Source organism: Brevibacterium sp. FME17 (assembly GCF_014897515.1).
Classification (GTDB): Bacteria; Actinomycetota; Actinomycetes; order Actinomycetales; family Brevibacteriaceae; genus Brevibacterium.
Window position 1 is genome coordinate 1 of record NZ_JABUYD010000025.1, and the last position, 52,992, is coordinate 52,992.

A 52,992-nucleotide genomic window follows, 5' to 3' on the forward strand; every position below is an offset into this window, starting at 1 on the left:
CAGTGGGCAGCCTCGGCGAGGCCGCCTCGGACGTCGCCGGTGGTGAGCACCTCTCCGTCGTGAGTGACGGCGGTGGTGTGCAGGTAGCCCGCGGCGATGCCTCGAACGTGTCGCCAGTGCGCGACGTCGCATTGACCACGATGGTTGTTCCCCGTCGCCACCACGGTTCCGTCGCCATGAAGACCGACGGAGTGCCAGTCCCCGGTAGCCACGGCGGTGATGTCGCGCCACTGGCCGACCTCGCATGCTCCTTCGCTGCGCCGCCCGACGGCGTTCACGGTCCCGTCCGCCAGCACCCCGAGGGTGCGACGCCACCCGGCAGCGATGTTCACCACCGTGTTCCAACTGGCTACGTCGCACTGCCCGTCGCCGTTCCATCCGGTCGCCACCGCCGTCCCGTCGGCGCGCAGGCCGACAGTGTGTGAGCGCCCAGTGTTTCTTGCGACGTGAACGTTACCGGCCGCCACGGCGACTAGGTTGCGCCAATCGCTCACAGCGCACTCCGGTGCGTCAAGCCTCCCGGCGGCGAGCACTCTGCCGTCGTGGCGAACCCCGACGGAGTGCCGCCGCCCAGCTGCGATCACAGGGATGTCGGGCTGGCACGTGCGCTGTTCGTCAGGCGTCCTCATCGGCTCACCGACTTCCGAAGCTGGACATCCAGAAACGACATCACGTCAGCGGTCGCTCGATCTCTCGTCGCCGCACGCGGGTAGCGGCACAGCACCTCGACTACGGCAGGCGTGGACTGTTCCAGAACTGCGGCAACGGCGGCCGCACGCGTGAACGGTTCGACAGCTCGCGCCTCCAGCGCCAGCACGCAATGTGATGGACCGCGGAGGATGTGGCCGACTTGGGAGGCGTCGGCGAGCGGGTGAAGATAGGCCGACGCCGCCGCGTCGCCGGCTGCCATCGCTGCATGCGAGGCAGCACCGCTGACCTCCTTGGAGGCTCGATGGGCAGCAGGAGCACCGATGCGCTGTGCACGAGACCGCGGCCCACCGCGCACGAAGCCCTCCGCCGCGGCCAACGCATCACGTGGGCGCGGGTCATGCGGCTGCACCGCTTCGAAGAGATCGATGACCTGCAGCGCACATGCCAGGTTGAACGCCGCCACCGCGCGCAGGTCCTCCATGGACAGGCCAAAGTCTGGGGTGCGCTGAACGCGGCCGACAGGTTTTGGGTTGGTAGTCATACTCATTCATCGTAACTTTGAAGGACCGATGAAAGGTTGTGGTCCAGTTGCCCACTGAGTCAGTCGCAAAACCCTCAAACGCTGGTCGCGGCTTCAGGCCCGTCGATCTCGCCCGTGCGGCCGGGCTGTCGGCGCAGACAGTGCGCAACTACGAGGCGCAGGGGGTCATCGCTGCCTCGCGACGCACACTGTCTGGGTATCGCGTGTATGACCAGGGTCATCTTGATCAGCTGCTCGCGTTCACGACCCTGGCTCGCGCCATCGGACATCAGGGGGCGATTCCGATAATGACGGCGGTCACAGGCGGTCGTCCGGGCGATGCCCTCGAGGCCTTAGACCAGGCCCACGCGCAGCTCGCGGCAGGGCGTGACACAGTGAGGGAACTCGAGGCCGTCCTCCGCGCTGCCAACCTCCCTGATTCGACGCCTCCGACACCTGCCGCCACCTATACCGTCGGCGAACTCGCGCGACACGTCGGCGTCACCCCGGCGACGCTGCGCGGATGGGAAGAGGCCGGCATCATGCAACCACGCCGACACTCGAACGGGCACCGCGAATACACAAAGGACGACGTCCTCGACGCCCGTGTGGCCGTACTCCTACGCCAAGGAAGCTTCCCCTTGGCGAGGATCGCCTCAGCGATCGACCAGATCCATCACCATGGCAACGCGTCGGCCGCCCTCGCTCAACTGGACGAATGGCGTCAGAATCTCGACGCGAGCTCCAGGGGACTCCTCACGGCATCCGTGTATCTGAGCCGATGCCTACCACGCGAGGGAGATCCTCGGGACCTGTCGCCCGCGTCAACCAATGTCCCCGGTCAGTACAACTAGTTCCCTGATACTCATGGTCGACTCCTGTGGTTGGTGGTTTGTGTTAGTTATAGTCTAACTAATCTAGGCAGGTGGCGCAAGGGATTCATGAGTGTTTCGGGAATTTTCTCGCGCGGATCTCCCTGCCGCGTTGTCGAGGACACGGTCGAGATTCAACCGAACACGCCTGCCACTTCATCCCGTATCGAGCTTGTTTCCGCTGTGCTGCCGTGCCCGTTTTTGGCACGGCAGCACAGCGGCGAATTGAGGTTCAACGTCGACGGCTGCGCTGGTGGTTTTGGGTTGCGACTTGGCAGGGTCGGCGGCGGTAGTGGCTGGGTGATTCGTTGGGGTGGGGCGGGAACTCTTCGCCGCACCAGCGGCAGATGTTGAGTGTCATGGGTGCCTCACTTTCGGAATGCGATGATGCCGAATGTGGCATCGACGAACCGCCGGTTGACCTCGGCGATAGGCATTGCGTAGGGCATGGTCGCGGAGATTTCGTCGAGGACGTCGGCGAGGTCGTAGCGGTCTTCGAGGACTTTGTTGCAGACGTCGACGACGACGTCGTCGAGGCTGGATTCGGGGATCTGCCAGTCGTGGCGGTCGTAGCAGTCGCGGATGAGTGCTTCGAGCGAGGTGGTGGGTGCGTGTTTGATTTCGTGGCGGACCTTGCTGATGAGTGCCTGTCGGACTCCGAGCATGATGTTTTGGGCGGTACGGGTGCCGTCTTGGCGTGCGTCGGTATGGCAGGTGGCGTAGAGGTTGGCCAGGGTGGGCAGATCTTCGGCGGAGACGATGGCTTGGGTTAGTCGGGCTTCGGGGCGCAGTGTCATGGGTGGCTCCTGTGGTTGGTGGTTTGTGTGGTGGTTCAGCGGTAGAAGGTGCAGGATTCGCACTTGTGGCCATGTTCAGCGGCCACCTCGGCGGTGAAGTGCTCCCAGTCATCGAGCGGGGTGATGATGCGTGGGCCTTCGCCGTTCTTGACAGCGGTTTGGAGGTAGCCGCCTCCGTGGTTGAGGCAGGTGATCATGCCTCCGGCGTTGATCCAGATTGATCCGTCGGCGGTGTAGTCGTCCATGGTGGCTCCTTGCGTTGGTGGTTTGTGTTGGTGCCGTCCGGCCCTGCGGGGTGGGCCTGCGCAGGGCCGGACGGTCGCTGTGGAGCTTTTTAGTGGCCGAATGAGATGGAGTGGGCCGCGCTTACGCTCTCGGTGTGGATCGTGTCGAGACTGGCGGTGTCTTCGGGGTCTTCGCCGAAGGCGGTGGTGTAGCGTTCGCGGATCGTGGCAGGTTTCGTTTCGAACATGTAGTCGAAGTCGACTGCGCCCATCTCAACGAGTTCGCCGAGGAGTTCGCGGCCTTCGAAGGCGAAGTTATCGGCGGTTAGTTCGGCATCGGAGTGGACGACCGCGGAGAGCTTGGCATGCAATGCGTGGTAGACACTGGCAGGGTATTCAAGGCTTCTGACGGCTTCACGAGGGTCTCCGGCGATGCAGGTGTTGAAGTATTCGACGCCGAGGTCAAAGAGGAAGACGAAGTGCTTCCGGCTCTCGGGGGTGATGGTGGTTGCGGTCATCGGGCTCAACTCCTGTGATTGGTGGCTTGTGTTAGTTATAGTCTAACTAATCGAGGGCTGTGGCGCAATTGTTTTCTAGGATTTCTGGGAACTTTTTCGCGCGGGTCTCCCCCGGCTTCACTGGCAAGGCCACGGTCGAGACTCAACCGAGCAGCAGGCCAAACCTTTCCTTCTTGGCTGTGGTTTGGCCTGCCGATGGTCAGTCGATCGCGGGGAGAGAAACGTCGTAGCCTCCGAGTGGGGATCGTCCCCAGACTGCGGCGAGGCGGTCGGGGCCGCCATCGATGAGGATCGGGGCTCCGGGGATGTTCCATTCCTCGGGGTAGTTCTTGGGGATCTTAATGGGCTTCTCCGGTTTCGACTCCGCCAGGACTGGCAGGTCGCGCCACCCCGGCCAGCAGTGGTCGAGGTATTCGACCGCGGCAGTGGAGGCTTTGGTGTAGATGCCGGTCCACCATTGGCAGTCGGAGCAGTAGATGCGGTCGACGAGGTCGCCGGGGCACAAGCAGGGTTCGCGCCAGTAGTGCTTACAGCGGAGGTCGGCGGTGAGGGCGTAGGCCGGGTGTGGTCCACGGTTTCCGTAGGGGCCGACAATAGCGCGGTGCCACATGTGGCTGTCTGGCAAGCATCCCATGCGTCCATTGCGGTCGATCCAGACCTGGAAGGCGGCTTCGAGGTCGTCGGGGGTCAGTGTTGGGTCGGTGGTGAAGTGGATGGGGAGGTCTCCGGCGCGTTCCTCGCGGTCGGCGGCGTCGATGACGGCGAAGATGTCGAGCTGTCCGTCGATGGTGTTCTGGGCCATGGTGATCGTCTCCTGTGGTTGGTGGTTTGCGTGGTGGTGCCGTCCGGCCCTACGGGGTGACCTACGTAGGGCCGGACGGTCGCTCTGGGGCTTCTCTACCGTGCGGCGATGACGGCGAGGGCGCGGTGGCGGTGATGGTCGTTAAGTTCGGCGATGCGGCTGAGGCCGACTTCGGCGAGGAGATTGTTGAGGCGGTTGTAGAGGTCGCTGTCGAGATCAGCGGCGGTGGCGTGCATGGCAAAGTCCGTGACCATGGCCAGGACGGCGGGCTTGGCGGCGTCTCGGTAGGCGAGGGCGGTCTTGGTTTCGCGCTCGAAGTCGGCGGAGGTGCGCTTCCTGTACTCGGCGATGCGGTGGGCGAATTCTGCTTCGTCGATTGTGGGGTCGCATTGGAGGTCGGCGGAGATCTCGTGTTCACCGAAAGGGTCAATCTCGGGCCAGGGGAAGAGACTGCTTGCCAGCTCCTCGATTCGGCTGTCGATGCCGTCGAGGACGGATCGGGATTCGCCGAGGGAGAAGCTAGCCGTCATGGTGGGCAGTGCCGCGCGGAGCGGGTAGATCCGGTCGGCACGCTTTCGGAATCCGGTGATGATGGCGGTGATGATGGGGTCGAGGTCCATGGTGGTGAACTCCTGTGGTTGGTGGCTTGTGTTAGTTATAGTCTAACTAATCTAGGGTTGTGGCACAAGAGGTTTCTCGCTTTTTCTGCAACGTTTTTGTGTGCGGATCTTCCCCCGGCCACCTCGGCGAGGACACGGTCAAGGCCCAACCGTGCGCGATGGCAGCTTCATCCCGTCTCTGCCCGTGCCATCCGACTGACCGCGCACCATAGCTTTACAGTCTTAGCCTTGCGGGATTCACTCCTTCGAGACTGCCTCGTACTCGGCTTGGGTGATTTCGCGCTTGGTTCGGGTTCGGTCCCAGGAGGCGATAGTCTCCGGCCTCCACCCCTCGTGAGCGTCCGGGGCGGGGAGGCGGACCAGCTCAAGGTATTTTTCATCTGCGAGGCCGAGATAGTCAGCCAGATTCGCACGGGACAGGTGGCAGTCGGCATAGAGCGCCGGCAGTGTTGCCTCAAGGGCTCTAGACAGACGGTTAATGAGATCATCGGGAGCCGCTGTCGGCTGGCCCGGATTGGCTGGATCAGATTTCAGCCACGTTTTGGATTCGTAGATTAGTTCGCGGACTTCTTCGACGTTCATGGTTCCTTCTCAGTCGATGGCTACGGGGGCATGTCGGCGGTGGGCACCGGCGTCAGTTGCGGTAGACCTTCGAGGGCAGCCGGTCGATGATCGGGATCGCCTCACCGCGACTACCGGCCTCGGCCTCTATCTCTGCAATCCCGGCCGCGACGGCTGCGCGGAAGACTTCTGAGCGGCTAGGGGTCTCCCCCGGTGCTGGCAGGAGCTCGGCCTTGGCACGATCGATCCAGAACATGCGGCCTTGCTTCTTAGCCGATTCGGCCTCATCGGTGGCGTCGGGGTGAGCCGTGAGGGTGCGGTTGATCCAGTCGGTGAAGGTAGCCTCGTCGGTGACGTGGTTTTCATAGGCCCATTTCCATGCGCCGGCTGCGTGTTTCATAGCAGCCGGGTCGACGGAGAAGTTAACTCTCTGGCGTCGGGCCATCATCTCATCTGAGTACTGGGGTCCGGTAGGCATTGCTGGTCCTTTGAGCGGTTGAATGGTTGGTATCCTGGTGGTGTCGGGGTGGTACCCGGCAACACCGATTGGCTTCGTGCCAGTTGGTGGTTTGTGTAGATGTGGCGGTCGCGTTTGCGGCCGCCACATCGCTTATTCCGGACTAGTCTGTGTGGCCTCGGTAGTCGAAGAGACCTTCGGGGTGTTCCTGGTCGTAGACTTCGAGGCCGAGCAAGTTGAGAGAGTCGAGGATCTTATCGTCCTGGCCGACAGCGACGTGGTTGACGATCTCTCTCAAGGCGTCTTTGACGCCGTCGGGTGCGTTCTTGAATCCGAGTCTGTCGATAACATCGTCAGGGGTGTCGGTTTCACTGTCATACGGGGCTTCGTGGTCGTCGTTGTCGATATCGATGAACATATAGACGGTCATAGCGTCCGGCTCCTGGTCTGGCTGGTGGTTTGTGTGTTAGTTATAGTCTAACTAGTACGTGCCGGGGGGTCAATGCCGATGGCTATACTTTTGCTATGGCTGATCACGCACTGTTGCTGGTTCCTCTGTGCAAGGATCTGCGCAATGACCTCTATGACCCCGACAACCCAAAGTACTTGGGCACTCAAGCCGAAGCAGAAGCAAGAAGCCGCGGGGACGATTTCACTGTCGAGGATGATGTTTTCTTCGTCAGGAACGAAGCCGAACTCAAAAAACGCTGCCTAAGCTCCGTGAGTACAGGTATCTGACGTTAGACATTCATGGCGATCCCCCACTCAACGGGAGCGAAGAACCATCTGGGGAGGTCTGTGTTGCGGCTAGCGATGAGCCTGAAAAATTTGTCTCCCTTCCTCCGCGCGACCTGAATCTGCGCAGTGGAAAGACCGAGCTGCTGGTCGTGGCATCTTGCCATCAGCGTGAGGTGATGCTGAACTGCGCGGTGCCCAGGGGGTGCCGGGTGATCAGCTACTCGAATGTTCTCAAAGAAGGTTCTGTCAACGGCCTCGTGCGCCATGCGAGCCATGCTAAAGACTTCCTCGACATCGAATTGAGTATGGCAGCGGTCGACGAAATTTCACGCCGGGTGAAGGGACTATCGCGCAACTCGAAAACCCTTGAGGATTGGCTCATGTTCGAGTCCGAATGGGACTGCTGACCGGCCTCTCGCGCCTTGTTAGATGAGAGTGACTTTCAAGGTAGTTTAGGGGCATGACGGCGACTTTTCAGGAACTTCTCAATAGGTATGCGGATCGGCTTCGTGAGAGCACAGTTGGCCCCGGTCAGCCGGAAGCGCAAATATCGCAGCCCGTGGCTGGTCTGATTGAAGAGTTCTCTCAGGAGCTCATGGGGACTGTTGCGACTATCCATCGAGAGGTTCCGTTCGATGATGGTTCGGTGCGCCCTGATTTCGGCGTGAGGGTGAAACACCTGATTACGGGTCATGTGGAGCTCAAAGCTCCGGAGACGAGCCTCGATCCTGATACTTATGGAAAGACCACTCACAATGGTGTGCAGTGGCAGCGGTTGAAGAACATCCCCAATCTTCTTCATACCAATGGCAAAGAGTGGCGTCTGTGGCGGTATGGGGAGATGGTGACCGAGTCACCCGCGCGTTTTCATACTGCCGATATCAAGAAGCATCGAGGATACGCCGACTTCACCTCGAATTTTGAGGGGATGCTTCGCGCATTCTTGACGTGGGAACCTTCACCGATTTATACGGTGAATAAGCTGATCACGACGATCGCACCGCTGGCCTCTCTCCTGCGCGAAGACGTTCTTGCTGCCCTCAAGGATGAACGCAAGCGGCAGAAACGCTCAGAGCAGTCCATTTTGTCTCCGTTCCTGGGATTGAAGGACGACTGGCAGGCGATGCTTTATCCTCGCTCGACAGATGAAGAGTTTGCTGACGGTTTTGCACAGACAGTCGTCTTCTCCCTGGTGATTGCGCTCTCCGAGGGACAAGATCTATCCGGGAAGAACATCGCCGACATTGCACAGGAGCTGCGGGGTAACCACACTCTCCTCGGGCGATCCCTGGATCTCCTCACGGAGCACATCGAACATTCGGCAACAGCAACGACGATTGAAACGATCACTCGCGCACTTTCAGCAACGCAGTGGAGGCGAATCGCGCAAGGGCGATCGGACATCTACCTGCACCTATACGAGCACTTCCTCACCCTCTACGACGCACAGCGGAGAGAAAACACTGGTTCGTACTACACTCCCGTCGAAATCGTCGATGGGATGGTGAACCTCACCGACCAAGCACTCCGTACCTATTTGAACCGCCCCCAGGGGTTCTCTGACGAATCTGTTTCAGTCATTGATCCGGCGATGGGAACCGGGACATATCCGCTTTCGGTGCTTCGAAGAGTGGCTGAACAAAACGGGAAGTACGGTGCCGGGGCGGCAGCCGACGCCGTCAGCAACATGGCAGAGCGTTTATATGGCATTGAGCTCCAATCGGGTCCGTTCTCGGTAGCAGAGTTGAGGGTGTCCCAAGCAGTATCCGAGTTGGGAGGCTCACTCCCCGAAGGTGGACTCAACCTATTCGTGGCCGACACTCTTGAAGATCCTTCGGCCACAGAAACCAAAAAGCTGTCGTATACGTTGCAGTTGCTCGCAGAGCAACGGCACAAAGCAAACAAGGTGAAGCTCAACACCGACATTCAGGTCTGCATCGGCAACCCGCCCTATGACGATAAAGCTAAAGGAAAGGGGGGATGGGTCGAAAGCGGCAACGGGCTCAAAAACAGCCATGCGCTTGCTAATGACTTCAAACAACCAGGGAACGGGCGCACTGAATATGTGTTGAAAAACCTTTACGTCTACTTCTGGCGGTGGGCAATGTGGAAGGTCTTCGAGAGCACGCCGGGATCGACGACGGGGATCACGTGTTTTATCACCGCGACTGGCTATCTCAAGGGGCCAGGATTCGCGGGTATGCGCGAATATATTCGTCGCAATACGTCCCGCGGGTGGATCATTAATCTCACCCCAGAGGGTAAGCAGCCACCGGCGAAAAATGCTGTCTTCAACATCGAGACTCCGGTAGCCATAGCATTGTTCCTCAGGGACGAGGCCAACAACCTTGAAACACCATCGGATATTCGCTACATCGACCTGCATGGAACTAAGCAAGAGAAGTTCGATGCCCTCGCTCGCCTGTCCTTGGACGATCCTCACTTCGAGGTCGCGGATACCGAATGGTCTGAACAATTCACACCACCACCGAGTGAGATGTGGCGTCCATTGCCGACTGTCTCAGAGCTATTCGTCTGGCCTTCACCAGGGGTTAAAGCGAACAAGAAGTGGGTTTATAGCCCTTCTTCCTCGACGCTAGAGGATCGCTGGTCCAACGCTGTAATGGAGACAGACAGGGACGAAAAGCGAAAACTCTTCCGAGAAACTGAAACTACCAAAATCGATAGAGCCGCTGCTCCACTGCCTGGTGAGGACACTGAGCAAGACACACATGTGGCTTTCGATGCTTTGGAATGGCCTGCTGACAAGCCGGCGATAGTTCCAATTGGTTATAGGTCGTTCGACCGGCAAAAACTCATTGCAGACAGCCGTTTGCTCCACAGGCCAGTTCCTGACCTCTGGAGAGCACGTGCAGTCGGCAGCTCCCAACTCTTCATCGTTGAGCAGCACGCCCATTTTCCGGGCAGCGGTCCGGGTCTGATGTTCTCTGAACTTATCCCCGATATGGACTACTTCAACAACCGAGGTGGCCGGGCATTCCCGCTCTATCACCCTAATGGTGCCCCGAATGTAGCGGTAGGACTCTGTGAAGCATTGTCTCTCAGCGCAGACGAGTGGGTGGCATACGTAGCCGGCGTCGTCGGGCACGCGGGATATATAAACCAGTTTGCCGAAGATATTCGTCGTGGGGGTATCCGCATCCCAATTACGCGAGATGATTCGCTTCGCCACGAAGTAATTGCCATGGGGAAGAAAATTCTGTGGTTGCACACTGACGGGCACCACGGATTTGCACCCGGCGATGGTGAGTCAGTACTCGATGCAAGTGACGTGGTGTCGCTCCCTCGATACGAGGTGAGTGTCCAAAAGACGCCTGTGCCGGATTCAATTTCTTATCACGCGCCCAGCAGAACCCTCTCTTTGGGGACGGGAGAGTGGAGAGACGTCGACCCTCGCGTCTGGGACTACGAAGTCGGATCAAAAAACGTCATTCATTCCTGGTTCGGATACCGAAAACGCACCCCTGCTGGCAGGAAGTCCTCTGATCTGGACAAGATCGTCCCTATGGAGTGGTCCAGTGAGTGGTCACGCGAGTTCCACACGCTCCTGGCGACTCTGACGTGGCTGGTCCACCTTGAACATCAGCAGGAAGCCTTGCTCGACGCCATCATGGACGGCCCGGTGTTGACCGTTGATAATCTTCTCGATCTAGGGGTTACTTTCCCCACGAAGAGCGATCGCAAACCGCAGAACGGCTGATGTCATCGACGTAAGTCAGAACAGCGTGGGGGCATCGGGGTCATAGCCGGCAATCAGGGCGGCGATGCGTTCGCGGTCGTAACCGTTGGCTTTGACCCAGTCGCGGATCTCGGTCATGAGTTCGTAACGGGCTCGCCGCGGTGCGCCGACGATAGAGGTGGAGGTGTGCTGATTGCCAGAACGTTTCCGGTCAGCGCGGTCGGCAACGTTCTCGGCGTTAGTACCCTCTCTGAGGTGGGAGAGGCTGTTGTCGACGTCGGCGTGGACGCATAAGGGGAAGTCGCACTGGTGGAGGACGTGGCCCTGAGGTACTTGGCCGGTGATGAGTTGGTAGGCGTAGCGGTGTGGGCGCAGCACCTTTTGGCGGCCGCCGGCTGTTGTCCAGTACCGGCCATATCCGTCGTCGCTGATGGCACCGGTCCAGATCCAGCAGTCGCCAGGGTCGTCGCCTTTGACGACGTGTGACCAGAAGCGGGGGTCGTCGGTCACCATAGGATCGGTGGTTCCGCGAAGACGAGGAGCAAGAGGCCGGCGACGAGAGTGACGACGCCGAAGAATACGGCGAACGCCCAGAACCCGGTCTTGTAATCCTTGAGGCGGAGGATATTTGCGAGGACGATGAAGCCGATCGTCAGGATGAGAGTCGTCAGTCCGATCGGCAGCAGGGCGTCGTAGAGAGCGTCGAACCACGGGAGGGGCGGTCTGAGTGGGCGGATGCCGCCGAATGGGTTATCCATCGCGGTTCTCGGCTTCTTTGATGGCTCTCATGATGGTGTGTCGGGAGACGTCGAAAAGGTCGGCGATCTCCTGGTAGGTCTTCTTGGGGCGTCCGTGTTCGTCGGGTTCGCGCCATGCGACAGCTTCTTTGACCTTGGCCGGGGTGAGTGCTTTGGGGCGTCCCCCATAACGGCCTTGAGCTCGGGCGTATTCGAGGCCGCGACGGGTGTTCTCTCGGATGGTGTCGACACGTAGTTGCGCGAAGACGGCGACAATGCCATAGAGGGCGCGGCCCATCGGGGTCGTGGTGTCGATTGCTGGTTCAGTCAGAGAGCGGATGTCGATCTCGCGGTCGGCGAGTTCGTGCAGGATTTCGATGAGGATTCTCTCGGACCCGGCGAGGCGATCGAGCTTGCGCACGACGAGGGTGTCGCCGGGGCGGAGGTAGTCGAGGCAGGCCAGCCATTGAGGGCGTGCAGTGATGCGCGAAGATTCACCATGGTCGACGTAGACCTTGGCAGCACCGGCAGCGTACAGCTCAGCTTCTTGCGCTTTCGGGTTCTGGTCGCGGGTGCTGACTCGGGCGTAGCCGATGATGTTATGCCTGGTGCCCGGATCTGCTTTGTCTGTTGTGACGGGGCTAGTCATAGCGTGGTTCCTTGACCACCGCGTTCGACGTTGAGATCTGGCCGGTTGTGTTCGATCGCCGCGGAGGGTGGGGCTCCTGTGTCATCGTCGCCGGTGATGGTCCCTGTGGCGGGGAGCCCGTCGACTTGGCGACGGATCTCCCTGATCTGATCGAGCAGGGACTCGCCGGTTGAACGCTCAGGGCCAGTCGTGGGCTCAGTGGCAGCTCGGTCGACGTCAACGTCGCGCTGGATTTCGTCGATAGTGAGGTCGTGGTCGGGGTTGTGGTCGTAAGCCTTGGTGACCGGCTGGTCCGGGTCGATCCGGTCGAGGATGGTGATACGGGCAATGTCGAAATCGGCGGATTCGGGCCGGTTGATGAGGTCGACTGCATTCGACAACGACGTTGAGTATCGGTCTGTTTGGGGTGGGTACATGTCAGTGATGACGCTCGGTGAGAGATACCGGGCTTGCGGGTCGCCATCGACTCGGGCTTGCCACCACCGGTCCCCCGCTTGCTCGACTGCCCTGTCTTTGCCGATCTCGACGGCCATCACTTGGTAGCCCTCGTATCCGCCGACGACTCTGAGGCTGTCGAGGTAGTACGGGGGCAGGCCGTCCCATGAGAAGGTTCCCTGACGAATGAAGTTCTCTTGCTGCTCAAAGCAGTCGTTTTCGAGGCCGTCAGCGAGGTCGGTGGAGAGTCGGTGAACGAGTGTGGCGAGTTCGCCGGGTTGGATCTGTTGGCCATCGGAGAGGGTGCGTGAAGTCCATTCGTCGAGCAGGCCCTCGCGGTCGGCGACGTTCAGGCAGATCTTCTTGAATTCGTCGGGGTCGATCTCACGGTAGGAGTCCCGGTCATCGAGAGTGTTGACCAGTGTGGACTTTCCTGCGCCGGGGACACCAGCGGTGAGGATGATGACGGCTTCTCCGTCGTGTTCTCCGGCGGGGAAGTTGCGTTCGTATTCTTCTCGGATCTCGTGTCGGAACGGCAGGAGTGCTTGGGTGATGTCGTGGGCTCGTGCCGCGAGCACGGGTTGTAGTGTTTCGAGCTCGGCGGCCACAGCTGCTCTCAAGCTGCGGGTTCCTTCCGGGTGGAGCCGTTCACCCATTGGGGAAAAACTGACGCGGGAAGGTCGGCAGCTCGGGCGATCTGCTTAAAGGCGTCTTCGTCGATGAGCCCGTTCATCTCGGCGTGTGTGACGTCGTCCCACGTGCCGCGATTCCACGCGTCGGACGAGAGTGGGTTAGTGCCTGAGACACCGAGTTCACCGTAGGTGTAGGGCCAGTCGCTCAAGTTCTTGATGAGGTCATCGCGTGACCTCTCCCCCACCACATACTCATGGATGATCTCTTTGGGGCGGCGCACAATCTGGTTGGGCCGGTTCTCAAGTATTCGGATCTCGGACTCGATCTCCTTGACAGAACTATCGAATCGCTCGGCGATCGAGGCCGGCGGCTCTCCCCCGCGGTGGGCGCGGTCGATCTCGCGACGCCACCGCATACGGGCGAGCTGTCGTGAGGACACTTCGATCTGACGTGGCGTGAAGTCATTCATTGTCGCGGTCATCGCTACCTCCGTCAGTGGGATCTTGATAGTTCCATTCTATCGAATATGTGCAAAAACGTATAGGGGGAAGTTATGCTACGAAACAGTTTTGAGCATATGTTTTGCTACACGGAGATCCGCTTGGCTACGTTGACGCACGGCACGCGAGATCGATGTCGAAGAATTGATCGTTATTGAGCGGTGGCCGACGACATACTTCTCTGCTGAGTTCGTTGTCAAGAAGCCGCCTACTTTGCACACGTTGTCACCGATGTCGATTCGACTATGGTGGTAAAAATATCGACTGGGAGACATCATGAGCCACACGCAAGACCTGGTGAATCGACATATCGAGGCGTTCAACAACCAAGACGTTGACGCGCTACTCGCAGACTTTGACCCTTTGGCCGATTGGGTGACCGGCGACTACACCGTCCCCAAGGGCCAACTACGCGAGTTTTTCACCTCCGCAATGAAGGCGCTCACCCCACAGCTCAACCTTCGACGCATAATCGAGGGGGAAAATGCAGTTGCCATTGAAATGACTGAGAATTGGACGCACGAAGGTATTTCAAAGTCAGCCGCCCTGATCGCCGTGTTCGATCTTGTCAACGACAAGATAACCAGAGCAAAGATCTATCGTGAAGGGTCCGCAGACGCCTGACGTGGCGGCCAACTTTGTGCAAGGATCACCACGGAGACGGACCTGTGCAAAGCACACTGGCACATGGTCTATAAAGTCGTAGGCCTCTCGACAGTGAGACGATGAATTACATGCCGGTCAACATCGAAGTAGTCGCACACCATGACCTTGATCAGCCGGATCTGGCGCGTCTCCGGGGACTATTCGATTCTGAGTATCTTCCTGAGTACGGGCAATGGGACCCCGATCGCCCCTATGGCTATTCGCCGGCAGATTTCCATGTAATCGCCAGATTGGGTAATGACGTCGTGGGACATGTCGGGTTCCAGAAACGAGTGATCTCCGTTGGGAAGATTGATGTGCTGGTTGCAGGCACCGGCGGTGTACTGGTCAGCAATACAGCTCGCGGAGCCGGCCTGGGACTACAGCTAATGGACCGAGCCCAGGAGTGCATGAGGAATGACGCCGCAGTTTCCTTTGGATACCTCGGATGTCGCTCTGCTGTCGTGCCGTTCTACCTATCTGCCGGGTGGACGCGTATCCGAGCAACGGAAAGGCACACTGCACGACTCGACCCCTCACAGATGGTTGAGTCTGACTCTTCCCCAATCCTCATCTGCCCTGCCGTCCGAACGGTCACCGACTGGCCGGAAGGTGATATCGACCTCCACGGAGGTCCCTGGTAAGGGCCTGTCGGCTCGGACCGATGCGGAAGAATGGACGCATGGACGAATTCGAACCATCTGTACCGGTTAACCGTTATGAAGCGAGCGACGCTTGGCGCGCAGTCGATAGGTACTTCACGTCGACTCTTGTCGGGGAAGACAGTGCCCTAGTCGTAGCGCGTGATTCGGGCGTTGAGACCACAATGCCGAATGCCGAAGTCGCAGCTAATCAGGGTGCGTTCCTAGAGTTGTTGGCCCAGATCGCTGGTGCTCGACGTGTACTTGAGTTTGGCACGCTAGCGGGATACTCAACGATTTGGCTCGCACGAGCAGTCGGCGAGCAGGGACAAGTCGTCACGCTCGAACTTGAACCACACAACGCTGCGGTCGCTGAGGCAAATTTTCATGCCGCTGGCGTTTCACATCGAATAGAGACGATCGTCGGACCTGCAACGGAATCGGCAGAGCGACTGATCTACGACGGAGCCGAACCGTTCGACTTCGTATTCATCGATGCTGACAAGCCGAATAACCCCGCCTACCTCGCGGCTGCACTGAAGCTCACACGTTCTGGTGCAGTCATCGTCATTGACAACGTCGTTCGTAACGGAGCTGTCGCTGACGCTGCTAGCGCTGACCCTAGAGTTCAAGGGGTACGTGCTGTCGCGGAAGATATTGCAGCCCATCCCGAGCTGGACGGTACGGCACTCCAGACAGTAGGCGAAAAGGGATGGGACGGACTCATTATCGCCCGGCGACGCTAAACCGGCGGGCCAAAGGCCGTACGGATGAAGACGTGACGCGTCTGGTTGAGTGGTCCAGAGCGACTTTGTGCCGACACTGGCAAGTAGGGTGAGCCCATGACCAGTCGAATTGGGGACCTCGTAATCAAGGCCCAGGCCCCAGATCGGTTGAGCCGATTTTGGTGCGAAGCACTCGGGTACGAAATTTCGGCCAAGGATGGAACAGGGGTCGCTATCTCTGGGGCGTCGAATGCTCCGACGATTCTCTTCGAGCGTTCGGACGATACTCCCGCAAATGGAACTCTGCATCTCGATCTGTGTCCGACCGACCGTAGTCAAGCGGACGAGCTCGAGAGGCTCTTGTCCCTGGGGGCGAAGCGAACAGACGTAGTTCCGTCAGGGAGCTGGTACGTCCTCGCCGATCCGGAAGGCAATAGGTTCTGCCTCATGGCCAAACGCATCCCGAGGGAGCCTGAAGACTTTCACGACTGATGCTGGCCAATCGAGCAAGGCGTGAGAGTCTCGACGCTCATTTTTCGCCGAGTAGTCCGTAGCCGCACGCGGAGATCGTGAACTCAGTACCGCCACGAAAAGTTGAAAAAACACCGCCATCTATCGCTGAATCTCACCGCTACCGCCCGATCGATGAGGCTGCTCGTCTTCGATGTCCCACTACCAAGGAACTGGGACGGTCGAGTGATCAGTCAGTCGACACCGAATTCAACCCCGCAATGGCAGGAAGGCACCTCTTGTTGCTGTCGGGTCTGGGTCCAGGGAAGATAACGGGATGAGTGACTTCGGATCGTTGCATCACGTTGAGATACAAGTCTCGGACCTTGAGGCATCCGTCGGCTCTTGGGCATGGCTTTTCGACATCCTCGGGTACACGCCTTACCAAGAGTGGAATGGTGGCCGCAGCTGGCGGCACGGATCGACATACATCGTGGTCGCCAGCGCTCCACGGGACGGAATCCACGATCGCCGTGATGCCGGTCTCAACCACCTCGCTTTCCATGCGGGTGCAACGCAGAACGTAGATCGCCTGTGGGAGGCGGCACCGCAGAATGGCTGGAATCAGCTCTACGTGGATCGTCACCCGTGGGCAGGCGGAGATGAGCACTACGCTGCATTCTTAGACAACGTCGAGCGGTTCAAGGTCGAGCTCGTCGCCACAGATCCAACGGAATAGCCGAACCACGTAGAACTGATTGCCTGCAACACCGATGGTGAAGCCTCTACTTTTCGCGTGCTGCAGGCACGGGAGGGCATCAGAGTATAGGTCTACGAGTTGGACTTACTCCTGCACGGAAGGGGTTTCGACACCCAGTGGTTTCACCATGATCAAGCATGGAGTCCCCTCACCCCAGATCGAGGTCTCCTCAAGCGGGATAAACCCGTGCTTGCGATAGAACCTGCGGGTCAGCGCGTACCCAGGGTCAGAATGTGAGGGGCCGAGTGTCTTGACAGTGAGCAACTGCACGCCTCGTTGCCGAAGATCAGTCTCGATTGCGCTCATCATCGATGTGCCAACGCCATGACCGTGATGAGCTTTCTCGACTGCGGTGAAATGAATCTCCGCTGATTCGGGAAAGTGGTGATCAACGAGGGTGACCCCAATGACTGACTCATCCGCGGTTCTGGCAGTCCATGTTTCTAGCGTCTTCGCAGCTTCGATGTACTCAGCGTTCGAGTCTGATTGTCCAAACCATTCCGGCACGGTTGAAAGGATCAATTCAACCGCCGAGGGGACAGGTCTCTCCCGAGCAACTCTCCATGGTGCCATCCGAGTTGCATCCTCTGCTGCCTTGCTGGTTGCATGCACTGTCGTTGTCCTCCTGCTGTCTCAGTTTCGGTTTCGGAAGACGTCGCCACGAATTTCACAAACGCTTCTTCACATCCACTCGGGCTGGACCTAGCCGCCCGACTCAGCTCAGGGCTCTTGCCCAAACCTGTCGATGATCGTTGACGTATTTTGAGACTGCCTTTGCATGTCATCTTTGGCGTCGAATCAGAACTTAATCTCGCCTGTGGTCAGAGCATCACGCTGCTGTCCGATGACTTCATGGGCCCGACTGTGCGATTCGATGAAGCCTCGTGCATCAGGGTGGATCATCGCCGTGATCTCAAGAATGTCGTTGTAGATGTTCTCTAATGGAGAGCGGTAGATCGGCTCATGATGAGCGATACGGTTGCGTAGAACCCGGATATCGTCGAGGCAGGCATGAATGTACTTACGCCGGCGATCGCCGCGGTGTGGGAACGCGTGCTGCACGCGCGGTTGCCACAACGTCGTCTCATAACTGAGCAGGCGGTCGCGGGCAATTCCAGCGCCGGTGAGACCAACCCAGAGACCGAACGACGTGGCAGCGACGATCTGGTCACTGTTGGGGTCTTGCGTGCCACGACGTTGCAGCGTTGAGACGGCAGAATTGATAGCTTCTTGCTCGTTGCGGCAGAGGCGAACTCTCGTGTCGGCCCACCAGTCGCCGCGGCCAGTGCGCTCGACCAGCTTATCGTGAATGGCGTTGCGCACGGCGATCTCAAGGATGTTGATCGGACCCCAAAGCGCCGAAGAAGCTGCGAGGTTCCATGTGTATAGTCGCAGGGCCAACGTCCGGTTGCCGTTGTAGCGATTCAGATATCGGTCGAAGCGCGCTTGACTGAGGAGACCGTCGAGGCCGTCTGGCGCGGCACCAGCGTCCACGCACCCTCCCCTGAAAATACTGTTGCCCCGGGAGTCCGAGCCGTGAAGCTCGAATAGTCACCGGGGCGTTACGCTTCTAATGATAGTGGAACCGTGCGTCGCGCTCAAGTCCTCGGGCTGGTTCCAGCCTAGACCGGCAGCGATTTAGGTTTCCGGTCTCAACATGCCCTGCTGGTGCGTCTGTGGCTTGGTATAGGGTGCAATGACTGTTGTCATGTGAGAGGTCTATTCATGTCGAGTCCGAGCCTGCGTTCGCCGTCTTTGACGCGGTTCTATGCGACGACGCCGGGGCCGTCGGTGGCTTTTCTCGATGAGTCGATGCGTGCTCCCGTCCGTGGGTCGAGGGAGCAGCCGTTTTATCAGCTTGCGTCGGTGATCTTTCCGCGGGAGGCGATGGATCAGGTGCGGGAAGGGCTCGTCGACATCGCCGGCGAGCGGTACTGGCACACGACTGAGGCATTCAAGTCCAAGCAGTATGACTCGATCCTCGAAATGAGTGACTACATCACCCAAGAGTCAGACTGGAATATTGTCGCAGTGCAGATGCCGATGGGCGGATCAGATCAGTCGATGGCTCAAGCGCGGTCGCGATGTTTGGCGCAGTTAACTCGGGAACTCACGCGCGGCTCGGGCGAGAACGCTCTACGTGCGATCGTCGCGGACAACAACCGGGAGCCTGAACTGAACAATCGCGATTTGAAGGTCGTTGACAGTTTGCGTTCTCGTGGTGAGATCGCCCGTGACGTGGCATTCACACATGGGCGGATGGGCCAGGAGCCTCTGCTCTGGGCTGCCGATGTTATGTCGTGGTCGGTGCGGCGCAACATTGCTTTGGATGATCCGCGGTTCATCCAGCCGACGCTCGATGAGGGGAAGCTGACGCTGATCAACGCTATAGATGGTCAGCAGTTGAATATGAAGCACCCCCAGGCTGCCGCGGCAAAGACCTGGGGGCCATCAACTCTGGGGCCAGACAGTCAGTTAAGACTCGGGAACCGGGAGTCCGATGTTGCTTCTGCATCCATGATACCAAGCCGGGGTGACGCGAACAATAGTCGGGGCTTCACGCAAGGGAGCCAGGTCAGTAGTGACCTCTTGCGACAGATTCGAGCATTGGGTGAGGAAGCTCGACGCGGGACTCGTGCAGCAGTAAGTCGCGGCACTGATACACGTGAGCAGTCGCCGGCGATGGCTGAGGTCTCGAAGGATCTCCGTGCGATCCGTGGTGCGATGAGCGGACGGGATGAGGAAGCGGCTTCTCCGGTGAAACATGAGTCTCCTCATGAGCGTGGGCCACGGGTCGACAACACTGACATTGCACCGCCATCGGTGTGATTGCGGAGTGCTAGCGGTTAGCTATCAAGGATTGTGCTGTGAGTGATGAGGATTGGGGTACGGCGACGTGGCGGTACTGGCAGCAGATCAACAATGCTCTCCCCGCTCGTGCCTCATTTCAGAACCGGCCACCTGCTCCCGTCCGTGCCAGGATCGCTTGGGAGCGTGACGGGATGGAGGGCGTGGACGGGGTCGCTACGCGGCTAGGGTTCGATGGTGCTATCTATGTTGAGCTCAAGGATCGTCGGTGCTCGACATTGGGTATATGGCTGTCCCCTGAGGATGTGTGGTGGCAGGGGAAGCGCCTGTCTTGACGACGCCTCTCGCCTTATTGGTCGGTATGGGGCGTAGGTGTTGAGCGTCGTCGTTTCCATCGCACCTCGCCGGTGGCCTCCTCGGCAGCTCCTACTGCGTCTCGCGCTACGGAGAGGAACCGTGAGGCGGCGAGGAGTTGTGCGGCTGCGTCTTCAACGGCGGTGCCGGCTCCGACGCCGGCGACGGAGTCATTGTCTCTTATGGACCGGCTGTGCCACCAACTCAGTTGGGCTGAAACTTGCTTGAGTGAGTCAATGGTCGTTCGGAGATTCGGCAGCACTGCTTGAATATCGGCGGGGTGAGATCTAATAAGCTCGATCTCCGATAGGGCTCTCGCGGCTTGTGCGAGCTCGGTGGAAAGGTCTGCTTGCTGACTGGTTGGTTCGCGGTTCACGTTGCCGCCTTTCTGAGTGCGTCGCGGTAGGCGGGGTTGCGATCGAGCGCGCGAAACGGGGCCAATCTGAGGATCGCAAAGGCACTGCTATTTGAGGACGATGTGAGCGCGTCGGAATTGATGGGTAGAAGTGCGTGGGGATTGTGTTTCCACACATTCCACAGGCGATGTCGACCATCAGAGGGCTTCGTGATGCCGGGATCGCCGAGAGGGCCGGCGACTCCAAACCAGCTGTCCACGGTCTCGGCCTCGGCGACGGAGAATCTATAGAGCTCAAGATTGATTGTCAGTGAGCAGTCACCAGCTTTGTCCATGGAGAACTCGCCGGCGATAAGTCGCCTGCCAGCACTTTCGACGGCATCACCGATGCCTTTCCAGTTTAGAGTGTCGCGGTCGTGCCAGCGTGGTCTTCTACCTGCGTCGGGGTCGACGAGGCCCGGAATATCGCCGTTCTCGGCAAGCCATACCTGATGTGGTGGATTGGTCGGGAGGATCAGCATGTCGGAGGCATTCTTCGGGAGATTCATAGAGGATCGTTGAGTGCTTGTATGCCTCGTCGTTGGTTGCTTTTCGCCTTTCGCAGTTCCTCCGCGGTCGCCGGCCAGTCTTTCAGAGCACCGACGACGGTTGTCTCGCTTGCGAAGGTCTCGACTGGTCGACCGAGCCCATGTGCAACCATGCGCATCAGCTTGCGCCATTCGTCCGCTGCTATCTCCTCCTCGCTGAGGTAGATAGTAATGCCTCCCATGGTTGCGAAGCTGTCCTCGATGCGTGTCTGGGCGCGGGTGAGGGGCGTGTCGATGTGTCCGGGGTTCATTTCGGTAACTACTTCTTCAATCTAGATGCCGGCCCAGTCACAGATGAGGGCAATGATGATCATGAGAAAGGCAAGCGTGATGATAATCCGTGGCAGTCGCATCATGACCTCCTTTGGATCATTGGCAGGCCCACGTTCTCTCGCGCGGTGGACCAGAAGTGCCAGACGAGAGGGTCACTGTCCCCTTCGATAGGGTTCTCTACGCCAGGGGCGTCTAAGGTGCCTGTGGTGGTGATGTTGGTGTCAACGGTGACTGTGACGAGGTCGAAAAGTCCGGGATGCTTCCCAGCCTCGGCTTGGACCGCTGCTGTGAATCGCTCAGCGTAGTCGCTATAGGCCTCGACGTATTGATGAGAGATCCCGGTTGCGAGGTCGTCGTTGTCCCCCGCTTCATACACGGCGTCATCATGGGATTTGGGGGCACCGGGAGACCCTGCTTCGACGAGAACGAGTTCTGCGACATTGAGGGTGACCTGAATGGGTTCGGTCCGGAATTGGGCGAGGTCGAACATGGTGGGGTTCGATCCGATGGTTCCGTGGACGAGTTCGCTGAGTGCCGCGGATTCCCATGAACCAGGGCGTCCGGCAGTGAGGGCGTGTGGATCTCCAAGATTTGCCGCTGTGGCTCGGAGCGCTGCTGTGAGGAAGTCGGCGAAGTCGACGGTTCCATGCCTGGGGTGTTCGAGTCGCACGGCGGCAGTCAGGATTTCAACTGCCTGGTTCCAGTGCCGGTCATATTCGGCCTTGTAAGCCGAGTCATTGTCCTGCGTCATGGTCCGCGTTCATTCCTTTCAAGGCCAGGATCTTATCGAAACGCAGTCCTGACCAGTGGTCATCGTCTTCATCTCACCTCAGCCATCGAGTGGGACTTGATCGCCGTATTTCTCTTCGAGGATTGGCCAGACGAGGGATTCGAGGAGTTCCTGCTTCTTCATGTCTTCCATCTCGACCGCATAGTCAAGGAGGCGGCCTTGGCTCTTGTTGTAGCGAAAGCTAGTGCCTGGTCCCTTCGTGCCGGTCTTTGCTCGCTGCCTATGCATAGGGAGGTCAGGCCGTGCGAGGGGCACCTCGGCGGGTGTCGATTGCTCAGGTGCCGGAGTTGGGTTCTCTGCTGCGGCACCTGCGAATTGCTCGACAGCTTTGGGGTCAATGTCACGGCTGCGGCGACTGATCTTCGTCATTGGTCGTCTCCAAGCATCTCGTTCGTTAGGACTTGCATGGCGGCTTTGGCTTTACCGGGGATCTCCACCACTCCCCTACCTTCCGATCGCGCTTTGTCCCAAGCCTTAGCTGTGACTAGGACCGTACTTGCAAGACGGAATTCCGGGTACTCGGAGAGGTAAGCCTTCGCGTCTTCGACTTCACTGGCCTTGCCTTGTGGTGAAACTCGGTTGAGGACAACGAGGACGTCCAGGTCGGGGTTGAGATCTCGGGCTGCCGCGACAGATGTTGAGAGGCGGTCGATGCTGTCAAGGTCGGCCTGCTGTCCTGATGTTGGTGCTACGAGGAGGTCGCTGGCAACGACGGCAGTACGCAGTTCGGTGGTGTCCCCGCCCTTGACGTCGACGATGACGTGGTCGTATTGCCCTGCGAGGCTCTGGACGAGTTGGACGAGGTTGCCCTCTCCGCTAACGACAGGAAGCACAGGGAGGCCTGCGTTGGCTCGATCGTCGGCCCAGAGTCGTGAGGTGCCGAGCGTGCGGTCGGCGTCGACGACTACGACGGTGAAGCCTCGGCCTTGAAGCTCGATTGCGAAGTTCATGGCGAGTGTGGATTTACCAACTCCGCCTTTGCCTTGAGCAAGTGTAGTAATCATATCGGTATACTACCACATGCGAACTGATTCGTAACTGGAATCGTTTCAGTAGCGTATCGATGCTCTATCGATAGCGCACTGATAGCGGTTCGATTGCGAACCGGTATCAGTGCGATGTGCCATCGATGCATTGAGGTTCGGCCCGGTCCCGGTATGTGTCGGTGTAGTTGCTCCAACGAAGGAGATCTTGGTTGCCGGTGTAGAGGTCGGCGAAGCCCTCAGCGAGCATGGTCTGGCCTACGTCGACGCCGTCAGCCTCGACGTAGGCCAAGATCCGGTCGTACTGGTCGCGCTCGGGGGAACGTGGATCAGCCCTGAGGGTGGCCGTTGAGTTGGCGATCCAGTCGTCGAGGAACCGTGTGGCCTCGCGCGCGCATCGCTCATCAGGATCTCCGTCTCGGCCGAGTTCGGGAGCATCGATGCCAAGTAAGCGTATTCGTTCGCTTCTACCGTCGACATGGGCGCGGATGGTGTCTCCGTCGATGACTTTGTCGACGGAGACCTGTTCACTGTGTACTTCCTTGCTGACAGTGGGTTGCGAAGTTTCGGATGTTTGTGACCGAGGCTCGTCTTCCACTAATTGGCAGCTAGTGGTGGAGACAAGTAGGAGAACGCCGACGGTATAGAGCGCGGGGAATGTTTTCAAAAGTCTCATCTTTTTGAACGCTTGTTGTTAGTCATTGTGGCATTCGCCTCTGACATCAGCTTTTGCAAGGCGATGGCCGCATCAATGCGTTCCTTTTCGCTGACTGGTTGGAGATCCGGGGGAGCGAACGCGCCATCCATAAACAAAGAGCCCCAGAGCTGGAGAAACCCGGCAATAACTACCCATACAACGAAGAGGAGAACGGGGTCAGTGGGGACCAACGCCATTGCAGCTGCAAGTACAGCAATTCCGCCTCCGACAGCCACGGTGCGTGTGCCCTGTAACCAGAGGGTTAGGTTGCGACGAGGATTTTGGCTTCTACGAAACCATCTTGCACACATGAGAATTAGCGTCGATCCACCGATGTACACGGCTCCGATTATCAGTCCGGCCCAGACAAACAGGTACGTCGCCGGGTCTGCAAAATCCACAGGGTTGAGAACAGCCGGCAGTAGAAGGCTGGATAGGAGGAGAAAAGTCAGAACTGCTCTGTCCAGGAGTTTTCCAGACCGAGGGTACTTCACTTTCAGCCACCGTTTCCAGACCTTTAGTGTCTGCCAGCGCATGGCGATCCGGGGGAGCCAAGTTCGTGGACGCCGCCACCATCCTTCTGCGAGGTGAGGTGGGGTACGCGCATACTTGATATCTCTCCTGCGGGGCGGCTGATGGCGAGCCATTTGCGGTCCTTTCCTGTTGGTGGTGTTATGCCGCGTAACCGTGTGGTTCCCAGAGAGGCGGGGGGAGATCGTTGTGACTGATGTATTCCGTCTGCCTCCGCCTGGCCTGCTCGGCCAGCCATGCCCACCAGGCCAGGCGCTCGGTGCGGTAGCGGAGGATGAGCGCGGCGACGATGGCTGTAGCGCCAAGGCGGTCGGCGGCGTCGACGAGCATCTGTGAGCTTGTCACACTCCACACAGTGTTCCCGCCCGACGTCTTAGCTGTGATGAGACCGTGACTGTGGAGAAGGGCGAGAGCATCGAGGACCGTTGTGGGGGAGTGGCCGGTGGCACGAGCGAGGCCGCGCCCTGTGAGACCGGGGTAGAGCTCAAGCGTTTCGTACACGTCGGCAGCTGTGAGCCCCAGAATGCGGAATACAGGACGAACCGCCTCCACTGGCAGTCCCTTTGCCCAGGGGGACTCGTCCGGAGTGGACTCATCAGGGGCGAGGAGTTCGTAGACGGCAGCGTTCTTGCCCTGGGCGTCCTGGATTCTCCGCACCAAGGGGTGGGGCTCGGCGCAGAGGGCGTTGAGTGTTGCGGGGATCTTCGTGTGGTCGATCCCGGACGCGATTGCCAGACTCCGACAGCCACGGGCAACCGTGAGGGAGCCCTCCTGGTGAGCCGCGGCGAGGAGTGCACGGAGGAGGTACCGGCGTTTCCGAGTCGAGCTATCCATGGCTGGGGGTTCGGTGTGAGTGAGGTGCCGCTCGATCCGCCGGAGGGCCATGTGGGTGGAGGGTGTGGGGAGGCGCCCCCCTGTGACTTGAGGGCTAGTGGTGCCAGACTGGACACTCTTCGAGCCCTGCTGTGACAGCCACGTGCGCGCCTTGGCCCAATCTCGGCCGAGAGCTTTGCGCTGGCCGGTGGCGTAGCGGCGGTACATGGCCGCGAGCCCTGGCCAGATGCCGGTCTCGATCCGGCGGATGACGTCGAGCTGCGGCAGTCCCGCGCGCACGGCACCAGTGATTACGGCTTGGCGTGCCTCGGATGGGGACGAGTACCGGTTTGTGTCGTAGAGGCCGGTCCTGGCGATCGTGGCGAGCCTGGGAGAGAGATGACTATTGCCCTCGGGCACATAGGCCGAGACATCGACGTCGATACTTGGTTCAGCTGAGGGGAGAGGTTGAGGCGGGACATCGGCGACGAGGGAGTCGAGGACGTGGTTGGGGTTGCAGATGGCCGTCGCCGCGATCGCGTCTTTGAGATCGGTGATGAGGCGTTGATGGCCACCGCGTTTCCACACGCTGCCAGGGGGGCGGATGCACCCTGTGTCGGCGGAGTAGTGAGGGCTGGGGTCGATGCTGGGGTACAACGTTGCCAGTCGGCGTGCGACGTCGGCGAGAACTGTGTGCGAGACGGCGTCGGTGAGAGGAATGTAGATGTGACGGCCGCCAGAAGGTGAGGCGTCTGCGAACCACATGGCACCGAGGGAATCGAGAGTGTGTGTCAGTGAGGTGTAATCGTCGGCGACGGTGCCTGCGGCCTGGTCGAGATCGAGGACGAGGACGCGGCCGCATCCGTGTTTGTCGTGGAGGTGGACGGCCGCCGGCATCGGTAGGAGCTTTTCAGCGTTGAGCTCGCGGACCCATTTGTGGGGGTAGGTCTTGCCTCCGTCGCGGGAGACACGCATGACGGGGGAGTGCGAGAGCAGGGGAGCGAGGGCTGTCCATTCGACCTGTGCTGTTTGCCGGTCGTGGAAGTCTGGGAGTTCGTCAGGACACGCCCCACGGTCGTTGCTTGTGCTTTCGGGTGTGAGGTATCCTGAACTCAGCTTTGGTAGCAAAATGAGTCCTATCGGATTCGGATCGAGCTGTTACTCGATCACATATTCATATTGAAAAGGTCACCCGTTGGAGCGGGTGCCCTTTTTTATTGCCTAAGCGATGTTGTCGAGCGCTAGAGCCTCCTTCTCCGGGTACTCTTCCGAAACCCACGTTGGCAGGCCATCAAGGCCCGTCTCGACATGGGTGAGTATGAGGTTCAAAGCAACCGCCTGAGAGCAGTCAACGCGCTTCGCGGTGCGTTCAATAAGTGCTTTGAGGCTGGGGTCAATACGATGGCTAGCTACTGGCCAATGCTTAGCTACTCCGCGTTCGTTGCGTAGGCTGGGCACTTTTTCGTTACGTGAGGTTCCCATGATTGCCAGACTAATTCGTCGTGCTAGCGCGAGTACGGGGACACGCCGCGAACCGTAAGGAAAAGTCCAGTTGTTCTCGAAAGATTTAGAGGCGTGTGGCGCGACCGAGGTGCGCATAGAGCTTGCGCAGGGCCGCTGAGTTGCGAGAATACATAATCTTGACGCCATTGCGCTTGGCTGGCTCGGCAGGGTCAGTTGTGACAAGTCCGAGGTCTTCGAGCTTGCGTAGATGATGGTGGACGGTCGCCGGGGAAGCTCCGACTTCTCGGGCGATCTCGGCGACGTCAGCGGCAGCGTGGTCACCAAGATAGCCAATGATGGCCACGCGCACGCGGTTCCCAAATGTCTCAATAGCAGCCTCCACAGGTCGCGTGACGGAAGGGCGAGCGTACTTGGGCATACCCTCTATCCTGCCCTATCTCCCCCACTAGGCTAGCTTTTAATTAAGTTAAAAGCTAGCCTAGTGGGCGGTTGGTTTGAAAATAGGGGATCTTAAAGTGGAATGAAGCGGGGTCCGACCCAATTGGGCCGGACCCCCTGGTCTGTAGAGCAGTGACTATTTCTTGGCTTGCTTGCGTTGCACAAACTTCCACAGCAGGAATCCGCCGGCACCCATGCACGCGACGCCAACAACGATGAGGATCACGAGCAAAGCGATTGGCCCCTTCTGCCCTTGCTCGGCCTGGTCGCCGGCCTCAGGAGCCGGGGCTGGTGCCGCGGATTCAGTCGGGCTTGGCAGGGGAGTGGTTGTGTTTGGCGCTTCCCCGTTGCCGGCCTCTGGCTGTGGCGCGTCGGGCAATGGTTCTGGTTGCATCGCTGATGCTCCGGTAGCGAGTCCAAGGACGAGGAACAGACTGGCGAGGATCGTGGTGAGAGTACGCATTACTTGTCGCCTTCTTCCTGAGCGGGTTCTTCTTCTGGATCGAGTGCGTAGATGGTGGAATTCGAAGCGACGATGAGACGAGCCTGCGAGGCCGCCCATGGCAGTGCTGTGTTGGCGGCGAGGGGCTTGGTCTCGCCTGTGTGCGTGACAAGATCGCGGCCGCGGTCGCCGTAAGCTGCCGTCGCGGTGATCGCGAGGGGACTGAAATCGGGGACTTCCTCGACGGCGGCGTCGTCTGCACCGAAACGGAAAATCAAGGGACCGAACCCGATCGCGTTTGGTGAGGCGACAACATCGTCTCCGGCCTTGATCTTGGCACCATCAATAGACTTCGCCGCGATGGCTGCACCGTCATTGCGGTCATGAATGGCAACGACGACGTTCTTGCCGACATCGCGGTTCTTATCATCCGGGGGCGTGTTCCACAGGACGATGACACGGTCATCGACGATACGGACGACGTTAGCAACCGATGATGCTCCTTTCGGGATCTCGGGAGCTACGGGAGTCGGGGTGGTCTTCGGCGCCGATATCCACCATGTACCCGTTGCCTCAGCGGAGGTGATACCACCTTCGTCCGCGGACATCGGCGTGGTCAGGTGAGGGACACTGATATTGGCGATCTTGCCACCGGCGACGGTTGCAGCCTGTTCCTTGCCGTCGCTAATGAGGGGCGAGGTGCCGGTGAAGTGGACTTTGCTAGCCGTAGGCAGTTCCAACAGAGTTGGTTCTGCCCCATTGAGTGGCCAGTAAGCGAGAGTGTTGTTCCAGACTCCGGCGATGACATCGGTGCCATCGATTCGACTGAATGCTGGACCGGCATCGGGTTTGGACTCATCTGGCAGGGGTGAGGACCACTCGGCCTGTCCGTCAGCATTGAGGAACGTGAGATATCGCGGCACGAGATCTTCGTTCGCCGATGCGTCTGCGTTGATCGACCGGTCGTTTGGGGTGATCGCGGCAACTGCACCGGCGTCATTGACGTCAATGACGGTGTCTTCACCTACGGGTACTTGCCATGCGGCATGTGGCGAGAAGCCCGGTGGTGGTGGGACGGCATAGAGTTCACCGGCCGGGGCGGCTGGTCCTGGTCCTTGTGGCACCTCGGCTTGTTTGTCCTTGCCAGAGGTGATGCTCATGACGGTAAAGAGGACACCGCCGACGAGGACGAGAGCGAGAAGCGCTGCCATTCCGATGAGCATCGGTTTTGGCAGGTTCGGCAGGGGGAGTCTCGACGGGCGGCTGGATACAGTCGTGGTCGTGGTCTTCGGTGTTGAAGAAGTCGCGCCGGTGTCGAGGTCGATGACCTCACCTTCTGGTGTGACGATGTGCTTCGTCTTGTGCATGGGGGGATGGGTGACCGTGATGCGCACGGGTCGGCCGAGATGACGTGCGGTGTCGATCGCGGCGTCCATGGCGGTCTCATGCGGTCGTGCCGGGTTGAGGTCGTGCATGTCGCCACGATTGGCCAGGGTTGGTGGCTGGGTTGTGAGGTCGGCTCGGAGGACCGGAAATTCCGGCGTGATCTTGTCGAGTTTCTTAGTGTTCATGTGCCTCTCCCCATTCGAGATCGTATGAAGTGGTTAGTTTGGTTGCTCGCCATGGATCGTGGTCGGAGTCGCGCGTGAGGTTGATGTATTGGATGTAGGGCGTGGCATCTGGGGGTTTGTCTCCTTTCGCTCCGTGGAGAGTGAGATCGATGCGGTAAGCAAAGAAGGCATTGACCTTGTTGCTTTCGGGTAGTTGTGGGTCATCTACGCGGGAGACTTTGGGCACGGCGAAAAGATCGCTGCTGGACCAGGTCAACCATTCCCAGTCTTCGGCGCTCTCACTGTCCTCAGTGAGCTCCACGACTAGTTCCGGGGTGTAGAGATACGCGGCCCGGTGATGGGCATCAGCGCGAGTTCGGTCGATGCGGGTATCGACGTTGTTCGCCGTCTCAGCGATCGCGATTGCGACGTCCGTCGCGTCGGTTTGTGACTCCCCGTTAAGCGGGTCTGGTTGGCCGCGCGCAGCTCGTGGTGTCGCCGTTGGGCTCACCGTCTGGGGTGGTGTTGTCGCAGTCGGAGTCGGCGATGCGGGGGACTCGCTGGTTGGCTCGGCCGTCGTCGGTGTGGCTTGCGGCTCGGTGTCGCGGTTGATCAGGAAGGCCGTGATCGTCGAGGCAATGATGGCCACAGCAAGAATCGAGGCAATGAAGAGTGCGTGTGTGCGGTTCATTTTGGCAGGTACTCCAAGGGGTCGACGTACTTGCCGTTCTTCTTCACCTCGAAGTGAAGGTGGCAACCGGTAGAGGCACCAGTAGTGCCGGACTTGGAGATCTTGTCATTCTGTTTCACGTTGTCGCCCTTTTTCGCGATGAGTGATGTGTTGTGGCTGTAGGTGGTGATGATGCCGTCACCGTGGTCGATCTCGACTCGGTTGCCGTAGCCGCTTTGCCATCCGGCGAAGCTAACTTTTCCGGCGTCGACGGCATAGAGAGTGGTGCCACAAGCCACGCCGTAGTCCTGGCCGGTGTGAAGCTTCTTCTTCCCGGTGATGGGGTGGACGCGGTAGCCAAACGGACTCGTCAGTGGTGCACCAGGGGCGGGGTGGATGAACTTGCCCGAGCCTTTCGGTGCCTCACCACCGCCACTGCCGTCGTCCTCGCATTCTTCGTCGCCACCACCGGTCCCGGCAGCTTGGGGGATACCAGAAATGTCCGTCTGGGTGATGCTGCCTCCGGCGATCGCCGCGTCGATGTCGGCTCCCATGGCGTCGGTTGACTGTGCATCGGCCTCGGGCGTCCAGTTCTCCATCTTCTTGTACCACTTCTCGGCCTGTTCGATGCGGTTTGCCATGTTGGGCACTCCCGATCGTTCCCATTTGTCGTGGAAGTGCTCAGTCGCGGCTTTCGGGGAGTCGAGTGGTTTCTTGATCATGTCCTTAACGATGGCGACGTCGGTTGGATTGTCGCCCTTGGGATCGGTCATATAGGTCAGTTGAAGGCTGGGTGACCACCAGTTTTTGTTCTTCTCCTCGGCGTATTCGCGCAGTTTGGTGTTGCGATCGCCGGTCCATTGAGCCAGACCGATGCCTTTGGTGAACCCTTCGGCTTGCTTCTTCTTGGCCTCGGTCATTTTGTAGGGGTCGGAATTGACGCCTTGGAGTCGTGTGGGGTCGTTCGCGGATTCCTGTGACCAGTTGCCGAGGATGCCGGCGATGTTCTGATTCGACATGCCTTTGGCAGAGAACACTTTGTGGATGGCCTTCGCATGGGCCTCTTCATTCGGGGAGATATCGCCGACGTCTACGGGGCCGCCATCAGGGGTGCAGTCACCACTCTCACCGTCCTCGGTCACACCGATGGCCAGTCCGAGGATGAGGAGGAGGACGAGGATGACGATCGCGACGAGGACGGAGACGAGAATGGCTTTCCAGCCCACGACAGCGACGAGGAGCTTGCCGCCGGATTTAACGGCCTTCCCTGCGCCTTTGACGGCTGCCGCTCCTGCGAGTTTTCCACCGCTTGAACCACCACGGCTCTGACCGGATGCTGATTCTTCACCGTCACCGCCGGGATCACTGTCACCGTCGATGATGCCGTTGAGGCGAGAGGTTGGCTTGGTATCAGAGCCGAGACTCATCGGTGAGTCTCCTGCCCAGTGAGGAACGTGGCAGAGAGCTTATTGCTCTGCCAGCGGGAGCCCTTCTTCGAGGCGATGGCGGATCGGTGGCCACAGGATACGGATCGCGCGCGTGAACTGGACACTGGGCACGAGCGGAGACTCGACGAGACGGCGAGCTGATTGTCGCGAGATTCCAAGGCGGTGAGCGAGTTCGCCGGGGTCAATGACTTCACAATCATCAGGCGCAACCTCCGCAAGGTCGACCTGGGGGAACAGCGTTTCGATGAGAGTCGGCTGCCAGTACCGACGACGACTTGCTAACGCACTGTAGGGAAGGCGGGAAGAATCGGTGAGATCTTTGACCGTTGATTCGCTCAGCTGCAACCAGGCAGCCGTTTCCCGCGCTGACATGGCCTGCCAGTCGGCCCGGTCTGTAGTCACACTGAACTCCCTCTTGAGCTTCCACTCTGCAAAAAGCACGTCGCATCAGTTATACCACCTAGTTCTTAGATGCTCCTGTAGGGACTGTTTGGTCACCGTTAGGAATGATTTAACCCTAAAAAACATTAATTCCTCTGTTACCAGCATATGGGAACATGGTAGACTGTGCAATAGATCATTACAGATCGTTTCGAAGGAGTTGAGATGCCTCACCCGAGATTCGCTGGCGCTGCGAGATACGGTTCGTATGACGAACGTGTCGCTGAGCCCCCGGAGATTGACCACGACACCGACGAGTCCGTAGACCCGCCAGTGTCAGTGGTCGAAGACCTCCCAGAGGAGGAGGACGAAGAGCCAAGCGAGCCCGAGATTGCAGAAGATTCGGCGCTCGACGTACCGCCACGCCCTCTTGCCCGTCCTGAACTTCTCTCTGGACGCCGCCGCAGACCGCGCCCTGCAAAGTGGGGATTCCGGGGCACTCTGAGCCGAGCAGGAATTCGAGTGAACCCTGGAGTCATGGAAGTGCAACATCGGGAGCATGAAGAGTTCGTTAGGCAGACAACCTGGCCGAGGCCCATTTATGTGACGGTTGCCGACGACAAGGGCGGGTCAGGCAAGACTCCCACCGCTGTGACAGTCGGTGGGTTCTTCGCGTGGCTCAAGGGCGGATTGACGCTTGTCTGGGAAGCCACCGCGGCCGAGGGCACCCTCGCGGCCCGGACTGAGGGCCGGTCATCGCGTGGACTCAACCAGCTCCTCAAAGATGCCGAGCAGGTGCGCACACCGGGCGTGCTGTCCTCGTACGTCACTGATCAGACTTCGTACGCGCAGGTGCTCGGATCGACCGGGAAAAGGGTGATGACCGGAGACGATGTTCCTCGGCTGACGGAGGTGTTCGATCACACGCACCGCATCATCGTCACCGACACTGGCAATGACCCTGAGTCGTCATTGTTCACGAATGTGCTTGCCAAGACTGATGCGCTCGTGGTTCCGGTGCCTGTGCGTGCCGACCACGCGAACAAGGCGCTGAGTTTCCTCCATGATCTCCGTGGGCAGCCGGAGACGGCGGGGCTGGTGAAGCGCGCAACTGTCGTGATCACGAACGACGGGAAACGGCAGACTCCGGGACTGGCAGACGATCTGCTGCGGAGTCTCGACGAACTCGGCGTCGAATCAATCATGCATGTCCCCTACGATCCGGCTCTTGATAACGATGGGCCGATCGTCCTCGAAGACCTGTCACGTGAGTCGCACGTGGCGTGGACAAAAGTCACCGCGGCAATTGCCGCTTCCATCAATGTGAAGTAACCGAACAGCACAAGGAGATAGACATGGACCCGTTTACCCTCGCACTCGACCCATCCCCGGTTCTGGACGCCGCTGGGGCGGTGACTCAGCAGGTCGTGGCCAGTATTGATAACCCCTTCGATGGGGACGTCAGACCAGATTTTGACGCCTTCGGTGGGGCCTTTACCGAATGGTGGCAGAAGCTCTTCGGCGGCCTCTGGGCACTCGCGATCGTGGTCGCGGCTGCATCACTGATTTGGGCACTGGTGGCGTTGAAAAAGGCACGAGAGACGAACATGCCGGGACAGGCCGATGACGCGAAGACCTCTGCACTGTGGGCCGGTGGCGCGCTCATCGGACTCGTTGGATTCGGCGTGATTATGGGCGCGATCATCTTCGTCGCCGGCTAAGCATTTCAACCGTCAACCACGGGATTAGGAGATCACCATGGCCGAAGCCTCGAACTCAAACCACGGAACTCTACTCGGAGAGAGCCAGTTCACCAGGTCGCCTATGTACTTCGACGTAAAGGCGCAGCAGGTTGTGGATATCGGCTATCCCGCATATGGCTATCCCGGAGCTGCCGCAGTAAGACGCCGGATGGGCTTGTCCGAAGAGGAAGCTCCTCCGGTCAACGATGATGAGGAGCACAACCGATGAGTGAAGACTCGAAGAAGAAGCGGTCCATCCCTTTGTGGGCATGGATCGTGACTCTGGTCGTGGTGGCAGCTCTCGGCGTGGGCGGAACACTGTTCTTCACCCGAGACAAGGATTCCGGCGATGAGCCGAGTGCCGACGGCACGGCGGAGACTCCTGGTGATCTGAAAGTCGCCGAGGCGTGCTTTGGCGGCGAGGACGCCCACGAGGCGGTGGTCGCGGCCCATGATGAGCTTCCGATCACTGACAAGGGGGCGGCGACGTTCGCCGCGGCGTTCTCCCGGTGGATCACGGAGTTCCCCGTCGATCCCGCCATGGACGACAAGGTCGAACCGCTCTTCGAGCGAGGCTGGGAGAACGGGTGGGCTCACGAGCTTCCTAACCGCCAAGAGATCGACCCTGAGATCCTGACACGACGGACTGATACGTCGACCTCGACGTATCGGGTCTATCGTGACGAGACTTTGGGGGTTTGGGCCGTTGTTCTCAAGCGCGATGTCGTGACGAACTACTCCGATGAGACATCTGAAACAGTAACAATCACTGATGGGTTCCTGCTCGACCCTCGCAAAGAAGGCAAATGGCAGTACAGCACTTCCTTCAACGAAGAACAAATCTCGGAGATCCCCAAGCGTTATAACGGCGGTGAGGAAACTCCTGAGATTCCGTTCTCGAATCCGTGCAGGGCTGATCAGTGATGGTCAAGCAGATGCTCAGTTACGCCGTCCGCATCATGATCTGCTGCGGCGTGCTCCTGTCCGGCGGACTCATCACAGACCCAACAACTGCCGAGGCAGCGACCGCTGCGGCAAATGTCTCGTCTCAAGAATCGGTGGCAGCTCCACCTCCGGCGTTCGTTGAAGCGATGTCCCAAAGCCAGTCCGACGCCGATCCAGAGGGAATGGCGATGGAGGATGGCTCTACGAATCCCGACGCTAAGGATTTCGACCGAGGCAAGTGGTATCCCGAGTGGCAAGCCCCGATCGCCGATGAGAAGCTACAGGATTCGAAGAAGTACGGGCATGAGTCTGGCTTGATGGTCGACAAACTCTGGAATGCACTCTCTGACGATGAGATTAAAACCTTCCATAAGGCGTGGAAGGGCGAGAACGGCCAGCCTCTCGCCGAAGCGGTTGCGAATCAAGCATGGGACATCGACGCTAAAGTGACAGCCGATCCAGACGGGTCCTTGAAGAACTATCAATGGACTGACCAAGACATCCAGCCATACGTCAAGCTGATGGGTGCGTCGAAGTACGAGAAGATGTCGCCGAACATGAAGGCTGTGATTCAGCGCATCGGCAAGGTACTCACTGAACGCAAATACCCCTACATGCCTGATAAAGAGTGGCGCGAGTACCTGGGGGAGAAGGAGCCCCCGCCGGATTGCTCGAAGGCCGATAACAAGGACAAGAAGGAGTGCAAAGACAAGGACGACGACGACAAGTCGGGCAAAGACAAAGCCAAAGACGATCGCGAAAATGATCCGAATGTTCCTGATGAGTGCCGACACCTGATCGGAATCTCCGGGTTCTTGTGCGACAACGGTGGTGGCAAACTCACTGAGGTCGTCAAATGTTCGGTCGACGCGTTCGGATGCATCCTCGGACACTTCGCGAACTCAGCCTCGTCGATGACTCACTGGATTCTCGAAAAGGCGGATACCGCAACTGCGCCATCGATTGCTGACAAGGATGGCAAAGGTTACGACTGGTTCGTCGACGCATATAAGGCGACGTTCGGGATAGGTGTGATCGTCTTCGCCATTGTCCTTCTCCTGCAATTCGTGCAGTTGGGGAGGAACAAGATCACCGCTGATGAAATGCAGGAGAACCTGGTGTTGTGGACTCCCGCATATTGGGCTGGAGCGCTGTTCTCCCCATGGTTGGTGCATTTCTTCATCGCTGGTACCAGTCACCTCACTGATGGTGTGCTGGATACCTTGACAGGGTCTAACGACATTTGGGGAGAGAACCAGGACAAGCTCAACAAACTGTTGGAGGAGGCTTCAACAGGTGAGCTGATCGGGTCGACTCTTGGCGCGATCATTGCCTTCGCTTTGTTGGCCATCATGGGCCTCGTCGTGTTCCTTGCCCTGGTTATCCAGGATGTCACGGTCACGTTGGGTGGGATATTCATTCCACTGGCTCTGGCATGGATTGTGAGTGCTAAGACGCGTGGAGGATCGTTGAAGATCCCAACGATTATCTTGACGGTGTTGCTGTCGAGACCGTTGTTGTTCTTCATCATTGGAATCGGCTTGCAACTGCTGCAACAGGAACTTTTCACCTCGGATGGAGGCGAAGACGCGGCTCTGACGAACACGGGAGGGATTCTTGTTGCCATCACTATCTTCGCTCTTGCCGCTGTATCTCCCCTCCTGTTGGTTGCGCTCGTGCCGATCATGCCGAAAGGACAGGGCGCGGCATCGAAGGCTGGTTCGTTCAGTAATCCCGTTGGCGGCTTCGGCGGCGGAGGGTCCGGATTGGGTGGCGGTGGTGGTTCGAAAACCGTCAACATGTCATCCGGGTCGGGATCTGGCGGAGGAGCCAGCGGAGGCGCTGGCGGCGGTTCCGGTGGAGGTGGTGGACGTACTTCACCACCACCAGGAGGAGCTACTGGTACTGCCGGTGAACAACAGTCGAGCCGTAGCGGACAGGCCTCCGGATCAAGTGAAGGCTCCGGTGCACAAGGTGCAACCGCCGGTAGTGGCGGTGGTGGTGACCCGAAGGAGAACGCTGCGGGGCGTCCCGATGGCCAGTCTTCTCAGGCTCGTTCCGTCGCTCCACAGCCGTCGAAGAAGGTCAACAAGCGGCTTGCGAATGCAGGGCGTAGTGCCGGTCGAGTTGCTGGCAAGGCGGCCCGTGCTGGACTCGTCGGTGCTGGTATGGCCGCTCGTGCTGGTGCCAGAGGCGCGGCTCAGACTACGCAGAACACGGGTCGGGCCTTGACATCTGGCATGCAGGACCAGGCCAGAGGCATCAACGACACAGGAGAGGACTGGTAATCATGCGTACTTCCGTGATTGGTGGCGAAGAAGGCCACCGCGGTTTCCTATCCGGACGCAGAAGCAAGACCGAACTCGGCGTGGCCCTTGGTGCAGTGGCTCTATGGCTGGTCTTGATGAACCGGTTCGGCATGTGGGGGTTCTTCATCGGCATCATCATTCTCGGAGTGGTGTTGATCGGCCTCCGCAAGGACGCTGATGGTCAGCCACCATGGCACGGGTGGGTGAAGAAGGGGAGGATGGCACAGCGCCGGAGATCTGGCACTGATGATTTCATCCCCTATGACCTCATTCCAGTCGAAGATAGGACACCGGATGTTTCCGGGCTGACTCGTCGAGAGCGGAAGAGGAAGTACAAGGAGCTCGCGGCCTATCGTGATGTTCCTGACGGAGTCGAGGGTCTGTCGTGGGTTCGGCAAGAAGCCGGTGCGACGGCCGTTGCAAAGCACGTGCCCACGGGTGAAGAGCCATACCTGTCGGTCGTGTTCGCAGTCGATGGTCCCGTCCAGGGGCTCCACGGCGATGAGTATATCTCGCGAGCACAGTATCGATTCGGTCAGCTATTGGCCGGCTGGGGTGCTTCCTCGAAGCTAGTCAGTGGCATTCAGATGATGACGCGGGTCATTCCTGTGGACTCGGCGAAACATGAGGCGTGGATGCAGTCTCAGCTTGATGAGGACGTGGATGACTTCATCATCGCGTCGTATCAGTCGGTGCTTGATGAGCTGGGCCAGTCGTCGTTTGTGCAGCGTCATTTCGCAGTGGTTCGGTTCAATCTCACTCCTGCGTTTGGTTTTGCATCATCTCGCCGAGGCTCAGGAGAAGAAGGGTGGTTGACGGTCATCGATGAGCAGGTGGAATCGGCGCTGCGTCGTTTCCGTGAGGCCATGTTCACCGGAGTTCACTCGCTGTCCGGGCCACAGGTTGCCGCGGTGCTCCGGCACTTGCAACATCCTGATTGGCCCATTGATCGTGCATCTGATGTCACACCGGAGACGTGCTGGTTCCCCTCGCATGACGAGTGGTCTCACACGGAGGTCGTGGGCGAATATCCTGATCGCTACGATCCAGACGTGTTTCACGAGCAGACGTCGTGGTATCACCGCACCGCGTGGCTACCGCCGGCGGCGTTCGAACAGCGTGAAGTCGACGGTCTGTTCTTGAGCCCCTTGCTCATTGGCTTGTCGGATCAGATCGTGCGAACTATCGCGACACATCTCCACCTCATTCCTGCTCGGGTCTCGAAGAGCCGCGCACGGTCAGATCACACTGCGGACCAAGCAGAACGGCATGAGCAGGCTCGAAAGGGCCGGATCATGGACGACGACATGGAAATGGCGGCGACCGCGTCAGCACGTCGAGTCCACGATTTATCGAATGGCTCTGGCCATCACGGAACATCGTGGGGTGGATTCATCACGATCTCGGCCAGGTCAGTCGAGGAACTACGAGAGGCCAGTGTCAAAGTTGAAGAGTCCGCCGACTCCGCCGGAATCAGCCGTCTGCTGTGGGAAGACACCTTCCAGTCCGCGGCCGCGGCATCAACGTGGCCAGTGATGCGTGGTGTGGTCCCCGAAAAGGACAGCTTCTTGTCGTCAGTGAAGATCGGTAGCAACTCAGGTTCATCGAAGGAGGCTCTGACGTGAAGACGCTCAAAGATCAGCTAGTAGCCGACGAGACAGAGACCGTCGTCGAGGGTGACGCGCTGCCGAAGCGACGTGACCGGCGAGGAACGAAGGGTGAGGAGGAGACCCCTGTTGAGGAGACGGTGTCGAGAACCCGAGGATTTCGAGTCCGCCGGATAAAGGCTCTGGCTAAACGGGGCTTCTACAGTCCGAAGCACACGGGAGCTCCGTCGACGACTCGGCAGTCAGAGGTCCTCAATACTGCTCTGATCGGGGCACCGACAGGTGAGGAGGCTCTTGTCATTGGACGCGACAAACTGTCCGGGGCAACGGTTGCTTCCGATCCCATCAGTGCTTATAAGAAAAAAGAGATTTCGTCAGCGAACGCGGTGCTAATGGGCGTCCTGGGCAGTTCGAAGTCGAGTTTGATCAAATCGCTGTACGTTGCGCGTCAGTTGACGATGCGTAAACGTCGGGCTGTGGTCTTCGACAAGAAGCCTCGCACCGACGGGACGATTAACAGCGACGAGGAAGGCGAGTACGCAGAGCTGACCCGACTGATGGGCTCTGAGCCCATGAGAATGGAGGTCGGTGGTGATGGGAAGAGCAGCACTGTGCTGAATATTCTCGATCCAGTGATTCTGCAGGGTGGTGGCCGGGAGACTCAGCAGTCGCTCTTGTTCACCATGGCGGAGCTGGCGGAGTCGCGAAAGCTTGAGCGGTTTGAACGGAAGGCGATCGAGGCAGCGCACTTGATGGTGCTCAGAGAGTTCGAATCAGCACGGCGCGTTCCAGTTCTCGAGGATTTCGTGAGTCGCCTGCACTTGGTACCAGATGACCATGATTTCAAAGGGATGCCGTCACGTGTGCGTGAGGAGTTTGAGCTCGCGGCGTGGAAGACGAAGTTCATGTTCGAGGAATTGCAGAGTCATTCGCTAGCGGGTCTCTTCGACGGGGAAACGTCGAAGCATGTGTCGTTGAACAAGAAGCTGACCACATTCGACATTTCCGCACTGCCCGAAGTGGGGCCATCCATCTCGATGGTCATGGCAGTCGGTAACGCGTGGCTGTTGGGGATGCTCCGGCACCAGCCAGGGTGGAACACGACCATGGTGGCTGAGGAGGGTTGGTATCTGACCCGTGGGAGTGCCGGTGAGTTGCTTCAATCGAACGCAAAACTCTCTCGTGCGTTAGGTTTGCAGATCGTCACAGCCTTCCACCACCTCTCCGACATTCCCCGCGATTCGGCCGCGATCTCGTTGATTCAGGAGGCGCAGACGGCTCATCTGTTCAAGCAAGAACAGGATGATGATATGCGTGAAATCGTTCGCTTGTTCGGTATTGATCCGGGAAATGCGGAGGCTTTGCGCGACCTGGTTCCGGGTGAACATTTCTTGAAGATCGGTACGAGGCGCGAGATCCGCGTCGAGCACGTCCGTTCGGAACTTGAGAAGCGCTTCACGGACACCGACGCTGGTATGAACCTTAAAAACACGGTTGATGAGCTGGTCGGTGCGGCATGAGTGACGCAACTGCCTCACGGCCGCGACAGCCGATGACCGGTGCGGGACTCTTCTTGACCCTCATGTGTCTGGCGTTCGCGATTGTTGGTCTCTTTCACATCATTGTGATGCTGTGCCTGAGTCTGATGGGTGAGGAGCAGAAGCCGTCGCTGTCCGAGACACTGTCGGCGATCCTCCGTTCGCCATGGCATCCGCTGGATGGGTACACAACAATCGAGGCTCCCTCGGTCGCGGTATACGTTTTGTTCGTTCCTCTTGTCATCGCAATCGGGGTGCTGACCTTTTGGTTCTTGTCTCGTCGTGGCCACAAGCGGCAGACGCGTGAGACCGGGGGGACGTTGGCTGAGGATGTGATGCCGCTGCACAAGCAGGAGGCGTTGAAGTACTCCCGAAAGATTTTGCCTAGCGACGTGCCCGATGAGGAGCGCGTGATCTATCTCGGAAAGTTGATGTGATGGGTAAGGAACTCTACGGTCAGCACGAAGACACCTTCATGTGCATCGCGCCCCAGCGTTCGGGTAAGACGTCGAGCTTGGTCGTCGACTGGATTCTCTCTGCACCGGGTGCCGTGTTGGCGACGTCGACTAAGCCAGACACATTTTTCTACACGTGGTACATCCGTTCGCAAATGCAGGGCGGAGGTGTGCTGGTTTTCGATCCGAAGGGGATCACTGGTTGGCCTGATCAGACTAAGTGGAACCCGGTCGGGGGCTGTGAAGATCTCGACGAAGCTATGGAGAGGGGTAAGGCTCTGGCCACGGGGGGTCGGGTTATGCAGTCAGGGTCAGGAAACATCGAATTCTTCACCAACCTTGCTGCTTCGACGCTGGCTGCGTGGTTGCATGCGGCAGCGGTGCGCGAGGGCGGTTCGATGCGCGACGTGCTGCGGTGGGCCAGTGATTTTGAAGATCCCGAGGCCTACGAAATTCTGACCACGTCCGAGGATGCAGTCGCGGCAGGCTGGCCAGATCAGTTGCGAAGCGTGACTCAATCGAAGTCTGATCAGACGGTGGGGTCATTGATGATGACGCTGTCGGAGACTCTGATGCCATTGCGGTCACCGAAGGTGCTTGAGATGTTGTGTCCGGCCCCAGGTGAGAAACAGTTCGATGTGTATGAGTTTCTGAGATCGAGGAAGACGCTGTATGTGCTCTCGAAATCCGGGGGAGGGGCGATCGCTCCGGTGATCAGCCTGTTTACCGACTTCGTGATTCGCACGGCACAGGAATTCGCCCTAACACAGCCGGGGAAAAGGCTCTGGCCGACTCTGCGGTGTGTGCTCGATGAGTTGACGAACATTGCGCCATTGCCAGACATGGAGAACAAGATTTCTGACAGTGGTGGTCGCGGTATCACTCTGATGGGGCTAGCTCAGTCACGAGCGCAGTGCCGAATCGCCTGGGGCGAGGAGGTAACGAAGGCAGTGTTTGCTAACGCGACCGCGGAATACTACCTGTCTCGGATCAAAGAGGACGATCTCAAGAAGGAGTTGTCTGAACGGACGACTGAGTATCGTGCTGCTCAGTATTCGTTTTCGTCCGGTAGCCAACAGGGCGCAGCGTCTCAGAGTGTGTCGTCGCAGTGGGAGCACGCTTGGCGGCCACAGGACGTTGGTCTGATTCCAAGGGGGAGGGCGTTGCTGTTCTACGGCGGGATGCCGTTTATGTATGTAGAGCTCACTCCGTTCTGGGAGCGGCCCGACGTGGATCTGATTTATGAGGGAATGCGGGAGTACTCGCGGGTGACTGGTTTGGAGGCCGTCTCATCATGAGTGAGGATGCAGGTTGGGGAGATCTCGAAGAGACTCCGAAGGCGGATCTCGAAATGAAGGCAATTCTGGATACGTTGGAGGCGATCGCCGACCGACAGAATAGCCAAGCCGTTGAGCTTAAAGGTCAGCAGGAACGACACGGTGAGTTGGAATCCGTGGTCAAGGAACTTGCTGACTTGGTCCAAAGCTTAGTGAAACAGAAGAAGGATCGGCGGCCGCGCCGGTACCGTTTCGAAGCACTGGACGATAAGGGCAAACTCGAACTCTGGGTTGAGTTAGCTGCGTTCGTGGACTATCTCAACGACATTTTCGGAACGTCGGCGAAGCACACCAAGCAGAAGTGGCGGATTCCCGACTGGTGGTGGAAGCAGCCGATTGTCGTCTATGAGCTATTGGCGTTGAAAGCCTCACATGATGAGGCGTACACGTCAACGACACCGGAGGCTCCAACGACGGAGATGATCGCGTGGCTCGATCGGTGGTTCTGGCCGTGTATGAATCGGATCTTCAACGAAAGCTGGGGCTTGGAGGTGCAGCCGGCTCCCGACATGCCGGGGACAAAATTCTCTCTCAAAGATGCCAACAACGATCGTGGCGAGTTCGATGATTTCTTGGTTGGTCAGTTCGGCAGCTCGGTCCCAGCTGATGATTCGGCCGAGGACCAGCCAAAGAAGCAAGCACAGGACACGGAGAAAGGTGAGACGCCGTGAAACGTGTCCAGGTGGACTTTGCGGGGCTCATGGAGGTTTCTACTCAGCGTCGGTGAGAAGCATATGGTCCGTCCTGCTTACCTGGTGAAAGGTAAGCAGGACGGACCATTTTTAGTGCGCGATCTGTGTCTCGTGCTCGACTTCCGTGATCCTGGGATGGTCGGTGTCGGCTTCGCGAGTCAGCAACGGTGACGGGTCTTCGACGTCGGCAGCGAGAAGCTGGGAAGCATCGACATGAATGTCGTCGACTGTTGCACGCAGTTGGTCTGTCACAGTCATGGCGGACCTGTCGATGTGGCCCTGTTCGTGGTCGAGATCGATCGGGGCGTCGTCGCGGCTGAATTGCACTTGCGCGTCGATGTCTTCGATCGGGACGTTCAACTGTTCGCTGACGGTCCGCCATAGGCCGTCCTGTTCGTGTTCGGGTGCTTGGCCGATGATCGGTTGCGCGTTATCAATTGCATTCGCTCGACCGGGGATAGTTTCGAGGTTGGCTGCGGCGTCGAGGTGGTGGTCGAGTTCCCATTGGTAGTGGGGTCTGGCAACGTCGACGGTGGCCATGAGTGGGCCGGCGCCGAGGTTCTGGTGGATCTCGGCGGGGTCTTGGCCTCCGACGGCAGGGGCGACTTTGAGGCGGTCGTGGGGGAGGAGCCCGATAGCGCGCTGTGTTGCGGCCTGTCCGGCATCGTCGGGGTCGAAGTTGAGGATGATGTCGGCGTCGTGAGCCTGTGCGGCCGCGGCGATCTTCTCGGCGTGGGTCTGGGTCAGTGCGGTGCCGGCTGTGGCCACGCCGAGTACATCGGTCCGGTCCTGGTCGATGGCGGCCGCGTTGATGGATTCGGCGTCGAATGGTCCCTCGGTGATGACGATGCTCTTCAACGTCTCCCGGTCGGTGGCTTGGTGGAGGCCGTAAACGGTCTCGGACTTGTTGAAGCCGTCGACGGCGGGAGTGTTGAGATATTTGGGTGCGCGTTCGTCGCGCTGGTCGGGTGCGCGGCCGATGAAGCCTGCGATCTCGCCGTTGTCATCATGGATGGGAAGGGTGATGCGTTCGCGGAAGCGGTCGACGACGGTGCCGTATTTCGTCTCGACGCCGAGGCCGCCGGCCATGATCTCGTCATCGGTGTACCCGTTCTCGTGGAGGTGGTCGACGAGGTCGGTCCATTCCTTCGTCGCGTATCCTGCGATCGCGGCACCGGCGACGAGGGCTCCGAGTTTCCTGCCGTCGAGGTACTGCCGGGGACCGGCCCCGTCGTCGGATTGCATGTTCTGCTGGTAGTGCTGTTGAGCGGCGGCCTGCATCTGGGCATGACGTTCTGCTGAAAGCGCCGCTTGAGTCGGTGCGGTGTGCGTTGCGCGTTCCTGGACGCGCTGGGCGGAAACCTCCTGCTGCTGTGACCGTTGGAGAGTCTTCTCGGCACGCTGCTGGTTCTCTGCCGAATCGATGTTCTGGTCGAGGGTGCGGTCGAGGACTTGTCTGCTGGCTCGCATGATCCGGTCGGCAGAGGCGATGACGGCGTCGGGGTCACGGCGGGACCAGCCGGCGACGTAGCGGAATGTGTAGTCGCTGGTGTCGAGTCCATGTTTGGCTGACACCATGTAGGCCACAGATTCGGCTTCGACTTCATAAGTGCCGCGGTGGGCGAAGAGGTCGCCTGCCTCAACATCAGCGTGCAGGAGCATGTGCCCGATTTCGTGGGCGAGGGTTTTCGCGGCCTGGGCGTCAGAGACGCCGGTGCGCACAACGATTTGGCGATTGGTGAAGTCGGTGTATCCGTTGGCTTGGTTGCCTTCGGCGGCGAGGTCACGGCGTGAGAGGGTGAAGTCGTTCTCAGAGACGATCCCGGCGAGGCGATCCCAGAGGTGTTCAGGTGCCTGCCCTTCGAGGAGCGTCGGTGTAGGCGGTTCAGGGATCGGTGCGCCATCGGTCTGGGAGACATCGAATGTCGATGTCGGTCGAGCTCCCACCATGCGGCGTTTCCAGGTAACGTCGCCTTTCGCGTAGTTCTTGAGCGCGTCCTTGTCGATGGGCTGCCCGTTCTGGTCGAACGGAAGTTTGCGCATAACCGGGGCGAGAATGCGCAGTCCCTTTTCGCCTTTGATGACTTGGCGATCACGGGATTGCCAATCGCGATAGCCTGCCAGGAGAGAGGCGTTGGGATTTTGCAGGTACACGAGCATTTGGTTTCGGAACGAGTACGTGTGGAACCCTTTGGCAAAGTCGAGGAACTTCCGCCATTCCCCGGCGTCGTCAGCGGAGACTTTCGCAACGCCATCGGCGATCTGTTGGGTCAGTGTTTCGAGTTCAGCGTCCCGGTCAGCTGTTGACCGCTTCTTCGAGGCCATGGCTCATCAGCCTTTCAACGCTTCAAGGTTGTCGACCTTCTTCTGCAATTCGTCAATAGTGCCGGCCTGCTCGGTCACTGTGCGCGTGAGCTTCTCGATCGTGTTCTGCTGCGCCTCTTGCGTGTCGAGGATCGTCTCGATAGTGATTGATTCATCCATGGTCTTGTTTCCTTTCTAGAGTCCGCGGCTGGTGCCGGGGTCATCGGGGGTGACAGTCGGTTCGTCAATAGTGGTGTCGACTCGTGGGGTGGTGTCATCGTCGTCATCGTCGTGAAGGTTCTGGTGAGCGGTGACGTCGCGGCGGATTTCGCGCACGCGATCGAGGAGTTCATTCGGTTCTGGTTTGGTCCGCGGGTCAGCTTGCTGACGGATAGCGGCCAATTTTGCGCGCTGTTCGTCGCTGAGTGTCGGTGCCCCGGTTTTGTGTGCTCGCTCGTAGAGAGCGCGTTGCGTGGCCGGGAGTGTGTCGGGGTTCTCGACGGGCATCGGGTCAGTGATGCTGTCGGCGATGCCGCGTTCGCTGCGCCACAGTGCCACGGGGACACGGTCGGCAGGACGGAGAGGTCCGGCCCAGCCGGGACGGTCGGCATAGAGGCGTTCCTTGTAGGTATTGACCTTGTCGTCGAGGACGGCGCGAGCATTCGCGAGCTGGTTGGCCCACGGGGTAGGGGTCTTCTCGTCGGCCAAAGCGCCGCGAGGTGCGAACCATTCGGGCATTCCATCTGGTCCGAGATCTGGCTTCGGGGGAAGGTCGGGGGTGGTGGCACGGTTGCGGATCTCGGTGCGGATCGCGTCGGCGAGATCCTTGGCTCCCTTGTAGGCTTCGGTGGCTTCGTCGATAGTGAGCTTCGAGGCTGTGGGGGAGTGGTAGGAGCTGTCGGGGTCGGTGGCCCGGTCGCGCTGCCAGTCTTCGCGTGCGTGGTCCTTCCATCCCATGTTCTTCCGGTTGGCCAGTTCAGTCTCGACGGCTTCGAGGTCACCAGCGATCTTCTCAGCGGTCTCGGGGTAGCCGAGGATGAGTTCGGCCTGGTGGTCGTTGTTGAGGTGGAACTGGCGATGCTTGAGCTCGTGGTGGGTGAGGTCTCCGAACTGGCGGTTGCTCCAAGCGGGGATCTCGGTGTCACTATCCTTGAGCGTGACAGGTGCGGGGGTGTGGGACAGGCGTGCGTCGAGGAGACGAGAGGCATCGCGCTTCCGATTCAGTGCCGTCTTATGTTCGGATTGCAGCGTCTCGTCGTCGATGTTCTTAAACTGCCGGCTGTCATCGGCAAGGATCTCCGGCGCATTGTCTTCGAGCTTCCCGAGTCGGAACGCAAGCAGTGAGGCGGGGTCGTTGGCCTCGGCGATGTCGCCCCAGAGTGCGGCATCAAGGATGTGGGCTGGTGTCCATCCTTGCTGTTCGCCTTCGACGAGTTTGGCCACGACGACGGGCCATCCGGTGGAGTCTCCACCATAGAAGACTTCGCCTTTGAGGCCACGGAGTTCCGCGGCGTCGTCGACGTGGTCTTTCATCCGTTCGAGGTCGGCCTTCCACGCAAGATCTTGATAGATGTGTGAGGCCTTGACGGGGTCGACTTCGGCGATCATGGCGTCACGGATGGCTTCGTGGGCTGAACCGGACCCTTCAACGTTGTGACCGATTTGGTCGAGGGGCACGTCGACGGAATCGCCGTCGTCGGTGATGACGTAGGCCATGTTGTTCTCGCGGCCTCGGGTCATCGCTACGTAGGCAGAGTTGCGGGAGAGTTCGGGAGAGAGCACGGCGTGGCACGAGTCAACGGTGACGCCTTGGGCACGGTGGACGGTCAGCGCGTAGCCGAGCTGGACGTTCTTGGCGACGTAGTCAGCGGTCAGTGTCGCCGAGCCGTCAGCTTCGAGCGGGGTGGCCTCGATGGACCCGTCGTCACCGATGTCGGTGACTGTCCAGCGTGCTCCGTTGATGACGAACTTGGCCGCGGAGGAGGATTCGTCAATGAGGATGTTCGGGTCGTTGCGGCGGGTGACGATGATGTCGCCGAGGCCGATGTCGTGGCCATCGCGTGAGCGGACACTGGTGTCCGTGGTGACTTCGCCTTCACCGATGCGGAAGGCTTGGGCGCGGGAGTTAAGTTCGGTAACGGAGTCCATATCTCCGGCGAGCATGATGGAGTTTTTACCGTCAAGGGTGTCGGTCTGCCACGCGGTGTAGGCTTCGGCGACGGCGTTGTCCGAGTCGGCGGCGACGGCACGCTTCTCGTTGATGTACCACTGGAAGACGTTGCCTTTGGTTTCGTCTCCGTCGCGGAGAATGAGTGAGGCTTCGCGTTCGTCGTGGTCGTTGAACCGGAACACGTCTTCGAGTTCAGGGCCGCCGGCGATCTTGTGAATCAGGCGCAGTGCGCCGCCGGATTCGATCGCTGAGAGTTGCCGGTAGTCGCCGATGAGTCGTACGTGAGCTCCGGCGTCTTGGGCACGCCTGGCGACTTCGCGGATCTTTCTGGTTCCTGCCATTCCGGCTTCGTCAATGAGGATGACGTCACCGGTCGACAGCGTCGATTTCTTCGACAGTAGCCACGAATCGATGGTCGTGGCGTGGGATTCGAGTTCGGCTCCAAGGACCGATGCTGCTTGCCGTGAGGGTGCTAGGGCAATGAGGTTGCCGCCTTGTTCCTGAATGGCTTCGGCGAACAGTTTCATCGAGGTTGTCTTACCAGCACCGGCTGGTCCAACACCTGCGGTAATGATGGAGGAGCCGGTGGCGAATTCGCGTGACAGACCCGCCTGGGAGTCGGAAATATCGCGGCCCTTGCCCTTAACCTTGGCCCGGTAGCGTTCGAGAACCGTATCGAATGTTTCGCCCGATACGGCAGGGACGGCGTCAGTTTGAGCGAGGTCGAGTAGTTCTGATTCAGCGAGGAGAAGTTCAGCCGAGGTAAAGGTCTCTTCCCTGTGGCGGGTGTAGACGTCGACCTCGTCTTCGCGGTGTAGCTGCTTAGCAATAGAAGGGTCTCTGCTGATCGGCATGTCATGGCCGCCACCGATGCGCACTGACCAATCCTCGCGTGCAGCGGCGACAACTTGATCGAGAACGTCGCCGTCAACACCGGCTCCGTGAGTCAGGTGGGACAGCTGCCGTTGGGCTTCTGCATGGAGGTGGCGAGTCGACCACACGCCACGATTTTCTGACACGGTCTCAACGACAGACATGCCAAGTTCATCAACATCGATCGACGGTGTCTCCCGTTCAGGATCGATGGTTGTCACGTCCTGAACCAGGTCGTTCATGTCTTGGGAAGTCATGAACTGTTTGGCACGATCGGTCCAACCTTCACGGAGTTCTCCGAGAGTCTTTCCCCCTTGCTTCTCGGGGCGAGTGTCGAGTGTGGCTTGCTGGGCAAGCTGCATCATTTGCTTCTTTGAGGGAGCGCGACCGTGCTGGCGTGTGTACTCATCGACAAGTCCGTTGAGGACTGGTGTGATGGATTCCCTCCGTGAGGAGAAGTCGCGCATGAGGTCATCGCTGATGCCTTTGACTTCGAGGACCGGGCGCTTTCCTTCGCGTTCTCGCGACTCGAACTGGACGCCGAGCCGGTCGTGGAGAAGTTCAGCCAGTCGTGAGTTATAGACCTCGCTGGCGGCGACTGAGGACTTGTAGAGCAAGCTGCCGTCGATAGATCTCCACCGGCCGTCGGCACCCATGACCTTATTGGCAACGACGACGTGATCGTGAAGCTGAGGATCGCCGGTCCGTGATTCGTAGTGACGGAAACGAGCGGCGACGATACCGTCCTTCACGTCGATCTGAGCTACGCCGTTGACACCGGCACGGGTACGAATAGCTTCTTCCTCGATCCATGCCACGGCGTGATCGATGGCGTCGAGGTGGGCCTGTTCGATGTCCTTGGACATGTCGGAGTCGGTCAGTGCCCACAGGGTAGAAACGCTCTTCTGTGGGGAGAATGTCAGGTCGTACCCGGCGACAGCCGAGGACGGTCCGCGTAGCTTTGCGTGCAGATACTTGGTGAGTTCTTCGGCATCAGCCGGTGGCCTTTGCTTCTCGTCGGTGAAGTGCTTGGCGGCGCGTTCAAGCCGAGCCGCGCGCAGTTCATCGGGTTCAAGATCGCGATCGAGCTCGGTCTTCTTCGCGTCGATGGCTTCTTGAATGGATAGGACGAATGGGTCTTCGTCAAGGTTGTACTTGTAGTAGGCGCGGCCCAGCTTGGAGTCAATGCGAGCCTTGTCCATGGCCTTATCAATGTCTCCGTCGTTGGCCATGGCTGCGGCTACGTTTTCTTTTAGGCGTTCGTCGTACCTCGGGTCGAGGCCAAGGCCGAACAGCAACTCCATCTGCCGTTCTTTGACGTGTCCGTCAAGGGCGAGGTGATGGGCTCCACTGCCCATCCAGCGGCCTTCGGGATTGCCTGTCTCAAGGTAGTAGTCCGACATGGATTGTCCACGCTGACGCACGTCATCCCCGCTGGTCACCTCCTTCATGTAGTAGAGGTAACCATCCCCAGCGGAGAGCTTGTGGATGGACATCATGAAATCAGTATAAGCCGCCGGCAGCCGTCTGTCATAAGTAATGCAAGAGGTGTGATGGCTAGGAATGGTTTGTGGAGGGAAATTTTGCTTGCAAAATTGGCTGTTGGGTTTGCGAGTGGTCATCTGGAAATTGTGCTTGGAATGGTGTGGTTGTGCTGTGGTTTTTGAGTGGAGGGCGTTAGGTCGATATGGGGGTGGTTGTCGGTACAATGGTGGTGACTGGTTCGATCGATTTCGGGAGGTTGTCACGATGGCGAAGACGAAGACAGCGATTCGGCAAGAGGCTCGGGAACGAGCGCAGAAGAGGCAAGAGGCGGAGTTGGCGAAACGGCAGCGTCTCATCGACGGTGCGACGGCGGTTTTCGAGACTGCCGCCCAGATTGATCTCATTGACGAGAAGCAGGATGAGGCGATTGCCAAGGCTCGGGAGAAGTTGGAAAAGGAGATCTCCGGCATTCGGGCCAAGTTCGATGAGGAGCGTGCTCTGTTGGCTGAGGAGAAGGCCGATGGGGTGCGTTCGATGTTGAGCATCGAAGGGGCCACGGTCAAGGACATTGCCGAGGCGGTGGAGTTGACTCAGGCGGAGGTGAAGTCGATTAAGGCGGCGATGCCTGCGCAGAAGGAGTCGTTAGAGTTCCCTAAGCCCGGTTCATCGGTGGCTGCCGATGACGAGGTCGATTCAGTGGGGGCCGGCTCCCAGGTGGCCTAACTGTCGTGAGGTTGAGTGAGCATAAGAATAGGCCGGGACGTGATCGTCCCGGCCTATTCTTATGCTCACTCAACCTTAGGGCTGATAGGTGCCTGTGTAGGTGGTGTACCACTGGAAGTGGTTGGAATCGAGGCGTGCACCGAACACGCGGATTCCGTCGGCGAGGTCGATCGTCTCATCGGTGGTCGCGGCGACGATATCGTCGATGGGGACGTCGATGGCAATTCGTTCGAATGCCGCGCAGACCCACATGCCGATGGTGCCATCTGTGGCGAAGCATCCGACACCTTCGTCGTTGACGGCTGCGGGGCGATTGTCCTCGATGGCGATGAGGTACTGCTCGCGCTTTTCGACGTTGACCGTGTCGATGAGCATGGGCGAGAGTTCCGGTCGAGTCGCGGCGAGGATCTTGCGTGCGACGGGGGTGAGCACATCGCCGTCGATGATGTGGGCGATGGCTCCGAGGGGGCGTCCCTCTTTCGCGCCGACGGTGCGGGTGGTCTTGCGCTGCGCGGTGGTGGGGTTCATGATTGGCTCCTTCTGTGGTTGGTGGTTTGTGTTAGTTATAGTCTAACTAATCTTTGGCTGTTACGCAAGTCCTAGCCCTCGCTGAGGTTGCGGGCCTCATCGACAATTGATCCGAGTTCGTCGACGGCGGAGTCGAGTGTGCCGATTGCATCCTGGATGCCCTGGCCGCGGTCGGAGTCTTGGAGACTTTCGGGCATGTTGTCGAATGCCTCCTGCTCCTCGTCGCGGATGTCGGTGAGTGTTTCGAGTAGTGTGTCGAGTTCGCTGGTGAGGTCGGCGATACGGCGGCGACGCTGTTTGTTCATGTCCAACTCCTACGCTTCCGAGTGGAATGGCTACCTTTACTGGGTGAGGGTGGCGATCTTGTCGGGACGGAAACCAGACCAGTGATCGTCGGTAGTGACGACGACGGGGGCTTGCATATATCCCAGTGCCTTGACGGCTTCAAGTGCCTCCACGTCGGCACTAAGGTCGACCGTGGTGTAGTCGAGCCCCTTGGCGTCGAGTGCTCGGTAGGTGGCGTTGCACTGGACGCATGATGGCTTGGTGTAAACGGTAATGGCGGCGGCTGCTGTACCCATTGCGATCAACTCCTGGTGTGGCTGGTGATTTGTGTTAGTTATAGTCTAACTAATTAATGGGTTTGATGCAACCTTTTTCCGGATCTCTTGGAACTTTTTCGCTTGGATCTCCCCGGCCTCGTCGTCGAGGACACGGTCGAGACTCAACCGAATACGCCATCAACTTCATCCCCTCGTTGCTGCTTTTCACTGAACACTGCAAGGGCACCGCTCACTGTGGCCGGTGCCCTTGCTCGGCGGCGTCATCGGTCGGCTGGCTGCCTAGGGTCGAGCCGGTGCAGCTCGGCGTCGATGACGGCGACGTCATCGAGAACGTCCTGTGCGAATTCTGCTGCCGTCGGCAGCTCACCGGCTAGCGCGGTCTGTGCCTTGGAAAGCATCTGCTCTCGGGTAGCACTGAGCTCATTGAAATAGTCGGCGAGCATTTGAGCGTATGCCTGCATGTCGCCGGTACCGCGCAGCGCGGATCGCCGCGCGTGCATTCGCCTTCGCGCCGGTGCGACCGGGTCGAGTATCGCGATCGTGTCATTGACCATGATGGGCTCCTTCGATTCGTGGTTGCGCGGCGGCTGGCCAGGGTGGCAGGGTCTTCCTGGGCAGAGACCCCGCCCGGGTGTTGCCTTCACCATTGGTAGGTGCAGTGCAGGTCGCCCCCTTCATCCCCTTCTGAGTGGGCTTCGATGATCGTGTTGGCGTCGTCGTCGAGTCCGAACCGGCGGAAGACGTTGGCCAGGGCTTCGATCTCCTGGCAGGCGAACATCTGCCATAGCTCGCGGTGCTCGGCGGAGGTTGCCATCTTTTCTGCGGCGATGGCGACGAGTGCACCGGTGAGGGTACCGGAGGTGTCGCGCAGTGTTTCCAGCTCAGCGCGAGTGCAAGTACAGCTCGTGATTTCCTTGAACTTTTTCGCGCGGATCTCCCCGGCATAAGTAGAGCCCCGCCATGACGGCGGGGCTCTGTGGGTGCGGTGATCAGTGGATGGTGAGGCTAATGCCGCGGTAGAACGTGTGCTCGTTGCGCGTCCACTTCAGCAGCCTCTCCGTGAAGTCGTCCGCGGCGGCCATGGTGTCGAATCCAACGAGCATCCATGGGAGTCGAGCTTCCGCCGTGCCGGCCTCCCAGTGGCTTGCGCTGAGGTCGAGGCGATAGGTGACGGCTTCGCCTTCGTTTGCCTCGATGGCAGGGTAGCCGCCGGTGGCCTTGGCGATCTCCCGAGCCTTGCCCTGCATGTGGCGGAGCCAGTTGTAAGCCTGAGCCTCGGTCCTGGCGTAGGGGTAGCGGTCCTTCATCGCCTCCGGGGCTTCCTGGTTCACTAGTTGTACTGACCGGGGACATTGATCAATCGTGAGAAGGGCGGCTGATTGCCACAGGCCGTGTGCGGACGATGCTGGTTGTACTGGTGCAGCCAGGCCTGCAGGGCGTCGCGGCGTTCCTGCTCGCTGAGGTAGCAGCGGGCGTAGGCCCACCCGTCGGCCATGGTGCGGTGGAACCTCTCGACTTTCCCGTTGGTCTGCGGCCGGTACGGACGAGTCCGCTTCGGCGTGATCGAAAGTGCCTCGCAGGTGTCGCGCCACAGGAAGGAGCGGTATGCGCCGCCGTTGTCCGACAGGACGCGTTCGATGGTGACGCCGCGGTCGGCGAACCAGTCGACCGCCCGGTGCAGGACGGCGACGGCGGTAATGGCAGTTTCGTCGTCGTGGACCTCGGTGTAGGCGACGCGGGAGTGGTCGTCGATGACGGTGTGGACAAATGCGTACCCCAGCTTGGGGTTGTGCCACTTGCTGCGGGGCTTGTCCGGGGTGGCGGAGCGGTTCTTCTCGCCTTGGCGGCGGCCGACATAGCGCCAGCCGCCGCCGTCGGGGATGTTCCCGAGCTTCTTCACGTCCACGTGCACGAGCGACCCGGGGTAGTCGTGCTCGTAGCGGCGGACAGGTTCACCTGTGGCGCGGTCGGCGTATGCGAGCCGGTTCAGTCGGGTGGTCGTGAGGATTCGATGCACGGTGGACGGCGCGATGCCGAGCCTGCTCGCGAGTTGGACCGGCCCTTCGCGAAGTCGCAGGCGCAGGCTCACGCACCGCTTCGTCGTCGCCTTGCTCGTCTTGTTCGGTGACGTCTTCGGCCGCGAGGACCGGTCGTTCATCGATTCGCCATTGGCGTAGCGGTCTACCCACCGCTTCACAGTCGGCCAGGACACCTGGAAGCGAGCGGCGACCTCGCTGATCGGCCAGCCGTCGTCTACGACCAGGCGAGCTACTTTGAGGCGATGGCGTGGCGTGAGTGCTGCATTCGGGTGCATCAGGCGGTACCACCGTTGCCGAGCTGCCATTCTTCGACCGAGCACTGGCCATGGTTATTGCTGCCCGTGGACAGAACAGTCCCGTCGCTTCGCAGACCGAGGCTGTGTTCAGCTCCAGCGGCGACGGCGACTACGTCGTACCAGGACGACACGTCGCACTGTCCTTGGCTATTAGATCGGAAGAGCAC

General features: G+C 59.4%; 65 protein-coding genes. 22 read left to right on the plus strand and 43 right to left on the minus strand.

Annotated elements, in window-relative coordinates; all coding sequences use genetic code 11:
* Both INT40_RS17340 and INT40_RS17345 read right to left on the minus strand, forming a co-directional pair.
* Nucleotides 1-629 (minus strand): chromosome condensation regulator (locus INT40_RS17340; RefSeq protein ID WP_193096578.1); only part of this gene is annotated, 629 nt, incomplete at its 3' end.
* Nucleotides 626-1,192: a putative immunity protein gene (locus INT40_RS17345; protein ID WP_193096579.1), complete on the minus strand. Its 567-nt coding sequence runs from the start codon at nt 1,190-1,192 to the stop codon at nt 626-628. The genes INT40_RS17340 and INT40_RS17345, both read right to left, overlap by 4 nt.
* Nucleotides 1,193-1,239: 47 nt before the next feature.
* On the opposite strand from INT40_RS17345, the gene INT40_RS17350 reads away from it, so the two are divergent.
* A complete protein-coding gene (locus INT40_RS17350; RefSeq protein ID WP_193096580.1) occupies nt 1,240-2,025 on the plus strand; it encodes a MerR family transcriptional regulator in 786 nt (261 codons plus the stop codon).
* Nucleotides 2,026-2,411: 386 nt separating this feature from the next.
* Here the strand turns inward: INT40_RS17350 and INT40_RS17355 are convergent, their stop codons facing one another.
* The 8 genes from INT40_RS17355 to INT40_RS17390 all read right to left on the minus strand — a co-directional run bounded on the left by INT40_RS17355 (nt 2,412) and on the right by INT40_RS17390 (nt 6,452).
* Nucleotides 2,412-2,840: a hypothetical protein gene (locus INT40_RS17355; RefSeq protein WP_193096581.1), complete on the minus strand. Its 429-nt coding sequence runs from the start codon at nt 2,838-2,840 to the stop codon at nt 2,412-2,414.
* 35 nt (nt 2,841-2,875) lie between these two features.
* Nucleotides 2,876-3,085 (minus strand): hypothetical protein, encoded by a 210-nt coding sequence (locus tag INT40_RS17360; protein WP_193096582.1) that lies wholly within the window; start codon nt 3,083-3,085, stop codon nt 2,876-2,878.
* 89 nt (nt 3,086-3,174) lie between these two features.
* The gene (locus tag INT40_RS17365; RefSeq protein ID WP_193096583.1) at nt 3,175-3,582 is read right to left on the minus strand and encodes a hypothetical protein; all 408 of its coding nucleotides are present in this window, start codon (nt 3,580-3,582) and stop codon (nt 3,175-3,177) included.
* A gap of 199 nt (nt 3,583-3,781) precedes the next feature.
* Entirely contained in the window at nt 3,782-4,384 is a 603-nt protein-coding gene (locus tag INT40_RS17370; RefSeq protein WP_193096584.1) for a DUF6349 family protein, read from the minus strand.
* Nucleotides 4,385-4,479: 95 nt separating this feature from the next.
* Entirely contained in the window at nt 4,480-5,004 is a 525-nt protein-coding gene (locus tag INT40_RS17375; protein ID WP_193096585.1) for a hypothetical protein, read from the minus strand.
* A 237-nt stretch (nt 5,005-5,241) separates the two neighbouring features.
* On the minus strand, nt 5,242-5,586 hold the full coding sequence (locus INT40_RS17380) for a hypothetical protein (RefSeq protein WP_193096586.1): 345 nt from the start codon (nt 5,584-5,586) through the stop codon (nt 5,242-5,244).
* Nucleotides 5,587-5,638: 52 nt separating this feature from the next.
* Nucleotides 5,639-6,043 carry a hypothetical protein gene (locus INT40_RS17385; RefSeq protein ID WP_193096587.1) on the minus strand — a complete coding sequence of 135 codons (405 nt, stop codon included), beginning with the start codon at nt 6,041-6,043 and terminating at the stop codon, nt 5,639-5,641.
* A gap of 142 nt (nt 6,044-6,185) precedes the next feature.
* A complete protein-coding gene (locus INT40_RS17390; protein ID WP_193096588.1) occupies nt 6,186-6,452 on the minus strand; it encodes a hypothetical protein in 267 nt (88 codons plus the stop codon).
* A gap of 95 nt (nt 6,453-6,547) precedes the next feature.
* Between INT40_RS17390 and INT40_RS17395 the strand changes: the two genes are divergently transcribed.
* The 3 genes from INT40_RS17395 to INT40_RS17405 all read left to right on the plus strand — a co-directional run bounded on the left by INT40_RS17395 (nt 6,548) and on the right by INT40_RS17405 (nt 10,481).
* A complete protein-coding gene (locus tag INT40_RS17395; RefSeq protein WP_193096589.1) occupies nt 6,548-6,760 on the plus strand; it encodes a hypothetical protein in 213 nt (70 codons plus the stop codon).
* A gap of 209 nt (nt 6,761-6,969) precedes the next feature.
* Entirely contained in the window at nt 6,970-7,167 is a 198-nt protein-coding gene (locus INT40_RS17400) for a hypothetical protein (RefSeq protein WP_193096590.1), read from the plus strand.
* Between the two features lie 53 nt (nt 7,168-7,220).
* Nucleotides 7,221-10,481, plus strand: a complete 3,261-nt coding sequence (locus tag INT40_RS17405; protein ID WP_193096591.1) for a type ISP restriction/modification enzyme — start codon at nt 7,221-7,223, stop codon at nt 10,479-10,481.
* Between the two features lie 15 nt (nt 10,482-10,496).
* Here the strand turns inward: INT40_RS17405 and INT40_RS17410 are convergent, their stop codons facing one another.
* Genes INT40_RS17410 through INT40_RS17430 form a run of 5 tightly spaced genes read right to left on the minus strand, consistent with a single transcriptional unit; the run spans nt 10,497 to nt 13,395 of the window.
* On the minus strand, nt 10,497-10,973 hold the full coding sequence (locus tag INT40_RS17410) for a hypothetical protein (protein WP_193096592.1): 477 nt from the start codon (nt 10,971-10,973) through the stop codon (nt 10,497-10,499).
* Entirely contained in the window at nt 10,967-11,218 is a 252-nt protein-coding gene (locus tag INT40_RS17415) for a hypothetical protein (RefSeq protein WP_193096593.1), read from the minus strand. The genes INT40_RS17410 and INT40_RS17415 overlap by 7 nt, the downstream gene beginning before the upstream one ends.
* Nucleotides 11,211-11,846 carry a recombinase family protein gene (locus INT40_RS17420; RefSeq protein WP_193096594.1) on the minus strand — a complete coding sequence of 212 codons (636 nt, stop codon included), beginning with the start codon at nt 11,844-11,846 and terminating at the stop codon, nt 11,211-11,213. Before INT40_RS17420 ends, INT40_RS17415 begins: the two co-directional genes overlap by 8 nt.
* Complete coding sequence (locus INT40_RS17425) at nt 11,843-12,901, minus strand: zeta toxin family protein (protein WP_193096595.1); 1,059 nt, start codon at nt 12,899-12,901, stop codon at nt 11,843-11,845. Before INT40_RS17425 ends, INT40_RS17420 begins: the two co-directional genes overlap by 4 nt.
* Nucleotides 12,898-13,395: a hypothetical protein gene (locus INT40_RS17430; RefSeq protein WP_193096596.1), complete on the minus strand. Its 498-nt coding sequence runs from the start codon at nt 13,393-13,395 to the stop codon at nt 12,898-12,900. Before INT40_RS17430 ends, INT40_RS17425 begins: the two co-directional genes overlap by 4 nt.
* A 295-nt stretch (nt 13,396-13,690) precedes the next feature.
* On the opposite strand from INT40_RS17430, the gene INT40_RS17435 reads away from it, so the two are divergent.
* The 5 genes from INT40_RS17435 to INT40_RS17455 all read left to right on the plus strand — a co-directional run bounded on the left by INT40_RS17435 (nt 13,691) and on the right by INT40_RS17455 (nt 16,614).
* On the plus strand, nt 13,691-14,038 hold the full coding sequence (locus tag INT40_RS17435; protein ID WP_193096597.1) for a nuclear transport factor 2 family protein: 348 nt from the start codon (nt 13,691-13,693) through the stop codon (nt 14,036-14,038).
* Nucleotides 14,039-14,148: 110 nt separating this feature from the next.
* Nucleotides 14,149-14,703 carry a GNAT family N-acetyltransferase gene (locus INT40_RS17440; RefSeq protein WP_193096598.1) on the plus strand — a complete coding sequence of 185 codons (555 nt, stop codon included), beginning with the start codon at nt 14,149-14,151 and terminating at the stop codon, nt 14,701-14,703.
* A gap of 38 nt (nt 14,704-14,741) precedes the next feature.
* Nucleotides 14,742-15,446 (plus strand): O-methyltransferase, encoded by a 705-nt coding sequence (locus INT40_RS17445; protein WP_193096599.1) that lies wholly within the window; start codon nt 14,742-14,744, stop codon nt 15,444-15,446.
* Nucleotides 15,447-15,542: 96 nt separating this feature from the next.
* Entirely contained in the window at nt 15,543-15,917 is a 375-nt protein-coding gene (locus INT40_RS17450; protein ID WP_193096600.1) for a VOC family protein, read from the plus strand.
* 295 nt (nt 15,918-16,212) lie between these two features.
* Nucleotides 16,213-16,614, plus strand: a complete 402-nt coding sequence (locus INT40_RS17455) for a VOC family protein (protein WP_193096601.1) — start codon at nt 16,213-16,215, stop codon at nt 16,612-16,614.
* A 105-nt stretch (nt 16,615-16,719) separates the two neighbouring features.
* Here the strand turns inward: INT40_RS17455 and INT40_RS17460 are convergent, their stop codons facing one another.
* Together INT40_RS17460 and INT40_RS17465 are read right to left on the minus strand one after the other, a co-directional pair.
* The gene (locus INT40_RS17460; RefSeq protein WP_193096639.1) at nt 16,720-17,208 is read right to left on the minus strand and encodes a GNAT family N-acetyltransferase; all 489 of its coding nucleotides are present in this window, start codon (nt 17,206-17,208) and stop codon (nt 16,720-16,722) included.
* 225 nt (nt 17,209-17,433) lie between these two features.
* Nucleotides 17,434-18,129 (minus strand): hypothetical protein, encoded by a 696-nt coding sequence (locus INT40_RS17465; RefSeq protein ID WP_193096602.1) that lies wholly within the window; start codon nt 18,127-18,129, stop codon nt 17,434-17,436.
* 231 nt (nt 18,130-18,360) lie between these two features.
* On the opposite strand from INT40_RS17465, the gene INT40_RS17470 reads away from it, so the two are divergent.
* Entirely contained in the window at nt 18,361-19,464 is a 1,104-nt protein-coding gene (locus tag INT40_RS17470; protein WP_193096603.1) for a hypothetical protein, read from the plus strand.
* 38 nt (nt 19,465-19,502) lie between these two features.
* On the plus strand, nt 19,503-19,778 hold the full coding sequence (locus tag INT40_RS17475) for a hypothetical protein (RefSeq protein ID WP_193096604.1): 276 nt from the start codon (nt 19,503-19,505) through the stop codon (nt 19,776-19,778).
* A gap of 391 nt (nt 19,779-20,169) precedes the next feature.
* Here INT40_RS17475 and INT40_RS17480 read toward each other — a convergent pair whose 3' ends face one another.
* The 15 genes from INT40_RS17480 to INT40_RS17550 form a co-directional block, all read right to left on the minus strand.
* Entirely contained in the window at nt 20,170-20,700 is a 531-nt protein-coding gene (locus INT40_RS17480; protein WP_193096605.1) for a hypothetical protein, read from the minus strand.
* Nucleotides 20,697-20,990, minus strand: coding sequence for a hypothetical protein (locus INT40_RS17485; RefSeq protein ID WP_193096606.1), 294 nt, complete (start codon nt 20,988-20,990; stop codon nt 20,697-20,699). The genes INT40_RS17480 and INT40_RS17485 overlap by 4 nt, the downstream gene beginning before the upstream one ends.
* Before the next feature lie 101 nt (nt 20,991-21,091).
* Entirely contained in the window at nt 21,092-21,763 is a 672-nt protein-coding gene (locus INT40_RS17490; RefSeq protein ID WP_193096607.1) for a hypothetical protein, read from the minus strand.
* A gap of 78 nt (nt 21,764-21,841) precedes the next feature.
* Nucleotides 21,842-22,171: a hypothetical protein gene (locus INT40_RS17495; protein WP_193096608.1), complete on the minus strand. Its 330-nt coding sequence runs from the start codon at nt 22,169-22,171 to the stop codon at nt 21,842-21,844.
* Complete coding sequence (locus tag INT40_RS17500) at nt 22,168-22,806, minus strand: AAA family ATPase (RefSeq protein WP_193096609.1); 639 nt, start codon at nt 22,804-22,806, stop codon at nt 22,168-22,170. The genes INT40_RS17495 and INT40_RS17500 overlap by 4 nt, the downstream gene beginning before the upstream one ends.
* 106 nt (nt 22,807-22,912) lie before the next feature.
* Nucleotides 22,913-23,461: a thermonuclease family protein gene (locus INT40_RS17505; protein WP_193096610.1), complete on the minus strand. Its 549-nt coding sequence runs from the start codon at nt 23,459-23,461 to the stop codon at nt 22,913-22,915.
* Nucleotides 23,458-24,018, minus strand: coding sequence for a hypothetical protein (locus tag INT40_RS17510; protein ID WP_193096611.1), 561 nt, complete (start codon nt 24,016-24,018; stop codon nt 23,458-23,460). Before INT40_RS17510 ends, INT40_RS17505 begins: the two co-directional genes overlap by 4 nt.
* 136 nt (nt 24,019-24,154) lie before the next feature.
* The gene (locus tag INT40_RS17515) at nt 24,155-25,801 is read right to left on the minus strand and encodes a hypothetical protein (protein ID WP_193096612.1); all 1,647 of its coding nucleotides are present in this window, start codon (nt 25,799-25,801) and stop codon (nt 24,155-24,157) included.
* 246 nt (nt 25,802-26,047) lie between these two features.
* Nucleotides 26,048-26,308: a hypothetical protein gene (locus INT40_RS17520; RefSeq protein WP_193096613.1), complete on the minus strand. Its 261-nt coding sequence runs from the start codon at nt 26,306-26,308 to the stop codon at nt 26,048-26,050.
* An 85-nt stretch (nt 26,309-26,393) separates the two neighbouring features.
* Entirely contained in the window at nt 26,394-26,708 is a 315-nt protein-coding gene (locus INT40_RS17525) for an ArsR/SmtB family transcription factor (RefSeq protein WP_193096614.1), read from the minus strand.
* A gap of 156 nt (nt 26,709-26,864) precedes the next feature.
* Nucleotides 26,865-27,191: a hypothetical protein gene (locus tag INT40_RS17530; RefSeq protein ID WP_193096615.1), complete on the minus strand. Its 327-nt coding sequence runs from the start codon at nt 27,189-27,191 to the stop codon at nt 26,865-26,867.
* Complete coding sequence (locus tag INT40_RS17535) at nt 27,191-28,741, minus strand: hypothetical protein (RefSeq protein WP_193096616.1); 1,551 nt, start codon at nt 28,739-28,741, stop codon at nt 27,191-27,193. Before INT40_RS17535 ends, INT40_RS17530 begins: the two co-directional genes overlap by 1 nt.
* Nucleotides 28,731-29,411 carry a hypothetical protein gene (locus INT40_RS17540; protein WP_193096617.1) on the minus strand — a complete coding sequence of 227 codons (681 nt, stop codon included), beginning with the start codon at nt 29,409-29,411 and terminating at the stop codon, nt 28,731-28,733. The genes INT40_RS17535 and INT40_RS17540 overlap by 11 nt, the downstream gene beginning before the upstream one ends.
* Nucleotides 29,408-30,817: a phage tail tip lysozyme gene (locus INT40_RS20755; RefSeq protein ID WP_226831610.1), complete on the minus strand. Its 1,410-nt coding sequence runs from the start codon at nt 30,815-30,817 to the stop codon at nt 29,408-29,410. The genes INT40_RS17540 and INT40_RS20755 overlap by 4 nt, the downstream gene beginning before the upstream one ends.
* A 39-nt stretch (nt 30,818-30,856) precedes the next feature.
* Complete coding sequence (locus tag INT40_RS17550) at nt 30,857-31,240, minus strand: hypothetical protein (RefSeq protein WP_193096618.1); 384 nt, start codon at nt 31,238-31,240, stop codon at nt 30,857-30,859.
* A 582-nt stretch (nt 31,241-31,822) separates the two neighbouring features.
* Between INT40_RS17550 and INT40_RS17555 the strand changes: the two genes are divergently transcribed.
* From INT40_RS17555 to INT40_RS17600, 10 genes are read left to right on the plus strand one after another with little or no spacing between them, the layout of a single operon-like run.
* Nucleotides 31,823-32,551, plus strand: coding sequence for a MinD/ParA family protein (locus INT40_RS17555; protein ID WP_193096619.1), 729 nt, complete (start codon nt 31,823-31,825; stop codon nt 32,549-32,551).
* Between the two features lie 23 nt (nt 32,552-32,574).
* Complete coding sequence (locus tag INT40_RS17560; RefSeq protein ID WP_193096620.1) at nt 32,575-32,940, plus strand: hypothetical protein; 366 nt, start codon at nt 32,575-32,577, stop codon at nt 32,938-32,940.
* Nucleotides 32,941-32,977: 37 nt separating this feature from the next.
* Nucleotides 32,978-33,190 (plus strand): hypothetical protein, encoded by a 213-nt coding sequence (locus INT40_RS17565; protein WP_193096621.1) that lies wholly within the window; start codon nt 32,978-32,980, stop codon nt 33,188-33,190.
* Nucleotides 33,187-33,885 carry a hypothetical protein gene (locus INT40_RS17570; protein WP_193096622.1) on the plus strand — a complete coding sequence of 233 codons (699 nt, stop codon included), beginning with the start codon at nt 33,187-33,189 and terminating at the stop codon, nt 33,883-33,885. Before INT40_RS17565 ends, INT40_RS17570 begins: the two co-directional genes overlap by 4 nt.
* The gene (locus INT40_RS17575) at nt 33,882-36,194 is read left to right on the plus strand and encodes a hypothetical protein (protein WP_193096623.1); all 2,313 of its coding nucleotides are present in this window, start codon (nt 33,882-33,884) and stop codon (nt 36,192-36,194) included. Before INT40_RS17570 ends, INT40_RS17575 begins: the two co-directional genes overlap by 4 nt.
* 2 nt (nt 36,195-36,196) lie before the next feature.
* Nucleotides 36,197-37,840: an SCO6880 family protein gene (locus tag INT40_RS17580; RefSeq protein WP_193096624.1), complete on the plus strand. Its 1,644-nt coding sequence runs from the start codon at nt 36,197-36,199 to the stop codon at nt 37,838-37,840.
* Nucleotides 37,837-39,342, plus strand: coding sequence for an ATP/GTP-binding protein (locus tag INT40_RS17585; RefSeq protein ID WP_193096625.1), 1,506 nt, complete (start codon nt 37,837-37,839; stop codon nt 39,340-39,342). Before INT40_RS17580 ends, INT40_RS17585 begins: the two co-directional genes overlap by 4 nt.
* Nucleotides 39,339-39,797, plus strand: a complete 459-nt coding sequence (locus tag INT40_RS17590; RefSeq protein ID WP_193096626.1) for a hypothetical protein — start codon at nt 39,339-39,341, stop codon at nt 39,795-39,797. The genes INT40_RS17585 and INT40_RS17590 overlap by 4 nt, the downstream gene beginning before the upstream one ends.
* Nucleotides 39,797-41,113 (plus strand): type IV secretory system conjugative DNA transfer family protein, encoded by a 1,317-nt coding sequence (locus INT40_RS17595; protein ID WP_193096627.1) that lies wholly within the window; start codon nt 39,797-39,799, stop codon nt 41,111-41,113. Before INT40_RS17590 ends, INT40_RS17595 begins: the two co-directional genes overlap by 1 nt.
* The gene (locus INT40_RS17600) at nt 41,110-41,823 is read left to right on the plus strand and encodes a hypothetical protein (RefSeq protein WP_193096628.1); all 714 of its coding nucleotides are present in this window, start codon (nt 41,110-41,112) and stop codon (nt 41,821-41,823) included. Before INT40_RS17595 ends, INT40_RS17600 begins: the two co-directional genes overlap by 4 nt.
* A 111-nt stretch (nt 41,824-41,934) precedes the next feature.
* Here INT40_RS17600 and INT40_RS17605 read toward each other — a convergent pair whose 3' ends face one another.
* The 3 genes from INT40_RS17605 to mobF are packed head-to-tail and all read right to left on the minus strand — an operon-like array spanning nt 41,935 to nt 48,690.
* On the minus strand, nt 41,935-44,169 hold the full coding sequence (locus tag INT40_RS17605; protein ID WP_193096629.1) for a toprim domain-containing protein: 2,235 nt from the start codon (nt 44,167-44,169) through the stop codon (nt 41,935-41,937).
* 6 nt (nt 44,170-44,175) lie between these two features.
* Entirely contained in the window at nt 44,176-44,328 is a 153-nt protein-coding gene (locus INT40_RS17610) for a hypothetical protein (RefSeq protein ID WP_193096630.1), read from the minus strand.
* A gap of 15 nt (nt 44,329-44,343) precedes the next feature.
* Nucleotides 44,344-48,690 carry a MobF family relaxase gene (gene mobF, locus INT40_RS17615; protein WP_193096631.1) on the minus strand — a complete coding sequence of 1,449 codons (4,347 nt, stop codon included), beginning with the start codon at nt 48,688-48,690 and terminating at the stop codon, nt 44,344-44,346.
* 250 nt (nt 48,691-48,940) lie between these two features.
* Between mobF and INT40_RS17620 the strand changes: the two genes are divergently transcribed.
* Nucleotides 48,941-49,399: a hypothetical protein gene (locus INT40_RS17620; RefSeq protein ID WP_193096632.1), complete on the plus strand. Its 459-nt coding sequence runs from the start codon at nt 48,941-48,943 to the stop codon at nt 49,397-49,399.
* Between the two features lie 75 nt (nt 49,400-49,474).
* Here the strand turns inward: INT40_RS17620 and INT40_RS17625 are convergent, their stop codons facing one another.
* The 8 genes from INT40_RS17625 to INT40_RS17660 all read right to left on the minus strand — a co-directional run.
* Entirely contained in the window at nt 49,475-49,927 is a 453-nt protein-coding gene (locus tag INT40_RS17625; RefSeq protein WP_193096633.1) for a hypothetical protein, read from the minus strand.
* A gap of 71 nt (nt 49,928-49,998) precedes the next feature.
* Complete coding sequence (locus tag INT40_RS17630; RefSeq protein WP_193096634.1) at nt 49,999-50,232, minus strand: hypothetical protein; 234 nt, start codon at nt 50,230-50,232, stop codon at nt 49,999-50,001.
* A gap of 36 nt (nt 50,233-50,268) precedes the next feature.
* Nucleotides 50,269-50,508, minus strand: a complete 240-nt coding sequence (gene nrdH, locus INT40_RS17635; RefSeq protein WP_193096635.1) for a glutaredoxin-like protein NrdH — start codon at nt 50,506-50,508, stop codon at nt 50,269-50,271.
* A gap of 242 nt (nt 50,509-50,750) precedes the next feature.
* Nucleotides 50,751-51,044 (minus strand): hypothetical protein, encoded by a 294-nt coding sequence (locus INT40_RS17640; protein ID WP_193096636.1) that lies wholly within the window; start codon nt 51,042-51,044, stop codon nt 50,751-50,753.
* Between the two features lie 86 nt (nt 51,045-51,130).
* Nucleotides 51,131-51,304, minus strand: coding sequence for a hypothetical protein (locus INT40_RS17645; protein WP_193096637.1), 174 nt, complete (start codon nt 51,302-51,304; stop codon nt 51,131-51,133).
* A gap of 175 nt (nt 51,305-51,479) precedes the next feature.
* A complete protein-coding gene (locus INT40_RS17650) occupies nt 51,480-51,797 on the minus strand; it encodes a hypothetical protein (RefSeq protein WP_193096638.1) in 318 nt (105 codons plus the stop codon).
* 23 nt (nt 51,798-51,820) lie between these two features.
* Nucleotides 51,821-52,807: an IS481 family transposase gene (locus INT40_RS17655; RefSeq protein ID WP_193096641.1), complete on the minus strand. Its 987-nt coding sequence runs from the start codon at nt 52,805-52,807 to the stop codon at nt 51,821-51,823.
* A partial coding sequence (locus tag INT40_RS17660) for an RCC1-like domain-containing protein (RefSeq protein ID WP_264298430.1) occupies nt 52,804-52,992 on the minus strand: 189 nt, incomplete at its 5' end. The genes INT40_RS17660 and INT40_RS17655, both read right to left, overlap by 4 nt.

Excerpts from the sequence above, each read along its gene's own strand:
- INT40_RS17530 (WP_193096615.1), bottom strand. The coding sequence starts at position 27,191 with ATGCGTACTCTCACCACGATCCTCGCCAGTCTGTTCCTCGTCCTTGGA.
- INT40_RS17420 (WP_193096594.1), bottom strand. The coding sequence starts at position 11,846 with ATGACTAGCCCCGTCACAACAGACAAAGCAGATCCGGGCACCAGGCAT.
- INT40_RS17440 (WP_193096598.1), top strand. The coding sequence starts at position 14,149 with ATGCCGGTCAACATCGAAGTAGTCGCACACCATGACCTTGATCAGCCG.
- INT40_RS17640 (WP_193096636.1), bottom strand. The coding sequence starts at position 51,044 with ATGGTCAATGACACGATCGCGATACTCGACCCGGTCGCACCGGCGCGA.
- INT40_RS17380 (WP_193096586.1), bottom strand. The coding sequence starts at position 5,586 with ATGAACGTCGAAGAAGTCCGCGAACTAATCTACGAATCCAAAACGTGG.
- INT40_RS17480 (WP_193096605.1), bottom strand. The coding sequence starts at position 20,700 with ATGAATCTCCCGAAGAATGCCTCCGACATGCTGATCCTCCCGACCAAT.
- INT40_RS17610 (WP_193096630.1), bottom strand. The coding sequence starts at position 44,328 with ATGGATGAATCAATCACTATCGAGACGATCCTCGACACGCAAGAGGCG.
- INT40_RS17445 (WP_193096599.1), top strand. The coding sequence starts at position 14,742 with ATGGACGAATTCGAACCATCTGTACCGGTTAACCGTTATGAAGCGAGC.
- INT40_RS17650 (WP_193096638.1), bottom strand. The coding sequence starts at position 51,797 with ATGAAGGACCGCTACCCCTACGCCAGGACCGAGGCTCAGGCTTACAAC.
- INT40_RS17435 (WP_193096597.1), top strand. The coding sequence starts at position 13,691 with ATGAGCCACACGCAAGACCTGGTGAATCGACATATCGAGGCGTTCAAC.
- INT40_RS17410 (WP_193096592.1), bottom strand. The coding sequence starts at position 10,973 with ATGGTGACCGACGACCCCCGCTTCTGGTCACACGTCGTCAAAGGCGAC.
- INT40_RS17385 (WP_193096587.1), bottom strand. The coding sequence starts at position 6,043 with ATGCCTACCGGACCCCAGTACTCAGATGAGATGATGGCCCGACGCCAG.
- INT40_RS17570 (WP_193096622.1), top strand. The coding sequence starts at position 33,187 with ATGAGTGAAGACTCGAAGAAGAAGCGGTCCATCCCTTTGTGGGCATGG.
- INT40_RS17515 (WP_193096612.1), bottom strand. The coding sequence starts at position 25,801 with ATGCGTGTCTCCCGCGACGGAGGCAAGACCTACCCCCACAAATGGGTC.
- INT40_RS17455 (WP_193096601.1), top strand. The coding sequence starts at position 16,213 with ATGAGTGACTTCGGATCGTTGCATCACGTTGAGATACAAGTCTCGGAC.
- INT40_RS17620 (WP_193096632.1), top strand. The coding sequence starts at position 48,941 with ATGGCGAAGACGAAGACAGCGATTCGGCAAGAGGCTCGGGAACGAGCG.
- INT40_RS17595 (WP_193096627.1), top strand. The coding sequence starts at position 39,797 with ATGGGTAAGGAACTCTACGGTCAGCACGAAGACACCTTCATGTGCATC.
- INT40_RS17520 (WP_193096613.1), bottom strand. The coding sequence starts at position 26,308 with ATGGGAACCTCACGTAACGAAAAAGTGCCCAGCCTACGCAACGAACGC.
- INT40_RS17495 (WP_193096608.1), bottom strand. The coding sequence starts at position 22,171 with ATGACGAAGATCAGTCGCCGCAGCCGTGACATTGACCCCAAAGCTGTC.
- INT40_RS17630 (WP_193096634.1), bottom strand. The coding sequence starts at position 50,232 with ATGAACAAACAGCGTCGCCGCCGTATCGCCGACCTCACCAGCGAACTC.
- INT40_RS17590 (WP_193096626.1), top strand. The coding sequence starts at position 39,339 with ATGAGTGACGCAACTGCCTCACGGCCGCGACAGCCGATGACCGGTGCG.
- INT40_RS17580 (WP_193096624.1), top strand. The coding sequence starts at position 36,197 with ATGCGTACTTCCGTGATTGGTGGCGAAGAAGGCCACCGCGGTTTCCTA.
- INT40_RS17460 (WP_193096639.1), bottom strand. The coding sequence starts at position 17,208 with ATGGCACCATGGAGAGTTGCTCGGGAGAGACCTGTCCCCTCGGCGGTT.
- INT40_RS17375 (WP_193096585.1), bottom strand. The coding sequence starts at position 5,004 with ATGGACCTCGACCCCATCATCACCGCCATCATCACCGGATTCCGAAAG.
- INT40_RS17600 (WP_193096628.1), top strand. The coding sequence starts at position 41,110 with ATGAGTGAGGATGCAGGTTGGGGAGATCTCGAAGAGACTCCGAAGGCG.
- INT40_RS17645 (WP_193096637.1), bottom strand. The coding sequence starts at position 51,304 with ATGGCAACCTCCGCCGAGCACCGCGAGCTATGGCAGATGTTCGCCTGC.
- INT40_RS17365 (WP_193096583.1), bottom strand. The coding sequence starts at position 3,582 with ATGACCGCAACCACCATCACCCCCGAGAGCCGGAAGCACTTCGTCTTC.
- INT40_RS17345 (WP_193096579.1), bottom strand. The coding sequence starts at position 1,192 with ATGACTACCAACCCAAAACCTGTCGGCCGCGTTCAGCGCACCCCAGAC.
- INT40_RS17565 (WP_193096621.1), top strand. The coding sequence starts at position 32,978 with ATGGCCGAAGCCTCGAACTCAAACCACGGAACTCTACTCGGAGAGAGC.
- INT40_RS17525 (WP_193096614.1), bottom strand. The coding sequence starts at position 26,708 with ATGCCCAAGTACGCTCGCCCTTCCGTCACGCGACCTGTGGAGGCTGCT.
- INT40_RS17625 (WP_193096633.1), bottom strand. The coding sequence starts at position 49,927 with ATGAACCCCACCACCGCGCAGCGCAAGACCACCCGCACCGTCGGCGCG.
- INT40_RS17535 (WP_193096616.1), bottom strand. The coding sequence starts at position 28,741 with ATGAACACTAAGAAACTCGACAAGATCACGCCGGAATTTCCGGTCCTC.
- INT40_RS17500 (WP_193096609.1), bottom strand. The coding sequence starts at position 22,806 with ATGATTACTACACTTGCTCAAGGCAAAGGCGGAGTTGGTAAATCCACA.
- INT40_RS17360 (WP_193096582.1), bottom strand. The coding sequence starts at position 3,085 with ATGGACGACTACACCGCCGACGGATCAATCTGGATCAACGCCGGAGGC.
- INT40_RS17605 (WP_193096629.1), bottom strand. The coding sequence starts at position 44,169 with ATGGCCTCGAAGAAGCGGTCAACAGCTGACCGGGACGCTGAACTCGAA.
- INT40_RS17485 (WP_193096606.1), bottom strand. The coding sequence starts at position 20,990 with ATGAACCCCGGACACATCGACACGCCCCTCACCCGCGCCCAGACACGC.
- mobF (WP_193096631.1), bottom strand. The coding sequence starts at position 48,690 with ATGATGTCCATCCACAAGCTCTCCGCTGGGGATGGTTACCTCTACTAC.
- INT40_RS17560 (WP_193096620.1), top strand. The coding sequence starts at position 32,575 with ATGGACCCGTTTACCCTCGCACTCGACCCATCCCCGGTTCTGGACGCC.
- INT40_RS17405 (WP_193096591.1), top strand. The coding sequence starts at position 7,221 with ATGACGGCGACTTTTCAGGAACTTCTCAATAGGTATGCGGATCGGCTT.
- INT40_RS17490 (WP_193096607.1), bottom strand. The coding sequence starts at position 21,763 with ATGACGCAGGACAATGACTCGGCTTACAAGGCCGAATATGACCGGCAC.
- INT40_RS17415 (WP_193096593.1), bottom strand. The coding sequence starts at position 11,218 with ATGGATAACCCATTCGGCGGCATCCGCCCACTCAGACCGCCCCTCCCG.
- INT40_RS17540 (WP_193096617.1), bottom strand. The coding sequence starts at position 29,411 with ATGAACCGCACACACGCACTCTTCATTGCCTCGATTCTTGCTGTGGCC.
- INT40_RS17505 (WP_193096610.1), bottom strand. The coding sequence starts at position 23,461 with ATGAGACTTTTGAAAACATTCCCCGCGCTCTATACCGTCGGCGTTCTC.
- nrdH (WP_193096635.1), bottom strand. The coding sequence starts at position 50,508 with ATGGGTACAGCAGCCGCCGCCATTACCGTTTACACCAAGCCATCATGC.
- INT40_RS17510 (WP_193096611.1), bottom strand. The coding sequence starts at position 24,018 with ATGCGCTGGCAGACACTAAAGGTCTGGAAACGGTGGCTGAAAGTGAAG.
- INT40_RS17390 (WP_193096588.1), bottom strand. The coding sequence starts at position 6,452 with ATGACCGTCTATATGTTCATCGATATCGACAACGACGACCACGAAGCC.
- INT40_RS17450 (WP_193096600.1), top strand. The coding sequence starts at position 15,543 with ATGACCAGTCGAATTGGGGACCTCGTAATCAAGGCCCAGGCCCCAGAT.
- INT40_RS17430 (WP_193096596.1), bottom strand. The coding sequence starts at position 13,395 with ATGACCGCGACAATGAATGACTTCACGCCACGTCAGATCGAAGTGTCC.
- INT40_RS20755 (WP_226831610.1), bottom strand. The coding sequence starts at position 30,817 with ATGAGTCTCGGCTCTGATACCAAGCCAACCTCTCGCCTCAACGGCATC.
- INT40_RS17395 (WP_193096589.1), top strand. The coding sequence starts at position 6,548 with ATGGCTGATCACGCACTGTTGCTGGTTCCTCTGTGCAAGGATCTGCGC.
- INT40_RS17355 (WP_193096581.1), bottom strand. The coding sequence starts at position 2,840 with ATGACACTGCGCCCCGAAGCCCGACTAACCCAAGCCATCGTCTCCGCC.
- INT40_RS17370 (WP_193096584.1), bottom strand. The coding sequence starts at position 4,384 with ATGGCCCAGAACACCATCGACGGACAGCTCGACATCTTCGCCGTCATC.
- INT40_RS17470 (WP_193096603.1), top strand. The coding sequence starts at position 18,361 with ATGTCGAGTCCGAGCCTGCGTTCGCCGTCTTTGACGCGGTTCTATGCG.